This window comes from Streptomyces sp. NPDC002742 (assembly GCF_042888885.1).
Taxonomy (GTDB): Bacteria; Actinomycetota; Actinomycetes; order Streptomycetales; family Streptomycetaceae; genus Streptomyces.
Map to the genome: position 1 here is coordinate 113368 of NZ_JBIAQF010000017.1, position 57456 is coordinate 170823.

Annotated in this window: 48 protein-coding genes and 1 pseudogene; 18 read left to right on the forward strand and 31 right to left on the reverse strand. The window is 71.8% G+C overall.

Annotated elements, in window-relative coordinates; translation table 11 throughout:
* Positions 1–152 precede the first annotated feature (152 nt).
* Entirely contained in the window at positions 153–590 is a 438-nt protein-coding gene (locus tag ACFYW8_RS28620) for a cell division protein SepF (protein ID WP_365876842.1), read from the forward strand.
* Between the two features lie 51 nt (positions 591–641).
* Here the strand turns inward: ACFYW8_RS28620 and ACFYW8_RS28625 are convergent, their stop codons facing one another.
* Entirely contained in the window at positions 642–1832 is a 1191-nt protein-coding gene (locus tag ACFYW8_RS28625) for an acyl-CoA dehydrogenase family protein (protein WP_365876844.1), read from the reverse strand.
* A 188-nt stretch (positions 1833–2020) separates the two neighbouring features.
* The gene (locus ACFYW8_RS28630) at positions 2021–3691 is read right to left on the reverse strand and encodes an MFS transporter (RefSeq protein ID WP_389082510.1); all 1671 of its coding nucleotides are present in this window, start codon (positions 3689–3691) and stop codon (positions 2021–2023) included.
* A gap of 256 nt (positions 3692–3947) precedes the next feature.
* Between ACFYW8_RS28630 and ACFYW8_RS28635 the strand changes: the two genes are divergently transcribed.
* Positions 3948–5129, forward strand: coding sequence for a glycosyltransferase family 39 protein (locus tag ACFYW8_RS28635; protein ID WP_365876848.1), 1182 nt, complete (start codon positions 3948–3950; stop codon positions 5127–5129).
* A gap of 251 nt (positions 5130–5380) precedes the next feature.
* Positions 5381–6412: a phosphatase PAP2 family protein gene (locus tag ACFYW8_RS28640; protein WP_365876850.1), complete on the forward strand. Its 1032-nt coding sequence runs from the start codon at positions 5381–5383 to the stop codon at positions 6410–6412.
* A 152-nt stretch (positions 6413–6564) separates the two neighbouring features.
* On the opposite strand, the gene ACFYW8_RS28645 is transcribed toward ACFYW8_RS28640, so the two are convergent.
* The 4 genes from ACFYW8_RS28645 to ACFYW8_RS28660 form a co-directional block, all read right to left on the reverse strand.
* Complete coding sequence (locus tag ACFYW8_RS28645) at positions 6565–6780, reverse strand: I78 family peptidase inhibitor (protein WP_389082522.1); 216 nt, start codon at positions 6778–6780, stop codon at positions 6565–6567.
* Between the two features lie 365 nt (positions 6781–7145).
* Positions 7146–8147 (reverse strand): helix-turn-helix transcriptional regulator, encoded by a 1002-nt coding sequence (locus ACFYW8_RS28650; RefSeq protein ID WP_389082527.1) that lies wholly within the window; start codon positions 8145–8147, stop codon positions 7146–7148.
* Positions 8148–8280: 133 nt separating this feature from the next.
* Positions 8281–9561, reverse strand: coding sequence for an ABC transporter substrate-binding protein (locus ACFYW8_RS28655; RefSeq protein WP_389082532.1), 1281 nt, complete (start codon positions 9559–9561; stop codon positions 8281–8283).
* Between the two features lie 6 nt (positions 9562–9567).
* Complete coding sequence (locus ACFYW8_RS28660; protein ID WP_389082537.1) at positions 9568–10110, reverse strand: hypothetical protein; 543 nt, start codon at positions 10108–10110, stop codon at positions 9568–9570.
* A gap of 122 nt (positions 10111–10232) precedes the next feature.
* Here ACFYW8_RS28660 and ACFYW8_RS28665 point away from each other — a divergent pair.
* From ACFYW8_RS28665 to ACFYW8_RS28675, 3 genes and pseudogenes are all read left to right on the forward strand, one after another.
* Positions 10233–10706, forward strand: a pseudogene (locus tag ACFYW8_RS28665) (hypothetical protein); the annotation flags it as partial.
* A gap of 149 nt (positions 10707–10855) precedes the next feature.
* Positions 10856–13642: an ATP-binding cassette domain-containing protein gene (locus ACFYW8_RS28670; RefSeq protein ID WP_389082540.1), complete on the forward strand. Its 2787-nt coding sequence runs from the start codon at positions 10856–10858 to the stop codon at positions 13640–13642.
* The gene (locus tag ACFYW8_RS28675; protein ID WP_389082545.1) at positions 13639–14367 is read left to right on the forward strand and encodes an ABC transporter ATP-binding protein; all 729 of its coding nucleotides are present in this window, start codon (positions 13639–13641) and stop codon (positions 14365–14367) included. The genes ACFYW8_RS28670 and ACFYW8_RS28675 overlap by 4 nt, the downstream gene beginning before the upstream one ends.
* On the opposite strand, the gene ACFYW8_RS28680 is transcribed toward ACFYW8_RS28675, so the two are convergent.
* Together ACFYW8_RS28680 and ACFYW8_RS28685 are read right to left on the reverse strand one after the other, a co-directional pair.
* Positions 14255–14953, reverse strand: a complete 699-nt coding sequence (locus ACFYW8_RS28680) for a transglycosylase family protein (protein WP_389082550.1) — start codon at positions 14951–14953, stop codon at positions 14255–14257. The genes ACFYW8_RS28675 and ACFYW8_RS28680 overlap by 113 nt on opposite strands.
* 118 nt (positions 14954–15071) lie before the next feature.
* On the reverse strand, positions 15072–15782 hold the full coding sequence (locus ACFYW8_RS28685; protein WP_389082555.1) for a transglycosylase family protein: 711 nt from the start codon (positions 15780–15782) through the stop codon (positions 15072–15074).
* Positions 15783–16317: 535 nt separating this feature from the next.
* Here ACFYW8_RS28685 and ACFYW8_RS28690 point away from each other — a divergent pair.
* Together ACFYW8_RS28690 and ACFYW8_RS28695 are read left to right on the forward strand one after the other, a co-directional pair.
* Positions 16318–17091, forward strand: a complete 774-nt coding sequence (locus ACFYW8_RS28690) for a hypothetical protein (RefSeq protein ID WP_389082560.1) — start codon at positions 16318–16320, stop codon at positions 17089–17091.
* A 319-nt stretch (positions 17092–17410) separates the two neighbouring features.
* Positions 17411–17752, forward strand: a complete 342-nt coding sequence (locus tag ACFYW8_RS28695; protein ID WP_389082565.1) for a hypothetical protein — start codon at positions 17411–17413, stop codon at positions 17750–17752.
* A 78-nt stretch (positions 17753–17830) separates the two neighbouring features.
* On the opposite strand, the gene der is transcribed toward ACFYW8_RS28695, so the two are convergent.
* The 5 genes from der to aroH all read right to left on the reverse strand — a co-directional run bounded on the left by der (position 17831) and on the right by aroH (position 22610).
* A complete protein-coding gene (der, locus tag ACFYW8_RS28700; protein ID WP_261708184.1) occupies positions 17831–19309 on the reverse strand; it encodes a ribosome biogenesis GTPase Der in 1479 nt (492 codons plus the stop codon).
* Positions 19310–19385: 76 nt separating this feature from the next.
* The gene (locus ACFYW8_RS28705; protein ID WP_389082571.1) at positions 19386–20099 is read right to left on the reverse strand and encodes a lysophospholipid acyltransferase family protein; all 714 of its coding nucleotides are present in this window, start codon (positions 20097–20099) and stop codon (positions 19386–19388) included.
* Entirely contained in the window at positions 20057–20752 is a 696-nt protein-coding gene (cmk, locus tag ACFYW8_RS28710; RefSeq protein ID WP_389082576.1) for a (d)CMP kinase, read from the reverse strand. The genes ACFYW8_RS28705 and cmk overlap by 43 nt, the downstream gene beginning before the upstream one ends.
* A 413-nt stretch (positions 20753–21165) precedes the next feature.
* Positions 21166–22251: a prephenate dehydrogenase gene (locus tag ACFYW8_RS28715; RefSeq protein ID WP_389082580.1), complete on the reverse strand. Its 1086-nt coding sequence runs from the start codon at positions 22249–22251 to the stop codon at positions 21166–21168.
* A complete protein-coding gene (gene aroH, locus ACFYW8_RS28720; protein WP_365876877.1) occupies positions 22248–22610 on the reverse strand; it encodes a chorismate mutase in 363 nt (120 codons plus the stop codon). Before aroH ends, ACFYW8_RS28715 begins: the two co-directional genes overlap by 4 nt.
* 436 nt (positions 22611–23046) lie before the next feature.
* Here aroH and ACFYW8_RS28725 point away from each other — a divergent pair, with 436 nt between their 5' ends.
* From ACFYW8_RS28725 to ACFYW8_RS28740, 4 genes are read left to right on the forward strand one after another with little or no spacing between them, the layout of a single operon-like run.
* Positions 23047–23724, forward strand: coding sequence for a hypothetical protein (locus tag ACFYW8_RS28725; RefSeq protein ID WP_389082585.1), 678 nt, complete (start codon positions 23047–23049; stop codon positions 23722–23724).
* A 30-nt stretch (positions 23725–23754) separates the two neighbouring features.
* Positions 23755–24339: a DUF6529 family protein gene (locus tag ACFYW8_RS28730; RefSeq protein WP_365876881.1), complete on the forward strand. Its 585-nt coding sequence runs from the start codon at positions 23755–23757 to the stop codon at positions 24337–24339.
* Positions 24336–24749, forward strand: coding sequence for a Rieske (2Fe-2S) protein (locus tag ACFYW8_RS28735; protein ID WP_389082593.1), 414 nt, complete (start codon positions 24336–24338; stop codon positions 24747–24749). Before ACFYW8_RS28730 ends, ACFYW8_RS28735 begins: the two co-directional genes overlap by 4 nt.
* Before the next feature lie 21 nt (positions 24750–24770).
* Positions 24771–25622, forward strand: a complete 852-nt coding sequence (locus tag ACFYW8_RS28740) for a DNA polymerase beta superfamily protein (RefSeq protein WP_389082598.1) — start codon at positions 24771–24773, stop codon at positions 25620–25622.
* On the opposite strand, the gene ACFYW8_RS28745 is transcribed toward ACFYW8_RS28740, so the two are convergent.
* The 15 genes from ACFYW8_RS28745 to ACFYW8_RS28815 all read right to left on the reverse strand — a co-directional run bounded on the left by ACFYW8_RS28745 (position 25590) and on the right by ACFYW8_RS28815 (position 45223).
* Complete coding sequence (locus ACFYW8_RS28745) at positions 25590–26444, reverse strand: DNA polymerase beta superfamily protein (RefSeq protein ID WP_389082603.1); 855 nt, start codon at positions 26442–26444, stop codon at positions 25590–25592. The genes ACFYW8_RS28740 and ACFYW8_RS28745 overlap by 33 nt on opposite strands.
* A 3-nt stretch (positions 26445–26447) precedes the next feature.
* On the reverse strand, positions 26448–27470 hold the full coding sequence (locus tag ACFYW8_RS28750; RefSeq protein ID WP_389082607.1) for an ADP-ribosylglycohydrolase family protein: 1023 nt from the start codon (positions 27468–27470) through the stop codon (positions 26448–26450).
* 11 nt (positions 27471–27481) lie between these two features.
* Complete coding sequence (locus tag ACFYW8_RS28755; RefSeq protein ID WP_389082612.1) at positions 27482–28225, reverse strand: NUDIX domain-containing protein; 744 nt, start codon at positions 28223–28225, stop codon at positions 27482–27484.
* A 485-nt stretch (positions 28226–28710) separates the two neighbouring features.
* Positions 28711–30675 (reverse strand): HelD family protein, encoded by a 1965-nt coding sequence (locus tag ACFYW8_RS28760; protein ID WP_389082615.1) that lies wholly within the window; start codon positions 30673–30675, stop codon positions 28711–28713.
* 1082 nt (positions 30676–31757) lie between these two features.
* Entirely contained in the window at positions 31758–32504 is a 747-nt protein-coding gene (locus tag ACFYW8_RS28765) for a nucleotidyltransferase domain-containing protein (RefSeq protein WP_389082618.1), read from the reverse strand.
* Positions 32505–32664: 160 nt separating this feature from the next.
* Complete coding sequence (locus tag ACFYW8_RS28770; RefSeq protein WP_389082623.1) at positions 32665–33288, reverse strand: sigma-70 family RNA polymerase sigma factor; 624 nt, start codon at positions 33286–33288, stop codon at positions 32665–32667.
* 209 nt (positions 33289–33497) lie between these two features.
* The gene (locus tag ACFYW8_RS28775; RefSeq protein WP_389082628.1) at positions 33498–34763 is read right to left on the reverse strand and encodes a pseudouridine synthase; all 1266 of its coding nucleotides are present in this window, start codon (positions 34761–34763) and stop codon (positions 33498–33500) included.
* On the reverse strand, positions 34763–35419 hold the full coding sequence (gene scpB / locus ACFYW8_RS28780; RefSeq protein ID WP_389082633.1) for an SMC-Scp complex subunit ScpB: 657 nt from the start codon (positions 35417–35419) through the stop codon (positions 34763–34765). The genes ACFYW8_RS28775 and scpB overlap by 1 nt, the downstream gene beginning before the upstream one ends.
* Positions 35416–36516, reverse strand: coding sequence for a segregation/condensation protein A (locus tag ACFYW8_RS28785; protein WP_389082638.1), 1101 nt, complete (start codon positions 36514–36516; stop codon positions 35416–35418). The genes scpB and ACFYW8_RS28785 overlap by 4 nt, the downstream gene beginning before the upstream one ends.
* A 561-nt stretch (positions 36517–37077) precedes the next feature.
* Positions 37078–37656, reverse strand: coding sequence for a hypothetical protein (locus tag ACFYW8_RS28790; RefSeq protein ID WP_365876906.1), 579 nt, complete (start codon positions 37654–37656; stop codon positions 37078–37080).
* Entirely contained in the window at positions 37641–38768 is a 1128-nt protein-coding gene (locus tag ACFYW8_RS28795; protein ID WP_365876908.1) for a ParA family protein, read from the reverse strand. Before ACFYW8_RS28795 ends, ACFYW8_RS28790 begins: the two co-directional genes overlap by 16 nt.
* 423 nt (positions 38769–39191) lie before the next feature.
* The gene (ald, locus tag ACFYW8_RS28800) at positions 39192–40316 is read right to left on the reverse strand and encodes an alanine dehydrogenase (protein WP_365876910.1); all 1125 of its coding nucleotides are present in this window, start codon (positions 40314–40316) and stop codon (positions 39192–39194) included.
* A gap of 162 nt (positions 40317–40478) precedes the next feature.
* Entirely contained in the window at positions 40479–42560 is a 2082-nt protein-coding gene (locus tag ACFYW8_RS28805; protein ID WP_389082647.1) for a tetratricopeptide repeat protein, read from the reverse strand.
* Between the two features lie 250 nt (positions 42561–42810).
* Positions 42811–43437, reverse strand: a complete 627-nt coding sequence (locus ACFYW8_RS28810; RefSeq protein ID WP_389082652.1) for an NUDIX domain-containing protein — start codon at positions 43435–43437, stop codon at positions 42811–42813.
* Between the two features lie 118 nt (positions 43438–43555).
* Positions 43556–45223, reverse strand: a complete 1668-nt coding sequence (locus ACFYW8_RS28815) for a CTP synthase (protein WP_365876952.1) — start codon at positions 45221–45223, stop codon at positions 43556–43558.
* 538 nt (positions 45224–45761) lie between these two features.
* Here ACFYW8_RS28815 and ACFYW8_RS28820 point away from each other — a divergent pair.
* From ACFYW8_RS28820 to ACFYW8_RS28830, 3 genes are all read left to right on the forward strand, one after another.
* Complete coding sequence (locus ACFYW8_RS28820) at positions 45762–47564, forward strand: glycoside hydrolase family 15 protein (protein ID WP_365876954.1); 1803 nt, start codon at positions 45762–45764, stop codon at positions 47562–47564.
* A 110-nt stretch (positions 47565–47674) separates the two neighbouring features.
* Positions 47675–49069 carry an FAD-binding oxidoreductase gene (locus ACFYW8_RS28825; protein ID WP_389082657.1) on the forward strand — a complete coding sequence of 465 codons (1395 nt, stop codon included), beginning with the start codon at positions 47675–47677 and terminating at the stop codon, positions 49067–49069.
* 86 nt (positions 49070–49155) lie between these two features.
* Positions 49156–50784, forward strand: coding sequence for a PucR family transcriptional regulator (locus tag ACFYW8_RS28830; RefSeq protein WP_389082662.1), 1629 nt, complete (start codon positions 49156–49158; stop codon positions 50782–50784).
* 11 nt (positions 50785–50795) lie between these two features.
* Here ACFYW8_RS28830 and ACFYW8_RS28835 read toward each other — a convergent pair whose 3' ends face one another.
* Positions 50796–51932, reverse strand: coding sequence for a glycosyltransferase family 4 protein (locus tag ACFYW8_RS28835; RefSeq protein WP_389082667.1), 1137 nt, complete (start codon positions 51930–51932; stop codon positions 50796–50798).
* Positions 51933–52620: 688 nt separating this feature from the next.
* On the opposite strand from ACFYW8_RS28835, the gene ACFYW8_RS28840 reads away from it, so the two are divergent.
* From ACFYW8_RS28840 to ACFYW8_RS28850, 3 genes are all read left to right on the forward strand, one after another.
* Positions 52621–53982 (forward strand): chloride channel protein, encoded by a 1362-nt coding sequence (locus tag ACFYW8_RS28840; protein ID WP_389082671.1) that lies wholly within the window; start codon positions 52621–52623, stop codon positions 53980–53982.
* A 24-nt stretch (positions 53983–54006) separates the two neighbouring features.
* Positions 54007–54321, forward strand: a complete 315-nt coding sequence (locus ACFYW8_RS28845) for a replication initiator (protein WP_389082676.1) — start codon at positions 54007–54009, stop codon at positions 54319–54321.
* A gap of 185 nt (positions 54322–54506) precedes the next feature.
* Positions 54507–54896 (forward strand): signal peptidase I, encoded by a 390-nt coding sequence (locus ACFYW8_RS28850; protein ID WP_389082681.1) that lies wholly within the window; start codon positions 54507–54509, stop codon positions 54894–54896.
* Between the two features lie 72 nt (positions 54897–54968).
* Here ACFYW8_RS28850 and ACFYW8_RS28855 read toward each other — a convergent pair whose 3' ends face one another.
* On the reverse strand, positions 54969–55493 hold the full coding sequence (locus tag ACFYW8_RS28855) for a hypothetical protein (protein ID WP_389082686.1): 525 nt from the start codon (positions 55491–55493) through the stop codon (positions 54969–54971).
* Positions 55494–55633: 140 nt separating this feature from the next.
* Complete coding sequence (recN, locus tag ACFYW8_RS28860; RefSeq protein WP_389082690.1) at positions 55634–57376, reverse strand: DNA repair protein RecN; 1743 nt, start codon at positions 57374–57376, stop codon at positions 55634–55636.
* Positions 57377–57456: the final 80 nt, after the last annotated feature.

The window sequence follows — 57456 nt, forward strand, 5'->3', positions numbered from 1 at the left end:
CCCTTGGGGGGCGCGGGCTCTCGACGGATTCGCTGTGCACCAGTACCGTCACGAAACCCCCACGCGGCGTCTATCCACTTGGCGCGACATCCGCATCATGGACGACCATGGGGATGCGGAAGCACGAAAGACCGCTGTGAGAGGAGGCGTCCATGGGATCGGTGCGCAAGGCGAGTGCCTGGCTTGGCCTCGTCGACGACAACGATGACGAGCGTTACTACGACGACGACTACGCCGAGGGTCAGGACTCCGGCGACGCGTGGGTCACCGACCCGCGCGTGAAGGTTGCTTCCGAGACGGCGGAGGAGAAGGGCCGCCGGATCGGCACGGTCACCCCGGACAGCTTCCGGGACGCACGCGGTATCGGCGAACTCTTCCGGGACGGCATCCCGGTGATCATCAACCTCACGTCCATGGAGGCCTCCGACGCCAAGCGCGTGGTGGACTTCGCGGCCGGCCTGACCTTCGGCCTGCGCGGCACCATCGAGCGGGTCGCCACCCGGGTCTTCCTGCTGACCCCGGCCAACACGGAGATCGTCAGCGGCGAGGCCGCGAGCCGCCCGACGGACGGTTTCTTCAACCAGAGCTGAGGCAGGGCCGCTCACCGGCCCTGCCTTGCCGGGGCTTCACGAGCGGGGCCTTCACCTGAAGGCGTCGAGCCCGGTGAGCGCCTTGCCCAGCACGAGCTGATGCATTTCGACGGTGCCCTCGTAGGTGAGCACCGATTCCAGGTTCGTGGCGTGCCGCATCACGGGGTATTCCAGTGAGATCCCGTTGGCGCCGAGAATCGTGCGCGAGGTACGGCAGATCTCGATGGCCTCGCGTACGTTGTTGAGCTTGCCGAAGCTGATCTGCTCGGGACGGAGCCGGCCCGCGTCCATGCGGCGGCCCAGGTGATGGGCGAGCAGGATGCCCTTGTGCAGTTCGACGGCCATGTCGGCGAGTTTGGCCTGGGTGAGCTGGAAGCCGCCGATGGGGCGTCCGAACTGCTCACGCGTCTTCGCGTACGCGACGGCGGACTCGAAGCTGGACCGCGCCGCGCCCATGGCGCCCCACACGATTCCGTACCGCGCGTGCGAGAGGCAGCCGAGCGGGCCCTTGAGGCCGACGACGTCGGGAAGGACGGCGTCGGCCGGCAGCCGCACGTCGTCGAGGACGAGCTCGCTCGTCACGCTCGCCCGCAGTGACCACTTGTGCTTGATCTCCGGGGCGGAGAACCCGGGCGCGTCGGTGGGCACGACGAATCCGCGGATGCCGTCGTCGGTCTGCGCCCAGACGACGGCGACACCGGCGACGGAACCGTTGGTGATCCACATCTTGCGCCCGTTCAGGACCCAGTCCCCGCCGTCGCGCTTGGCGTGCGTGCGCATGGAGCCGGGGTCGGAGCCGTGGTCGGGCTCGGTCAGTCCGAAGCACCCGATGATCTCGCCGGAGGCCATCCGCGGCAGCCAGGTCAGCTTCTGCTCCTCGCTGCCGAACCGGTGGATGGCGTACATGGCGAGGGAACCCTGCACCGAGACGAGCGAGCGGATCCCGGAGTCGGCCGCTTCGAGTTCCAGACAGGCGAGGCCGTACTGCACGGCGCTGGCCCCCGCGCACCCGTAGCCCTGGAGCGACATGCCGAGGGCGCCGATTCCGCCGAGTTCCCGCGCGAGTTCCCGGATTCCGGGCAGCTCGCCCTTCTCGTACCAGTCGGCGATGTACGGAAGCACCCGGTCCGCGGCCCAGGTCCGCACGGTGTCGCGGACGGCGAGGTCCTCCGCGTCCAGCAGGTCGTCGATCCCGAGCGGATCGGCGGGGTCGAAGGGCGGCAGCTTCGAGGACGCGGACATACGACAGCCTCCGGCAGGGTGATAACTAGCACCGCTAGTCAAGAATCTCGACCTGACGTTACGACGCAGGGTTCCCCAAGTCCAGGCCACTTCCGCACAGCGCTCCGGGAGCGCGGCGGCGGCGGGTCCGCCGGCGGCGACGAAGGGTGCGGCGCGCCGCCGCGGCGACAGCGCGGAGACCGGAGGACCTACGCGGAGACGGGGGTCTCGGCGACGTCCCGGGGAGCGGGGATCCCGGTGGGGCCCGGTACCGGGTCCGTGCCGCGGCCGGTCCCGGCCGGGGCGGGGTTCGCGGCCGGGGCGGAGTCCGTCGCGGGTGCCCCGCAGTCCATGACCCGCGGCAGCCGCAGCGCCATCACGGCGCCCAGCAGCAACAGTCCCGCGCTCACCAGCAGCGTCACATGCAGTCCGTGCACGAAAGAGTCCCGGGCGGCCTGCCGCAGGGCGCCGCCGGTCGTGCCTCCGAGCTTGTCGGCGACCTGGTACGCCTCGCCGAGCGAGTGTCCCGCCGCCGCCGAATCGGCCGCCCCGACGCCGGGGACGGAGGACAGTCCGGGCGCGTAGGCCGCGTTCATCACACTGCCCAGCAGCGCGATCCCCAGTCCGGCGCCCAGTTGGTACGAGGTCTCGCCTATCGCCGCCGCGCCGCCCGACTGCGCCTGCGGAGCCTCGCTCAGCATGGACTCGTACGCCCCGAAGAGCGTGGTCTCCAGACCGAATCCGAGCAGCACGAAGCCGAAGAGCAGCAGCCCGGTGTTGTCGTTGCCGCCCATCGCGGTGAGCGTGACCACGGCGGCCGCGGTGAGACAGAAACCGAAGCAGACCATCGCGCGCGGCCCGAACCGCCGCAGCAGTTTCGCCCCCGCGAGCCCCGCGGCCATCGCCGCGACGGTGAGCGGCAGCAGCCGCAGCCCGGTCTGGAGCGGCGACAGGCCGAGCACGAGCTGCAGGTACTGCGCCGCGATCAGTTCGAGTCCCACCAGGGCGAGCATGGCGAGCACGATGCAGCCGATCGATGTGCTGAAGGCGGGACGCGCGAACATGCGCAGGTCCACCAGCGGGTGCGCGCGCCGCCGCTGCCGCCGTACGAAGGCGGCCGTCAGCACCCCGCCGAGGAGCAGCGGCGCGAGGGTGAAGGGGCTGAAGGGAGCCTCGCCGCCGCCGAGGCGCTTCACACCGAGGACGATTCCGAACAGACCGGCGGCGGCCATCAGCGCCCCGGCCACGTCCCAGGGACCGTCGCGCTCGCCGCGGGACTCGGGCAGCAGCAGCCGGCCGACCGGCAGGCTGATGATCATCAGCGGGATGTTGACGAGGAAGACCGATCCCCACCAGAAATGTTCGAGGAGGAAGCCGCCGAGCAGCGGTCCGACCGCCGCCCCGACGGCGGCGACCGCGCTCCAGATGCCGATCGCGAGCGCCCGCTCGCGCCGGTCGGGGAAGACCTGGCGCAGGATCGAGAGCGTGGCGGGCATGATCATCGCGCCGCCCACGCCGAGCAGGGCGCGGGCGCCTATCAGGAGCTGGGCGTTCCCGGAGAAGGCCGCGATGCCGGAGGCGACGCCGAAGAGGGCGTAACCGAGGAGGAGGACCCGCCGGCGGCCGACGCGGTCACCGAGCGTGCCGAAGAGGATGAGGAGCGAGGCGCAGACGAGCGGATAGACGTCGACGATCCAGAGCAGTTCTATCGCGCCGGGCTTCAGGTCCTCGGTGACGGCGGGGACCGCGACATGGAGCACGGTGGCGTCGAGGGCGACCAGCAGCAGGCTGACGCACAGGACGACGAGGACGACCCAGCGGTTGGCACCGACCCCGGTCTCCCGACGGCATCGCGCAGCGGCCGTGGTCGTCCCGGACATGTACGTACCTCCAGAGGTTCCCTCGCGTTCTGCGGATCCGCAGGGTGGGGACTCCCTGGGGTTGCGGCCCGGAGAGCGGAGTCCCGGGCCCACGCAACAAAGGCGAGTGAGCCGTCAGCGTACGCGAGTTCTCTCCGAGGCCATGTGGCGGACCTCTCAAGTTCGCCTGGCCAGGACTGTGGCGTACGCCATGCCCCCGCCGCTCGGCACGCCCCGGGCGGCCCGCCGGTTCCGGGGTCCGCCGATAATCGAGCCCGTGACCGATCCGGAGACGCCCCTCGCGACGCCGCTCCACGGGGGCGCCCTGCGCCGCGCCGCACCCGCCCTCCTGGGGTACGCGGCCGTGCGCGCCCTGGGCCTCGTCACCCTCGCCGTGTGGAGCGCGGCGAACGGCAAGAGCGCCCACCGGCTGCTGTCACAGCGCTGGGACTCGCTCTGGTACACCCGGGTCGCCGAGCTCGGCTACGGCTACGAGGTCCGCCTGCCGAACGGTGACGTGCACGCGAACCTCGCGTTCTTCCCGCTGCTGCCCTGGCTGGAGCGGCTCATCGCGGCGGTGGGGCCGCTGTCGTACCCCGACGCGGGCCTGCTGGTCAGCGCGGTGGCCTCGCTCGCCGCGGCCTGGGGGATCTTCGCGGTCGCCGATCATGTCCACGGCCGCCGGGCCGGGGTGTGCGCCGTGCTGGTGTGGGCGGTCCTGCCCGTCGGCATCGTGCAGTCGATGGCGTACAGCGAGTCGCTGTTCACGGCGCTGGCCGCGTGGTCGCTGTACGCGGTGCTGACCGGTCGCTGGCTGACCGCGGGACTGCTCGCCGCGTTCGCCGGGCTGACCCGGCCGGTGGGGGTCGCCGTGGTCGCGGCCCTGTGGGTGGCGGCGATTACCTCGTTCGTGGGAGACCACCGGAGCGGCGGAAGCACGCCCCGAACGGACGGCGCACGCGTGTGGCGCCGCGCCCTTGCCATGATCATCGCGCCGCTCGGCGCCGCCGGTTACGTGCTGTGGGTGGGCCACCGCACGGGCAAGGGCCCGCTGGGCTATCTCGACGTCCAGGCGGGCTGGCGCAACGGCTTCGACGGCGGTTACGCCTTCGGCCGGTTCGTGGCCGAAAAGCTCACCTCGTTCCCGTCCGCCCTGGCCGGTGCCGGGCTGATCGTCGGGGTCGCGCTGATCCTGTGGCTCTACGTGACGTGCGTACGCCGGGGACAGCCGCCGACGCTGCTGGTCTACACGGGGATCGTGCTCGCGCTCGCCCTGTGCGCGTCGAGCTACTTCGGCTCGAAACCACGCCTGCTGATGCCGGCCTTCCCCCTCCTGTTCCCTCTCGCGGTGGCCCTGGCCCGGCTGCGCACCTCCAGGTCGGCGCTGGTCCTCGGGGGCGTCGCGGTGGCTTCGGCGGCCTACGGGGCCTTCTGGCTGAACGGCTCGGGGCCGCCGTGACCGGCCCGGCGGCGACCCCGTCCGGACCGGTGAGCGGCCGGAGAATTCCACGCCATCATTCGGTGAACGAATATAAAAGTGCCATAAAATCGAAGACCCTCAGGGATCAATGGAATTGAAGGCTCCACGCGTCGGGGATTAGAGATTCATTGGAAATAAACATGATCCTGAGAGGAATCCCACATCACATCGTCATCACAAACCGAGTGAATCGTCCTGGAACGCAGCTCACTCGCTGTAACGTCGATTGGGTGCGTACCGAACGAAACCTCACCCGTCTGGACCGGGTCTTCGCCCGGCTGGACCGTGAGCCGGAACGACCGGCCCACATCGATGTGCCGAAGATGAGTCGGCACAGGGTTGTCCTCTTCGCGGCGACCCTGGCCTTCTACCTGGCGATCGTGTGGGCCGTGGCGATCACGTCGTGGCTGGTCCGGTTCGACTGGCAGGTCATGTTCTTCCGGCCCTATCAGCAGTGGCCGGAGATCCACGCGTTCCTGGACTACTACGTGGTCCTCGGCCAGCGCGGCCCGACCGCCGTGATGGTCGCCGCGTGGCTGGGCTGGCGCTCCTGGCGGCAGCACACGCTGCGCCCGCTGCTGACCCTGGGCGCGTCCATCCTTCTGCTGAACATCACGGTGGGCGCGGCGAAGCTCGGCATGGGCCGTCTCGGCCCGCACTACGCCATCACCATCGGCTCGAACGAGATGGGCCTGGGCGGCGATATATTCCCCTCGGGCCACACCGCCAACGCCGTCGTGACCTGGGGAATCCTGGCCTATCTGGCATCGACCCCAAGAGCCAGACGCTGGCTCTCCGCGCTGTCCGCCGTGACCTCCCTCGGCGTCGGTCTCACCACCGTGTACCTGGGTACGCACTGGCTGAGCGACGTCCTGCTGGGCTGGGCCGCGGGCCTGCTGATCCTTCTGGCGCTGCCCTGGTGCGAGCCGCTGATCGCCCGCTCCGAGGCCGGGATCTTCTCGCTGCGCGACCTGTGGCGCGCCCGTCGCGGCCGTACCGCCGCACCGGCACCGACTCCGGCACCTGCGCCGGTCGGCGCACCGGTCATGTCCCCGCGCCCCTCCGTGGACGGCGAGGTGCCGGCCCGCGAGACGGTCGCGCCCCGTCCGTCCAGAGCCCCCGTCCATCTCGCGCCGGGCCCGCACACCGCCCGCTCGGAGCGCACCCCCGTGACACCGGCGGGCAGCCGCCGCCCGCCGCACCCGGACCGTCCGGCGCGCGCGGCCACGGCCGCCTCGGCCCGCCCCCTGACGGGCAGCTAGAAGACCGCGGGGCCGGTACGCACAGCCTCTCCCCGCACCGCGAAGGCCCCCGGCTCGACGAGCCGGGGGCCTTCGCACATCGTGCCGCCGTTCCGACACGTGATCCGGTGCTCCCGCGCCGGAACGGGCTCGCGTCCGCCGCGGCCGGACGCTCAGCCCTTCCAGCAGCGCGTCACCGTACCGTCGGTGACCTCGAAGTTCAGCCGCCCGACCAGGTACTCCATGGTGATGATCGAGCCTGTCGGCAGCGAGCGCACCGATGCCCAGCCGTGCTTCCGTGCGCGCTCCTCGGCGCTGCTCACCTCCAGTCCGACATAGCTCTCCGGACTGTCCTGCGGCTCTGCGTGAGAAGGGTGAATGGGTGCCATGACCGCCACGTTAGGCGGCGCGCCCCGGCGGAGGAAGCCCGATCGGCGACCGAGCGTCACCTGTCCCCCGCCGGTCACGCTTCTGTCACAGGATCACGACATGTGTTTCGCCGAACACCGTCACCCGTATGTGGTCTCCCCGGATGTCCCGCAAGCCTTCGAACACAATTCGGAGTCGTCGTGCGGGCGTCTCGAATAACCTTGCGGAATGAGCGAGGCCGTACGCCCGCCGATGCTTTTGCATTCCGGGGCCGCTCCGATTCCGCCGCGCACCCGCCGCGCACCCCGGAAGCTGACGCCGCATAGGAAATACACGCTTCGAGCACAGGACCCCCGCACGGTCTCCGTCGGCGCCCGGACGTCGCCTACGGTAGGCGGGCCGTGATCGGCGTGCCCTCGGGACCCGGCCTCTCCAGCGCTCGGGACAACCGGTCCCGGGCGGTCATGATCGCGTCGACGAGCTCGACGGGCTCAATGATCTCGAACTCGAAACCCGTCAGCATCACGTGAACGACCATGGCGTCGAGGCCGGCCGCCCCGGTGCGCAGCACACAGCTGTCCTTTCCCGAGGCCTCCAGGGTCCCGGCCGAGGGTGAGATCCGCGCGGCGGCCTCCTCAAGCGGCACCAGCAGCCGGACGACGGCGTTCGTGGCGTAGGCGCGGGTGGAGACCCCCCGGGAGACGTACTCGGCGAGATCCTCGGCCGGTGGTGTACGGGGGGTGAAGCGCGGTCCGTGCGGCGGCCGGGGCGTGACGCGGTCGGCCCGGAACGTACGCCAGTCGTCGCGGTCGACGTCCCAGGCGACCAGGTACCAGCGGTGCTCGGTGCACACCAGGCGGTACGGCTCGACGGCGCGGCGCGTCGAGGAGCCCGCGTGGTCGCGGTACTCGAAACGCAGCAGCTCGCTGTCGCGGCAGGCGTTGGCCAGCTCGGTGAGGACGGCGGGGTCGACGGCGGAGGGCTGCGGACCGCGCAGCATCGGCACGGTGAAGGCGTTCAGGGCGCCGACCCGGCGCCGCAGCCGGCTCGGCAGGACCTGCTCCAGCTTGGCGAGCGCGCGTACGGAGGACTCGCCGATGCCCTCGATCCCCTGGCCGGCCGCCGTGCGCAGTCCGACGGCCACCGCGACGGCCTCGTCGTCGTCCAGGAGCAGCGGCGGCAGCTCGGCCCCCGCGCCGAGCTGGTAGCCGCCTCCCGTACCGGGACTGGCGTTGACGGGATAGCCCAGCTCACGCAGCCGGTCCACATCGCGGCGGACCGTGCGCGGGGTGACGCCCAGCCGCCCGGCGAGGTCCGCGCCCGACCATTCGCGGTGGGCCTGCAGGAGTGAGAGCAGGCGCAGCAGTCGTGCGGATGTCTCCAACATGCCGCCGAGTCTGCCAGCCCTTGCGGACAGGCACTGTCCGCAAGGGCTGGCAGGATTTCAGCCCCGGCCACTGAGCCCCCGCCGCGTTCGGGGAGCGGGCTCCTGGGCGGAGCCTCGGGGACGACGGCGGTCCTCACGGGCGGTAGGGGATCTGCGGCACTTCGAAGCATGTCGCGTTCATGTCCCCCTGGGAGACCCAGCCCGAGCCGTCGCGCCAGCGGGCAACCGAGAGGCAGGTCCGACGTGTCTTCGGCGGCTCCGCGAGCCGCTCGTAGGTGACGGGGATCAGCAGCCCGCCCGCGGTGTAGGGCTTCCCCCGGTTCATGAAGGCGTCGACGCAGGCGCGGGTGACGTCCGCCGGGGCGCAGGACCTCGCCGCGTCCGTGAACCAGCGCGCCGCCGCCCACCCCTCCAGCTGCCACTGGGAATGCGTCTTCAGCCCCTTGGTCGCGTCACGGAACTCCCGTACGGCGGTGTCACCGGCGTCCTCGTAGTTGCGGCTCGACCCCGTGGCCCACAGCGCGTTGCGGCAGCGCGGCGCGTCCTTGTAGTCCGCGGGCACGGTGGACGTCCAGTTCTGGACGTTGGTGACCTTGGCGATGACGTGGGCGCCGACGTCGTCCATGGCCTTGCACAGCTGGGCGTTGCCGTGGGTGTCGATGGCGTCGAAGACGAGATCGGCGCCCTGGTCCTTCAGGTCGGCCGCGACGGCGCGGAAGTCGGGCAGCGCGAAGTCGACCTGTTCGCCGACGACCCGGTAGCCCTCGGCCCTGAGCCCCTGGGTGACCAGCCGGGCGTAGGCGGCGGAGGCGGACTGGTTGTAGGAGACGACGGCGGCCGTGCGGGCGCCCTGGACGCGCTTGAAGTAGCGGTAGACCTCGGTGCCGCCGTACAGCTCGCCGTGCCATCCGGGGGTGCCGTCGCGCGGCGCGAGGCTGCCGTAGATCCCGTAGAGGTGCGGATAGGTGTCGTAGGCGGGGCCGATGGGCTGGCCGCCGATGTCGGGCACGCGCGCGCGGGACACCTGGGAGGCGCCCGCGTAGTCGAGGGCGGTGGTGGCGACGAGGGCCACGACCTTGTCCTCGTCGATCAGCCGGTGCACGCACGTGTTGTTGCCGACCCCGCTGCCGCCGTCGTCGCACAGCCGCACCTCGACCGGCCGCCCGTCGATGCCGCCCCGGGCGTTGAGCCGGTCGAAGTAGGCCTTGGCCCCATCACGCGGTCCGGTGAACGCGGAGCCGCCGACGGGGCTGGTGGCACTGCTGACGACGCCGACGCGGATCGGCGCGGGGGCTTCCCGGGCCGGGGGTGAGGCGCGGTTCTCGAAGTCGCTCTCCGGGAGCCGGCTGCCGCAGGCCGTGCCCGCCAGGAGCAGCAAGACCGCGACGACGGCGCCGGCCGCTGTGCGCCGCACCCTCGCTCAGCAGCCCGGGACAGCGCTCGACGACGCGTTGCCGCTCAGCTGGACCAGCGCGCAGAGCGTGTTGACGGAGACCTTCCAGGTGCCGTTCTGTTCGACGGCCGTTCCGGAGGCGCCGGGCAGGGCGGTGGCGCCTTTCAGGATCAGCGAGTAGGTCACGTCCGCCGAGGTCGGCGAAGTGAACTCGATCTTCTCGACCTTCGCCATCACCTGCTGACCGCGCTGGTCACCGTTGAAACCCTGCAGCACCTGGGCCATCCGGTCGCCGTTCTCCAGGACGGCCTGCTTCTCCTTCGTGGAGACGGCCGGGTCGAAGAACTTCTCCCAGTTCTGCTTGATCTCCGTCCGCGCGGCCGCCTGGTCCGCCGGAGCCGTGGCGCTGGGCCGAGCGCTGGTGGACCGCGCCACCGAGGGTGTGGGCGAAGCCGAACTCGCGCCGCCGCCGCCGCTGCCGCACGCCGTGAGGGCCGCGGCGAGGACGAGAACCGCCGTCACCGCCACTCCCCGGCCGTTCCCCCGCCTGAGGTCGCTCCCGAGAACCATCTGGCTCACCACCGGGTGTCGGTCCGGGCCATGTGCGCCCGGTGCTTTCAGGGTCGGCTTCCAGAGGGCATAGTGCAAGCCATTGGCTGACACGGACAGATACACGACGTGTGGGAGTCCGGATGCGGACAGCTCGACTGCGGACCGTGCACCCCGTCCTGTGGGCCGGCTGGGCCGCCCTCGCCGCGGGCGCGGTGCTGTGCGTCATCGGCTGGTACGGCATCTCCGGCGAGCGGTACGCGGAACGTCAGCTGCCCTACCTCGCCTCCTGCACCGTGCCCGGTGCAGCGCTGATCATCGCCGGCGCGGTGCTCCTCACGCACGGCAGGAACGCGCTGGCCGCGGCCCGCGTCGAGGAACTGTACGGGCTGCTGGTGGCCGCCGGGCCCGACGACGCCGAGGATTCCGGACCGGCGGCGGCCGCGCCCGTGGCCGTGAGCGGCGAGCTCCTCATGGTGCCCAGCGGCACCCTGTACCACCGCGCGGACTGCCCCTTGGTCGCGGGGAAACCGGAAGCCGTACCGGCCGACTCGCGCGTCCTGGCGAGCGGCGACCTGGGGCCGTGCCCGATCTGCGAACCGGACGCCGACGACGACACCTCCGGCGGCGAGCCGCCCTCCCCGGCGGTCGGCGGTCCGCCCCTCGCCGAACGGCCGTCCACGCTCGGTCTCCCGGCCACTCCCGATCTCCCGTCCTCCCCCGGCCGTCCCGGCCCCGACCGTCCGTCCTCCGACCCGGACGGCTGATGTCCTCGCTGACGTACGACCTCACCCTCGCCGGTCTGTCCGTCGGCAGTGCCGCCGCGCTGACCGGGATCGGGCTGATCGTCACCTACCGCGCCACCGGCGTGCTCAACTTCGCGCACGGCGCGATCGCGATGGTGTGCGCGTATCTGCTGCGCCAGTTCACGGTCGAGTGGGGCCGGCCGCTCGCGCTCGGCGCCTCGGTGACCCTGCTGCTGGTCGCCCCGGCCATCGGCATGGCTCTGGAGCGCTTCGTCTTCCGGCCGCTGTCCCTCCTCGGCGGCGACCCCGCGCAGACCCTGGTCGCGTCCATCGGGGTCTTCGTGCTGCTGGTCGGCGGGGCGGCGCTGGTGTGGGGCACCGGGGCGCGGGCGGACGCGCCGACGCTGGTGTCGGCGGATCCGTGGGGGCAGCTGGCGGTGGCCGTCGCGCTGGCCGCGGGTGTGGGCGCGGTGACACGCTGGACCCGTTTCGGCACGGAACTGCGGGCCGTCGTCGACGACCGCCCGCTCGCGGTGCTCGGCGGTATCGACGCCGACCGGGTGGCCGCGGCGGGCTGGGCCTTCGGCTCGTTCACGGCGGGCCTGACGGGCGTGCTCCTCGCGCCGTACGTGCGGCTCGACCCGTACGGCCTGCCGCTGCTCGTCATGGAGGTGATGGCGGTCGCGGTGGCGGCCCGGATGCGCAGTCTCCCGGTCGCCGTCGTGGTCGCCCTCGGCATCGGGGTCGCCCAGAGCCAGCTGACCCGGCTGCACCCCACCGGCTGGGCGGAACCGCTGCTCCAGGCGGTCGGCGCCAACCTCTTCGTGGTCGCGCTGCTCGTCGCCGCGCTCGTGCTGCCCGGCATCGGCACCCGCGACGCGCTCCCGCGCGCGGCGACGGTCCGGGTGCCGACACCGCCCGGGGCCTGGGCCGTGGCCGTCGTGCTGTTCCTGCTGCCGCTCGGTTTCGCGGGCTCGGACCTGCACACGTCCGTGCAGGTGCCCGCGCTCGGTGTCGTCCTGCTGTCCCTCGTCGTGGTCACCGGCCGCGGCGGCCAGATCTCGCTGGGGCAGGCCGCGTACGCCGGTCTGGGCGCCCTCTTCACGGCGCTGCTGGCCGCGGGCCGCTTCCCTGGTCTGCCACGGCTGCCCGGTCTTGCCGCGCTGGCGGTGGCCGTGCTCCTGGTGGCCCCGCTCGGCCTGCTGACCGGATGGCCGGCCATCAAACGGCACGGCCTGGCGCTCGCGGTGGCCACCTTCGCGGTGGGCGTGGGCGTCAGCCGGTTCGTCTTCGCGCAGCCGTACGCGGTGGCCGGCCTGTCCCTGGACCGCCCGGCCGGGTTCGGCGGCGACCGCGCGTACTACGTCCTCGAACTCGTCCTGCTGGCCGTCGCGCTGCTCGCCGCGCACACGCTGCGCCGGGGCCGGACCGGCCGGGCCCTGGCCGCCATGCGCGACCACGAGGCGGGCGCGTCGGCGGCGGGCGTCCGCGTCCCGGCCCTGAAACTGACGGCGTTCGTCGCGGGGGCCGCGCTGGCCGCGCTGGGCGGCGGGATGTTCGGCATGGGCGTGCGCGCCTTCGACGCGACCGCGTACGACCCCGTCCGCGGTCTGCTCTGGTTCGCGGCGGTCGTGGTGCTCGGCGCCGACAGCGTCTTCGGGGCGCTCCTCGCGGCGGCTCTGCTGGTCGGGCTCGACGCGGGGGCCCGCGGCGGGGTGGCGGCCGCCCTGATCGGTCTCCTCGCCGTCCTCGTCGGCCGCTTCCCGGAGGGCCCGTACGCGGCCCTGCGCGCGGCGATGTCGCGTCCCGGGCTCCACCCCCGGGCGACCCTGACACCCCTGGGCGCGCGCGTACGCCGGCGTCTGCGCCCGGCGGGCGCGGCGCGCCCGGGGGAGTTCGTGCCGCGGGCGCCCACGGGGACCGTGGCCCTGGCCGCCGCCGTCCGGGCGCGGATGCCGACGGCGCCCACCGTGACGGCCGGGCCCCCGCGCCGCTCCGGTCCACCCGTACCGAACGGGTCTCCGGGCCGGCCCGGAGACCCCGTACCGGCCGGGTCCCCGAGCCGCTACGGCGTGACGGGAGCGGCCACAAAGGCCGCCCGCCGCGCCGCCCGGACGCCGCCGCGGTCGCTGACGGCCCGTGGGCTCCACGTCGCCTACGGCGGGTTCACCGCTCTCGACGGGGTCCTCCTCGACGTCCCGCCGGGCCGGGTCACGGCGGTCGTGGGGCCCAACGGGGCCGGGAAGAGCACCCTCTTCCACTGTCTCGCGGGGACCCTGCGCCCCTCGGGCGGACAGGTGCTGTTCGGCGGGCGGGACATCACCCGTCTGGCGGCGCACGCGCGGACGCGGCTGGGAATCGCGCGGACCTTCCAGCAGCTGGCGGTCTTCCCGTCGCTGACCGTGGCCGAGAACGTGCGGGTCGGCGCCGAACGGGGGCGGATCGCCGATCCGGGGGCGGTCGAGCGGGCGTTGCGGCTGCTCGGTCTTGACGGGCCGGTGCGGTCGCTGCCCGCGGCGGGGCTGCCGACCGGGACGCTGCGGCGCGTCGAACTGGCCCGCGCGCTCGCCGGGAGCCCCCGGGTACTGCTGCTGGACGAACCCGCGGCCGGTCTCGACACCGGCGAGGTGGCCGCGCTGGCGCGCGTGCTGCGGGCGATCGCCGCGGACGGCATGGCCCTCCTGGTCGTCGAGCACGATCTCGATCTGGTCGCCGACCTGGCCCACACCGTCCACGTCATGGCGGCCGGCCGGATCGTCACCTCGGGGCCCGCCGACCGGGTCCTGGACACGAGGACCGGCGGATGAGCATCGCCCTGCGCGACGCGCGCGTGCGCTACGGCCCCCTGGAGGCCCTGCACGGAGTGACCCTGGTCGCCCCGGGCCCCGGCCTCACCGTCCTGCTGGGCCGCAACGGCTCCGGCCGTACGACCGCGCTGCGCGCCCTCGCCGGAACCGTGCCGCTGTCGGCCGGTGCCGTCGTCTGGGACGGCACCGACGTGACGCGCCTGCCCGCGTTCGAGCGGGCCAGGCGCGGGCTGTGCCTCGTCCCGGAACGCCGGGCCGTGTTCGGTTCGCTGACCGTGCGCGAGAACCTGGAGCTCGCGGCGGCCGACCTCTCCGCCGTCCTGGACGCCTACCCGCAGCTGGCACCGCTCCTCCCCCGCCGCGCGGGCACCCTCTCCGGCGGCGAACAGCGCATGCTCGCCCTCTCCCGCGCACTGTCGCCACGCGTGCGCGTGCTGCTCGTCGACGAACCCGCGCAGGGCATGTCGTCGGCGGTCGCGGCCCGGACGTACGCGTTGCTCGGCGCCCTCGACGCCTGTGTGGTGGTCGCCGAGCAGCGACTGCCGCCGGGACTGCGCGGGCGGCCGGACGGGACGACGTACGTCCATGAACTGCGGCGTGGCGCCGTCGTGTTCAGCGGAGAGGCGGCCGAGGCGGCGGCGCGGAGCGGCGTGCCGCCGGGTCCAGGGGCCGGCCGAACGGGGCGGGGGCCGCGTTCCGGGCGGCGCCCGCCGCCTTCGGGATGACGAGCTGGATGCCCTTGGCCAGCAGGTCCGGACTGCTGCCGATCTTCTTCTTGTTGACCTTGTAGAGCGTCTGCCAGCCGCCTTCGACCCGGTACTTGCGGGCGATCGACGCGAGCGTCTCGCCGGTCTTCACCACGTGGAAGGGACCCTGCAGCCCGTACGTCTTGGAACAGCCGGGCCAGGCCCCCCATCCCTGGACGGCCAGCACCTTCTTCGCGATCTTGATCTGCTCGGCGCGCGTGGCGAGATCGGCGCGGGAAGCGTATTCGAGCCCCCCGAACGCGACCCAGGTGGACTGAAGGAACTGGAGCCCCCCGTAGAAGCCGTTGCCGGTGTTCGCGTGCCAGTGCCCGCTGCTCTCGCACTCGGCGAGGCAGGTCCAGGGCCACTCGTCGTTCGCGCAGTCGTGGGCACCACGGGCCGCCCCGGGGCCGGGAAGCGGGGGCGGGGGTACGGCCTCCGCGTTCCGGGGAACGAGGGCGGCCAGTACGGCGGCGACCACGGCCGCGTACCGCGCACGTCCGATCGAGCGCCCGGACGCGGTCCACGTGTTCGGCGGGGTCCGCCTGGTCGGCATGAAGGACATCGGGCCACGCTAAGCGGCCCGTCCCGCTCGCCCGCCCAGCCGCGCCCACGACGCCCAGGGCCCCACCCGGTCGGAGGACCGGGCGGGGCGCCGTGCCCGGGACGAGGGGGAGCGGGGCTCAGATGTCGAGCCGCTGCCCGGGCACGATCAGATCGGGATCACCGCCGATGACGGACGTGTTGGCGGCGTAGATCTTGCGCCAGGTGGTCCCGTGCCGCGCGGCGATGGCACTCAGGGTGTCGCCTTCACGGACGGTGTAGTCGCCGCGGGACGAGCCGCGGTTGGTGTGGCCCGACGGGCGGGCCGGCGCCTTCGCCGGTTCCCGCTTCGCCGGGGCGGACGGAGGCGCGGACCGGGGCGCGGGCGCCGACTTCGGCGCCGACTTGGCGGTCGCCGATCCCGCGGCCGACCCCGCACCCGAGGAGCCGGGCGCGTTGCCGTATGCCCCGGCGCGGGCCGAACAGGTGGGCCAGGCACCCCATCCCTGCGCGCTCTGGACCTTGCTCGCGACGGCTATCTGCGCGCTCCTGGAGGCCTGGTCGGCGGTCGGCGCGTACGCCGTGCCGCCGTAGGCGCGCCAGGTGCCGGCGGAGAACTGGAGCCCCCCGTAGTAGCCGTTGCCGGTGTTGATGTGCCAGTTGCCGCCGCTCTCGCACCGGGCGATGCGGTCCCACACTCCGCTGTCGGCCGCTGCGGCGTCGCCGGTCGCGGCGAGCAGTCCGAGCGGGGCGAGCAGTGCCGCCCCGGCGAGGACCGCCGTCGTACGTGTCCTGTTCGCCGTACGAGCCTTGTGACTGTTCTCGTGAGTGCTGTCGGCACATGCGGACATGTATTTCCCTCTCGAAACACCCGGGGTCCCCCAGGACGGGACGCGACGACCCGCGTGTAGGACGCGGCCGTCGCGCTCCGACCCGTCCGCCGACGGCCTTGCTGTGATCCGGTGCGGATCGGCCGGCGGACGTACCCGAGCGGTGCTCGTTGCACACAGCGCAGGAACCTATGGACCCGGGCGCCCCGATATCAACCAACTCTTTGTCATTCGAGGCCAGTTAGCCGTTACCGCGGGTATCATCGATTTTCGGCCACCCACTTCATTGGGTGATTTCCGGATTTGTCGACCTGCTCCCCTTGCCGCCTGTGACCCACTTCACCCAATCAACTTCCCTACGACTCCTGGAAGTTGACTCGGAGTAACCAATTCCGGGGGCATCTTCACCCTGGGCTTCGGATGGTTCGATTCCGTTCGCTCTCGAGCGTGACTCCGGCCACAGATCACCCGTTGACATCTTCATGAGCCGGGAACCCCCGATTCATGGGCCGGGAGCCACCCGGCACCGCCACGCACCGCATCCCGAGGAGCCACCGTGCCGCGCATGCTCGACGTCAGCGACGACGTACGCGCCGAGATCGGCGACGAAGAAGCCGACCGGCTGCTCGCCGGAGAGAACGCCCCCGGCAGTTACGACTGCACGTCGTGCCGCACCCCGGGCGACTCGGAACAGGAGCGCACCAGCACCGTCCTGTTCATCGGCGACGAGACCGCCGTCCTCGCCTTCGCCCACGCCACCTGCCTGCCCTCACAGGTCGTGCAGGTCACCGAGGAACAACTCCAGGGCGCCGTCCGCTCGATCCACCCCGACGGCACACCCGCCGACACCGGACCCGAGCAGGCCGTGCTCGGTGTCACCAGCGGACTCGTACTGATCAACGGCGAGTTGCACCCGGCGCTCGTCGTCGAGCCGACCGGGCCGATCGTGCGCCCCGGCTCGACCGACATCGGCGACGACTTCCTGCCGCTGCTCATCGAGCAGGGCTTCATGCCCGCGACCGAGCTGAACTCGGTGCCGCCGGTCCTGCACGGCTGGTCCGTACTGCTCGCCATGGGCCAGTTGCACGCCGTGCTCCAGCCGGGCACCGGCGGCGGCTCTCCCGTCGCCTGGTGGCAGGCCCACCAGGCGCTCCAGGTCACCGAGAGCTGGCGCGCCGCCGCCAACAAGCACCGGCAGGTGCTCCTGTTCGCGGCGCCGGTCGGCTCGATCGGCCGCCAACCCCGGGAGGACCTGCTGCGCGACGCGCTCGACAAGGCGGCGGCCAACGGAAAGCTGGTCGCCGCCGCGATGCCGCTCGCCGGTACCTGAGGGCACCGCACGACGCCGTGCGCAGGCTCGGCGGGGACTGAGGGCGGGGCGCCGCGCGGGCGTTCGGCGGGGAACCGGGGTGCGCGGCCGGCAACGGCCGAGGCGGGTTCCCCGCGCGGTTCCCCGCGCCGTCACGCCCCCACGCGCGCCCTCACTCCGGGCGGCCGCGAAATGACCGTGTCGGCCGCATCCGTTGGGCGGCGGGGTCGTTGGCACGTACGTGCACACCTACGACGTCCCCGGCCACCGGCCCTTCCAGCCGGTCCCTCCCTCGGGCTCCCCCCTCCGTTCGAGCAGAGAGGTGCCGGCGTCGCGACCGGTGCAGGACCCTCATCAGGGCGGCCCATCGGCCACGCCGATCTACGACGCGCTCTACGCCGAGTGGATCAGATCCTTCAGGACCCTGCCCGGCGACCGGCACGGCGAGGAGAACCTGGGCTTCACGGCCTTCGGGAGCCTCGGGCGCGGTTCGAACTCGTTCAGCTCGTCGGGCGCATACAGCTCGTACAGCGCGGGGGCGCACACCGCGCGGCAGATCGCCGCGCAGCACGGACCCACCTCGACGGCGACGGCCGTCTGGCAGCCGGGCGCACGCCAGCACGGCACCGGGATGCACCACATCCCGGCCGCGCTGCCACCCGCGCCGCGCCGGGGTCTTTGAAACGGCGGATCCTTGAGCGGTAATGCGTGAGGGCGGCTCCCCCCGGGGGGAGCCGCCCTCACGCATTACCTGTCGGCGCTACTTCTTCTTGTTGGCGCCGCGCTTCTCGCGCACCCGCACCGAGATGTGGATCGGCGTGCCCTCGAAGGCGAACTCCTCGCGCAGCCGGCGCTCGATGAAGCGCCGGTAGCCGTGCTCGATGAAGCCGGAGGCGAAGAGCACGAACCGCGGGGGCTTGGTGCCCGCCTGCGTACCGAACAGGATGCGGGGCTGCTTGCCGCCGCGGACCGGGTGCGGGTGGGCGGCGACCAGCTCGCCGAGGAAGGCGTTCAGACGGCCGGTGGGGACACGGGTCTCCCAGCCGTCCAGAGCCGTCTCGATCGCCGGGACGAGCTTCTCCATGTGGCGGCCGGTACGGGCCGAGACGTTCACCCGGGGCGCCCAGGCCACCTGGGCGAGCTCGGTCTCGATCTCCCGCTCCAGGTAGTAGCGGCGCTCCTCGTCGAGGGTGTCCCACTTGTTGAAGGCGAGGACGATGGCGCGGCCCGCGTCCACGGCCATGGTGACGATGCGCTGGTCCTGCACGGAGATGGTCTCGGACGCGTCGATCAGGATGACCGCGACCTCGGCCTTCTCGACGGCGGCGGCGGTGCGCAGCGAGGCGTAGTAGTCGGCGCCCTGCTGGAGGTGGACGCGCTTGCGGATGCCCGCCGTGTCGACGAACTTCCAGGTGATGCCGCCGAGTTCGATGAGCTCGTCGACCGGGTCACGGGTGGTGCCCGCGACCTCGTTGACGACCACGCGGTCCTCGTTGGCCACCTTGTTCAGCAGGGAGGACTTGCCGACGTTCGGGCGGCCGATGAGGGCGATACGGCGGGGGCCGCCCACCGCGGTGCCGAAGGTCTGCGCCGGGGCCTCGGGCAGCGCCTCCAGGACGGCGTCGAGCATGTCGCCGGTGCCGCGGCCGTGCAGCGCGGAGACCGGGTGCGGCTCGCCGAGACCGAGGGCCCAGAGGTACGAGGCGTCGGACTCGCCGCTCATGCCGTCGACCTTGTTGGCGCACAGGACGACGGGCTTGCCGGCCTTGCGGAGAAGGCGTACGACCGCCTCGTCGGTGTCGGTCGCGCCGACCTTGGCGTCGACGACGAACACGACCGCGTCGGCGGCCTCGATCGCGTACTCGGCCTGGGCGGCGACGGACGCGTCGATGCCGAGGACGTCCTGCTCCCAGCCGCCGGTGTCGACGAGCTTGAAGCGGCGGCCCGCCCACTCGGCCTCGTAGGTGACGCGATCGCGGGTGACGCCGGGCTTGTCCTCGACGACGGCCTCGCGGCGGCCGATGATGCGGTTCACCAGGGTCGACTTGCCGACGTTCGGGCGGCCGACGACGGCGAGGACGGGCAGCGGGCCGTGGCCCGCCTCCTCGATCGCGCCCTCGACGTCCTCGACGTCGAAGCCCTCTTCCGCGGCGAGCTCCATGAACTCCGCGTACTCGGCATCGCCAAGCGCCCCGTGCTCGTGTTCCGCCGAGCCGTCGGGCTGGATGTGGTCGTTCATGAAGTCCGTACCTCGTCGTTCATCGTGGTGATCGGTGGAACACCCGTAAACCGGATGATCCACTACTAAGTGTCGCCTAACGCCCGACGGGGCGCCCGGCGTTTTCCGGGCGTCCGGTCAGACGCCTTGCGTGGTCAAGGTGGGCGCTGAGCTGTTTCTGGATGCGGCCGGTGGCCTCGTCCAGCGCCTGGCGCGTGCGCCTGCCGCTGCCGTCGCCCGCATCGAAGGGGTCACCGAAGACGACGTCGACCCTGCTGCGCAGCGGGGGCAGTGCCTTCGTCAACCGGCTGGTCCGCTCGGAACTTCCCAGCACCGCCACCGGGACGATGGGAGCTCCGCTGCGCACCGCGAAGTACGCGAGCCCGGCCCGCAGCGAGGCGAAGTCTCCCTCGCCCCGGGTGCCCTCCGGGAAGATCCCGAGGACTCCGCCGGCCGCCAGGACGCCGAGAGCGTCGGTGATGGCCGTGCGGTCGGCGATCTCGCGGTCCACCTTCAGCTGGCCGATGCCCAGCAGGAACGGGTCGAGCGGGCCGATGAACGCTTCCTTCTTGATCAGGAAGTGGGTGGGCCTGGGCGCGACGCCCATGACCATCGGCCCGTCGATGTTGTGCGAGTGGTTCACGGCCAGGATCGCCGGGCCGGTCGCGGGGACCTTCCAGGCACCGAGCACGCGCGGCTTCCACAGCCCGTACATCAGGCCGACGCCGATCCGGCGCCCGACGTCGGCGCGTCTCGCGGAGGGTGCGGTCACTTGGCGGCCCGCTTCTCCTCGACGAGGGTGACGACGCACTCGATGACCTGCTGGAGCGTGAGGTCGGAGGTGTCCACCTCGACCGCGTCGCCCGCCTTGGCGAGGGGGGAGGTCTTACGGCTGGAGTCGGCCGCGTCCCGCTTGATCAGCGCCTCACGGGTCGCGTCGATGTCCGCGCCCTTCAGCTCACCGCTGCGCCGGGCGGCACGCGCCTCCGGGGAGGCGGTGAGGAAGATCTTCAGGTCGGCGTCGGGCAGCACGGTGGTGCCGATGTCCCGGCCCTCGACGACGATGCCGGCCGGCGCGGAGCCGGCGAGGGTGCGCTGCAGTTCGGTGATCCGGGCACGCACCTCGGGGACGGCGCTGACCGCGCTCACCTTGGAGGTGACCTCCTGCGTACGGATCGGGCCGGCGACGTCGGTCCCGTCGACCGTTATGGTCGGCTCGGCCGGATCGGTACCGGAGATGATCTCCGGCTTCTCGGCCACGGCGGCGATCGCGGAGGGGTCCGTGATGTCGACACCGTTGCTGACCATCCACCACGTGATGGCACGGTACTGGGCCCCCGTGTCCAGGTAGCTCAGACCGAGCTTCGCGGCCACGGCCTTCGAGGTGCTCGACTTGCCCGTGCCGGAGGGGCCGTCGATGGCGACAATCACAGCCGGAGCGGTACGGGCGGCGCCGTTGTCCACGGTGGGAACACCTTCCTGGTGCGGGGTGGAGGTCTCTGCGGGACACGATCGCGCCCCGCACAAGGTTACTGGCTCCACGGACCCCGTATTACTGGCCCGCTCACCGGGCCGCCCCGGGCCGGTCACGAAGCCCCGCCGGGACAGGGCCCGGCCCGTGCCGATCCCCGCCGCCGCCCCCGGCCGCCGGGCGCCAGGGCTCCGGCCGGGCGTCGCCCGACTGCGCCTCCCCCGGCCGTCCGCGAGCCGGGCGCAACTCGGCGCCGCAACCCGCCGCGGCGGGTTCCCTGCGCCTGCCGGACCTCGCACGGCTGCGCCTCCCCCGCCCGTCGGCGACCGTGCGCGGCCGTGCGCGAGGGGACGCCGTGACCCGCCGTGCAGGCCGTCCCGGCGGGCCTCGGCCCACGGCGTCGCGCCTACTGGCGCAGCGCCCAGCCCCGCTCCCGCAGCGCCGCGCCGAGTACCGGCACCGCCTTCGGTTCCACCATCAGCTGCACCAGGCCGGCCTGCTGACCGGTCGCGTGCTCGATGCGTACGTCCTCGATGTTGACCCCGGCCAACCCCGCGTCGGCGAAGATGCGGGCGAGCTGACCGGGCTGGTCGTCGATGAGGACGGCGACGACCTCGTAGGCGCGCGGCGCGGAGCCGTGCTTGCCGGGGACGCGGACCTGGCCCGCGTTGCCGCGGCGCAGGACGTCCTCGATGCCGGTGGCGCCCTCGCGGCGCTTGGCCTCGTCGGAGGACTGGAGGGCACGCAGTGCCTGGACCGTCTCGTCGAGGTCTGCGGAGACGTCCGCGAGGAGGTCCGCGACGGGACCCGGGTTCGCGGAGAGGATGTCGATCCACATCCGGGGGTCGGAGGCCGCGATCCGGGTCACGTCGCGGATGCCCTGCCCGCAGAGCCGTACCGCCGTCTCCTCCGCGTGCTGCAGGCGCGCGGCCACCATGCTGGACACCAGGTGGGGCATGTGTGAGACGAGTGCCACGGCCCGGTCGTGGGCGTCGGCGTCCATGACGACGGGCAGCGCACGGCAGTGCGACACCAGTTCCAGGGCGAGGTTCAGTACCTCGGTGTCCGTGTCCCGGGTCGGCGTGAGCACCCAGGGCCGCCCCTCGAAGAGGTCGCCGCTCGCGGCCAGCGGCCCGGACTTCTCACGGCCCGACATGGGATGCGTGCCGATGTACTGGGTGAGGTCGAGGCCGAGCGCCTCCAGCTCGCGGCGGGGACCGCCCTTGACGCTGGCGACGTCCAGGTAGCCACGGGCGAGACCGCGCCGCATGGCGTCCGCGAGGGTCGCGGCGACATGCGCGGGCGGTGCGGCGACGATCGCGAGGTCGACCGGCCCCTCGGGGGCCTCGTCCGTGCCGGCGCCCAGCGCGGCCGCCGTACGGGCCTGCAGCGGGTCGTGGTCGGCGAGGTGGACGACGACGCCGCGCGCCGCGAGCGCGAGGGCCGCGGACGTGCCGATCAACCCGGTTCCGATGACGAGCGCGGTCCTCACTGGGCGATGTCCTTGCGCAGCGCGCCCGCGGCGCCGAGGTAGACGTGCACGACGTCCGCGCGCGGCCGGTCGGACTCGATGTGGGCGAGAACACGGACGACCCGGGGCATCGCGCCCTCGATGGTCAGCTCCTGCGCGCAGATCAGCGGAACGTCCACGATGCCGAGCTTGCGCGCCGCCGCCGCCGGGAAATCGCTGTGCAGATCGGGCGTCGCCGTGAACCAGATGCTGATCAGGTCGTCCGTGGTGAGCGCGTTGCGCTCCAGGATGGCGGTGAGCAGCTCGCTGACCTGCTCGTCCATGTGGCCGGCCTCGTCCCGTTCCAGTTGGACGGCGCCCCGGACCGCTCGTACCGCCACGGTGATGCTCCTCACTGATCTGTGTGCACGTCGTGTCGCACCAGCGTAGTCAGCCCCCCGCGCGCGGGTGCGCGGCGCCCGCCTGACGAGACGGGGGCCACGCGCCGACTCCGGCCGGGACCGGCTCGTGCCGCCCGTCCCGGATCGGCTGCCGCTCGCTTCGGACGAACCGCTGCCCGCTTCGAACGGACTGCTGCTCGCCGAGTCCCCGAGAGAGGTGGCGGACGGCCTCTCCCCGCCCGGAGTGAGCTTGTTCCACCGCCCGAGGCGGACACCGGGCGATGCCGTCGGCGGCCTGCCCGGCCCCTCAGACTCCGCCGACGTCACCCGAATCGCCCCATTCCGCCACTTGTGGCGGAAACGCGCCCGTGCGCCTCTGGACGCGGGCGCGTGAGTCCGCTCTCATTGCAGGAGACTCGCCTCGGGGGAGGCCCGAATGAAGCGTCCAGGACCCCTTCTCACCCTTCTCGCGGGGCTCGTGTTCGGCGTGTTCATGCTGTCGCTCAACGCGATGACGGGGACGAAGAACGCGCCCAACCCGTACCGGCAGGCGTCGCCGGGCGTCTCGGTGTCGGCCAGCGCCCCGCCCGCCTCCTCCTCTCCCTCACCGAGCGTCCCGCCCAGCCCCTCACCGTCCCGCAGCGCCCTGCCCAACGCCGACTACGCGGGCCGCACCGACGACAACTCCTCGGCGGTCGCGATCTCCCTGCGGGGCGGCAAGGCGATCGCGTACTTCTGCGACGGGCACGACAAGGAGTCCTGGCTGAAGGGTGACGTCAAGGACGACGGCACCATGAAGCTCGCGGGCGGCAACGGCGACGAGCTGGACGGAACCCTTCAGGACGGCAAGCTGATTCGCGGCACCGCCCACGTCGGGGGGCAGCGCTACGGCTTCACGGCCGACCGGGCGATCAAGCCCTCCGGCCTGTACCGGGCGACGGCGACCGTGCGCGGCGCGAAGGTCGACGGCGGCTGGATCGTGCTGCCGGGCGGCAAGCAGGTCGGTGTCGTGACGAAGGACGGGACACCTTCGGCGGCACCGGTGATCGACCCGGAGACCGGCACCGTGACGATCGACGGACAGAAGATCATCGCGCGTCCTGTCACCCCCTGACCGCCTCTCCTCCTCCACCGGGAGCCGTTCATGACCGTGGACCCGAACGCCGCCACCCAGGGCTTCCCCTCTCGGCCACCCGCCCACGGCGGCCCGAGCCCGGCCCGCTATCTCGTGCCGGCCCTGGTCGCGGCGGCGGTCGCGGTCGGTCTCGGCGTCTACGGCAAGGTCCACGACCCGGCGGGAACGGCCTTCAATCTCGCGGGTTTCAGCAGCACGGGCGCCGTGAAGTCCTGGCTGGCGACGACGGCGTTCTTCTTCGCGCTCGTCCAGCTCGTCTCGGCGCTCATGATGTACGGGAAGCTGCCGGGCCCGGGCTGGGCGGCGGCGCTGCACCGGTGGTCGGGACGGATCGCGTTCCTGGTGGCGGTGCCTGTCGCGGTGCACTGCCTGTACGCGTTGGGCTATCAGACGTACAGCACACGCGTCCTTTGGCACTCGCTCCTGGGGTGCTTCTTCTTCGGTGCCTTCAGTGCCAAGATGCTGCTGCTCCGCTGGGAGCGTCTGCCCGGCTGGCTGCTGCCCGTCATCGGGGGCCTCGTCTTCGCCGTGCTCACTGCCGTCTGGCTGACGTCCGCCTTCTGGTTCTTCCGTACGTTCGGAGTGACGACATGACCAACCGCTCGACGCGGCGCACGGTGATCCTCGCCACGGGGGCGTCCGCGCTGCTCGCGGGATGCAGCCAGTACGGCAACGGCAGCAGCAGTTCATCGGACTCGTCCCCGAAGGCGTCCAGCGGCCAGGAGCTCGCCACGACGAGCGACATCCCGGTCGGCGGGGGCACGGTCTTCAAGGACCAGAAGGTCGTGGTCACCCAGCCGGCGAAGAACGACTTCAAGGCCTTCTCGGCGATCTGCACGCACGCGGGCTGCATCGTGGACAAGGTCGCGGACGGCACCATCGACTGCCCGTGCCACGGGAGCAGGTTCAGTGTCGAGGACGGGGCGGTGAAGGCCGGTCCCGCGCCACGTCCGCTGCCCGCCGAGAAGATCACGGTGGAGGGAAACTCGATCCGCCTGGCGTGAGACGGCCCGTACGCTCCAGGCATGCGTTCCGAGCTTCCCGCACCCCAGACGTTCCCGGCATCCGAGGCATCCACGGCGCCCCCGGCACCGGAGGTGCCCCCCGTGTCGCCCGCGCCTGCGGTCTCGGCGTCCGAGCTCTCGGCCCCTGGGATCCCGGCCTCGGAGATCTCGGCCTCCGCGGTCTCGCTGGTCCGGGACCACACGGTCTACTCCTGCGTGATGGGGTCACGTGCCTTCGGGCTGGCCACGGACGGCAGCGACACGGACCGCCGGGGCGTCTTCCTCGCCCCGACGGCGCTGTTCTGGCGATTCGAGAAGCCGCCGACGCATGTCGAGGGCCCGGCGGAGGAGCAGTTCAGCTGGGAGCTGGAGCGGTTCTGCACGCTCGCGCTGCGCGCCAACCCGAACATCCTGGAGTGTCTGCACTCCCCGCTCGTCGAGCACGTCGACGACACCGGGCGCGAACTCCTGTCCCTCCGTCAGGCGTTCCTCTCCCGCCAGGCGCACGAGACGTTCGCCCGCTACGCGCTGGGCCAGCACAAGAAGCTGGAGGCCGACGTCCGCAAGTACGGCGCCCCGCGCTGGAAGCACGCCATGCATCTGCTGCGCCTGCTGATGAGCTCGCGCGACCTGCTGCGCACCGGGGTCCTGACGGTCGACGTCCTGGAGCAGCGCGAGCCGCTGCTCGCAGTGAAGCGGGGCGAGGTGTCCTGGGCCGAGTTCGAGCGCTGGATGTCCCGGCTGGCGGCGGAGACCGACGCGGCTGCCGCCCACAGCCCGCTCCCGTCCGAGCCGGACCACGCGCGCGTGGAGGACTTCCTGGTCCGGGTCCGCCGTGCCTCAGCGCTCCGGGACACCGCCGGAGGCCGGTAGACCTTCCCGGCCACCCACCGGACCCGGGAAGCCCGCCGGACCCCGGACACCGTCCTGGCCTCCCCGGACACCGTCCAGCCGGACCCTGACCACGAAGGCGTGCAGAGCGTCGTACGCGGAGGGGGCGTCCGGCAGCGCCGAGGCGTCCTGCGCCTCGTCGAGGAGCCTGTGCAGCCGCTCCACGTCCTCCGCCACGCGTGCGCGCGGGACGTCCGCGGCCCCGTGCTCCCGCTCCGCCTTCGCGGCGATCAGGTCCGGCAGATACGCGGGGGACTCGATCTGCCCGGCCAGCGTGGGCAGATCGGCCTGCACCTCGCCACTGCGCATGAGGTGGACGCCGGTGAGCAGCACACGGAACGTGTAGAGCAGCGGCTTGAGTTCGCCGCTCTTCTCGAACAACCGCCACTGGGTGGTCGCGAACCCCCGGTAGTGGTGGGCGTGATGGCGGGTGAGGACCCCCGGGGCGAGCGAGATCAGTTCACGGTGCTCGTCTCCGGTGTGCACGACCAGCGGCGAGAGCAACTGCTCCAGCACGTAGCCGTTGCGCCGCAGCATCAGCCGTACGAACTTGCGCAGGTCGTGGGTGACCAGGTCCATCTCGACGCCGCTCTCCCACCACATGCGGGACCGGGTCTCCTCCGGTTCGCGCAGTCCGACGAGGTCGGCCGTCGGCAGCAGATGGACGCCGCGCAGGTCGACGTCGGAGTCGCGCGAGGGGAAGCCGTACAGGTGTGCCCCGGAGACGGTGGCGAAGAGCACGGGGTCGGGCTGTTCGCCCACCACGCTCGTCAGGTCGGTACCGGTACCGAGGAGGTCTGTCATCCCTCAAGCATCCCAGAGCGCCCCCAGCGACATGAGGTCGCTCTGGTACTCGATGCGGTCGGCCCAGGCCGTCGGCCAGGCCTCCGAGCCGTGGTGGGCCCCGGCGAACGCCCCGGTCAGGCAGGCGATGGAGTCGGAGTCGCCCGAGGTGCAGGCGGCCCGGCGCAGCGCCGTGACGGGTTCGTCGGCGAACATCAGGAAGCACAGCAGGCCGGTGGCGAGTGCCTCCTCGGCGATCCAGCCGGCGCCGGTGGCGAGGCAGGGGTCGTCCTCGGGAGAGGCGGTGCGCAGGGCGTTCCGGAGGTTGTCCAGGACGGCGATGCACTCGTCCCAGCCGCGGGAGATGTACTGCTCCGGTGTGGCGTCATGACAGAAGGTCCACAGGTCGCCGAGCCAGCGGGAGTGGTAGTGGTGCCGGTTCTCGTGCGCGTACGAGAGCAGCAGGCCGATCAGGGCCGCCGGTTCGACGCCCTGGCTGAGCAGCCGGACGGCGTGCGCGGTGAGGTCCGAAGCGGCGAGCGCGGTGGGGTGGCCGTGGGTGAGCGCGGCCTGGAGCTGCGCGGCGCCCGCGCGCTGTTCGTCACTGAGCCCGCCGACGAGTCCGACGGGTGCCACGCGCATGTTGGCGCCGCAGCCCTTGGAGCCGGTCTGGCTCGCCTCCTGCCAGCGGAGTCTGTCGTCCTTGAGGAGGTTGCAGGCGACGAGGCAGGTGCGGCCGGGCGCGCGGTTGTTCTCCGGCGACAGGTACCAGTCCACGAACTCCTCGCGCACCGGCCGTTCCATCCGCAGCGGGCCGAGCAGACCGCTGTCCATGGCGGTGCGCAGCCCCTTCGCCAGCGCCAGCGTCATCTGGGTGTCGTCGGTGACGATCGCGGGCCTGGGCAGCGCCATCTGCCGCCAGGGGCCGCACTTTTCGAGGATCTCGGGCACGGTGTTGAACTCGGTGGGGAACCCGAGCGCGTCGCCGAGGGCCAGGCCTATGAGGGAACCGGTGGCGGCGCGCTTCGCTAGGGTCGTGCTGGTCATCGGGGCCATCCTTACGAGGTGGGACGCAGCAGGGGTGGGTGCAGAACCTTGGCGCCGCCCGCGCGGTAGAGGGCGGCGGGTTTGCCGCGGCCGCCGGTGAGACGCACGGCGCCGGGGACCTGTTCGACGAATCCGGGTGTGGCGAGGACCTTGCGCCGGAAGTTGGGCCGGTCGAGCGCGGTGCCCCACACCGTCTCGTAGACCTGCTGCAGCTCTCCGAGGGTGAACTCGGGCGGGCAGAAGGACGTGGCGAGACAGGAGTACTCCAGTTTGGCGCCCACGCGTTCGTGGGCGTCCGCGAGGATCCGGTCGTGATCGAAGGCGAGCGGGCCGAGCGCGTTGAAGCGCAGCCACTGCGCCTGCGCCGCGTCACCGCCGCCGTGCGGTTCGGGAGCGTCGGGCAGCAGCGCGGCGAACGCGACGGAGACGACCCGCATGCGGGGGTCGCGGTCGGGTTCGCTGTAGGTGCGCAGCTGTTCCAGATGGAGTCCCGAGACGTCCGACAGACCGGTCTCCTCGGCGAGTTCACGCCGGGCCGCCGCCTCCGCCGACTCGCGGGGCAGCACGAAGCCGCCGGGCAGGGCCCAGCGGCCGGCGTACGGTTCCCGGCCCCGCTCGATCAGCAGCACCTGGAGCGCGCCCGCGCGCACCGTCAGGACGGCCAGGTCGACGGTGACGGCGAAGGGCTCGAAGGCGTACTTGTCGTAGCCCTCGGGTGCCGCGCCCCCCGGCGCACGGCTTTCCCCTGTCGCCACCCTCGCACCCTCTCTTTATGGTCAGCCTGACCATGGTCAGTGCGACTATAAAGGAGGCGTGAGGGTGTCAACAAGATTCCCGGCCAGGGAAGTTGCGGCTTCCCGAAGCCGGGACGGGAGATCTGGCGGCCCTTCCCGCGGGTGCGGTGGAGGACGGGCCGGTCGCCGGACCCGGGCGCACGACGCCTCCGGCCGCGGGACCTCGGCAGCGTGCACGTCCGGTTCCTGCGCCCGAGCGCGCGCCGGAGCGAGGGCGGCCACGAGCGCTCCGGCGGCTGCGACTCCCGCCGGGACCCACAACGCCGGACCACAGCCGTCGACCGAGTCGTCCGCCGAGCCGTAGTCCCCGTAGCGCGTGAACACGGCCGGTCTGGACCAGGCCGGGTGCGGCCACGAGCGGTGAGGCGGCGAGCAGCCCCGTGCGCGCGGGCCGGTGTCAGTACCGCGCCGGGTGCGCCCGCGGCGACGACGCGGGCGCCGAGTCGTCAGGCGGGCTGGACGGTGATGGTGCAGAGGCGCTTGGTGGCCCGGGTCAGGGCTACGTACAAGTCCCTTTCCCCACCGGGGCGGGCCGTGATGATCTCCTCGGGGTCCAGGACGACGACCCCGTCGAATTCCAGGCCGCGTGCTTCGGACGCCGGCACGATGCGTGCGTGGTGAGCGATGCGCCGGGCCGTCAGCTCGCTCACCCTGGTGTCCGCGCAGATCACTCCCAGAAGCTCGCCCGGGTGCGCGGTGTTCTGGGCGCGGAGTTCCTGAACGACGGCGGTGACCAACCCGTCCGGAGGTGTGGTCACGGTGCGAGGGCTCTCACCGCTTCGCAGTGACCGTGTGGGCTTCTGGTCCGGAGCGATCCGCGTGAGCAGGTCCCGGACGCTCTCCAGGATCTCCTGCGTGGTGCGGTAACTGACAGTCAGGTTGTGCAGTTTGAACCGCGGTCCGACGTGCGGGCTCAGCGCTTCCTTCCAGTCGCGCGCTGTCGCGACCGGGCCTGCCTGGGCGAAGTCACCCACCAGCGTCATCGCCCTTGCCGGGCAGCGGCGGACGATCATCCGCCACTGCATGGCGGTCAGTTCCTGCGCCTCGTCGACGACGACGTGCCCGTACGTCTGCTCGGGGGGCCCGTCGACCAGGCTCGCCGCCTCGTCCAGCAACGGCACATCGGCATCGGTCCACGGGTCGTCCGGACCGCGCAGCAGAAGGGACCGCTCCTGCGCGGTCAGGCGGGGCAGGCGCTCGGCGAGAGCGCCGGCGTTCGCCAGGAGCGCCTTCACGAGGTCACCGGGTACCAGCCGCGGCCACAACACCTCGACCGCTCGGTCGACGCCGGCGTCGACGAGGAGATCCGCTCGGATGGCGTCCAGGTCCAGCTCGTGGGCGGGACCCGAGTCGGCCGCACCTTCGGCACGGCGCTGGGCGGCTCCCGTGAACCGGTCGAGGTTGATGCCCGTCATCCTTTCGGCATCGGCGTCGATCTGCTCCAGGAGGTCGCCCATGTCTCGTTGCATCGCGTCGGCGACGGCGTCGACCAAGAGCTCTTTGAACACCTGGCGCGCGGGGTTGTGCCCCAGTGCGGCTGCCACGGCGGCGTCGCGTGCCGTGGCGACGTCCTCGCCGGACAGGTGAACCAGTTCCTTTCCGACCCGCACGGTGAAGTCACCGGCGGGGGCTTGGTGGACGCGCAGCAAGCCGGCCAAGGCGTCGGCGAAGTCGGAGCCGCCCTTGAGGCGCGCCGTATCGAACGGGTCCACCGCGTCCGCGGACACTCCGGCCAGTTCCCGGCAGGTCGCCAGAACGACGTCGTTCTCTCCGAGCGAGGGAAGGACCTGGGAGATGTAGTCGAGGAACCGGGCGTTCGGGCCCACCACCAGGACACCCTCCTCCGCGGCGCGCGGGAACGCGTACAGGACGTAGGCCGCCCGGTGCAGGGCGACCACCGTCTTGCCGGTGCCGGGCCCGCCCTGCACCACGGTCACCCCGCGGTGGGCGGAGCGGACGATCTCGTCCTGCTCGGCCTGCAGCGTCGCGACGGCCGCGTGCATCCTGCCCGTACGCCGTGCCGACAGGGCCTCGGTCAGCGGGCCGTCCCCCACGACGTCCTCGTCGGTCGGGGCGGTCCCGTCCAGCAGTTCGTCGCTCACCGAGATGACCGTGCGCTCCTTGAGGCGCAGGTGCCGGCGCCGCCGCAGGCCCATCGGGTGGACCGGTGTCGCCTCGTAGAAGGGCCGCGCCGCGTTCGCGCGCCAGTCCAGGAGCAGAGGCAGGTCATCCCCCTCCGTATGCAGTCCGATCCGCCCGATGCGCAGGGCCGTGCCGTCCGTCCAGTCGATGCGCCCGAAGACCAGCCCCCTTTCGGCGCCCTCCAGCCGGCCGATTTCTTTGGCCAGACGCTCGGCGGCGATTTCTCTCTCGTATGCCTCACCGGCGCTTTCCGCCGGGGCCTTCAGCACACTCGCTCGGTGTACTCGCGCCTCGGAAAGCCGCTCGGTGAGCAACTCATATAAGGAGGACACATAATCCCGCTCCGATTCAACCGCACGCACAGCGGGATCATTCATTTTCGACAACAGGGGGCTCCTTCGATTCGAGCCACACCATACGGTCAAAGTTCCCTAAAGGTAAGTCTTGACTTACCTGGTGAGCCATGACCCTGCGGCTGAATCCATGGCGGCTGACCGTATTGCGTACCGCGCATTCCGCCGTTCCGTATATCGCCAATTGCGCTTCCGATGCCCGCCTGCCTGCCTTATGGCGAGCCCGCCCTTGGATGCCGACGATGTTTTGCCGGGCTCGGGGAAAGGGGGAAGATCCGGCAAGGCGACCGGCTCCATCGAGCTCGCCGCCAGGGGGCATCCGGTCGCTTCGTCCGGCGACGCGACCGAGGGGACGAGCACAGACCGGGTTAAGCCCTCTACCGGTCCACCACTGCCCGACCCGTGCCGACGGCCCCGTCTCGGGACCGCAGCACCACGCCGCCGTCGGTCGCGGCCGACCCGGAGAACGGATCGGTGAACTCTCACCCCGTTCGCCGCCGCGCCGCCCGGCGGCAGGCACGCCCGTGCCCGGACCGTCCAATCCGGCCCCACCCCGCCCTGCCCAAACCGGAATCGCCGATCTTCGGCCTCCGCGTCTTTGACGTCGTCAAAGGAACGAATGGCGACAGGCGCGGCGGGCGTCCAATGAACCCGGCTTTCCAGGGCGCGGCGGCGGAGCCGATCCCATCGGATCCGATGACGGCTGATGACAGGCAGGGTTTGCTGACAGCCAGGGTCGAATGCGACCACCACAACGGGGAGCGGCATGGCCGACATGACCAATCCGGTCTGAAAGCTCGTGTCGACCGATCAGCAGTCGACCGACCGTCAGAACCTGGTGCTGGACGAGGCCGGGATCGGGGCCTCGGTCGTCTTCGAGGAGCAGGTCTACCACTCGGTCCACGCCGAGGCCACGCCACCGAAGCCGCGAAACCTGGAAGTACTACGCCCCCGGCGACCACACGCGACAGCCACCGGCCGTCACCGGCCTCAGCCCGTCAACGCCCGGAGGCAGCACCAACCGATTCGATGACACCGCGCCAGGTCCTGCGATAGCCCTCGCGAAGAGGCCCGCCGACCAGGTCGAGGATCCCGGAAGCCGCGTCGATCATGAGTCCTGGGTCTCCCGATCTGCACAGGTGCAGGTGCCCTTCGAGCAGGGCGGCCCCACGCTCCGCGTCCGCCTCCAGAAGACGCCGCGGCAGCCACTTCCCGCCGCCGATCCACGCGTGGTGGTAGTCGCAGAGCAGATCGGCCGCGGCGTTGAGAACGAACCCGGCCACCGCGAGGCGCTCGATCTCGTCGCCGGCGTCGGCGAGATCATCCAGCGCGTCCGTCAGTCCGTACCTCTTCGTCTCGACCGTCTCCGCTTCCAGCGCCGGCGGACCATCACGGAGGTCCGCATCGGCCAGGGCACGGGCGCGTCCGGCCTCACCATTCGTGTCGACCAGGACGAGACCGGTGGCATACATGCTCTGCAGGACCGCGCGACGTGCAGCTACGTCCGCGGCGAAAAGATCCGCGAGACCGGCGCGAGTGTGGATGAAGAGCTCCACGACACGTCCCTCGAACCGGATCGTCTCCCGGCAGGTCTCGCCACCGTCCCCGACGAGCACCGCGATGTCCAGGTCACTGCTCGCAGTGGCCCGCCCCGCGGCCGTCGACCCGGCGAGGATCACGACGAGCGCATCGGGAAAACGGTCACACGCAAGACGTCGAGCCTGGTCGACGGGGTCCGGGGTCATGCCGGTCAGGGTTTCAGGAACCTGGTGTCGACAGCGACTGGGTTTTCCGTTCCCACCGGCTCGACCGCCACGGACCGTCACGGATCCGAGAGCGCGGAGCACGGATGCGGAGCACGGATACAGACCAGCCGAACAACGATCTCCACCAGTGCGCTACCCCTCACGCAGTCGGCCGCGTGCCCGGCTCGGCCACCAGGTCCTCCTCCGGCCCGACCTCGTCGGGCCGGGCACGCGCGCGCTGGAGGGTGCGCTCGACCGCCGCGGTCGACGTGTCGGGCAGGGCGGCCACCTCGGAGGCCCGCCAGGCCGGCACGTCCCGCAGGATGAGCACGGCCCGCTGCCGCGCGGGCAGGTTCTGCGGCGCGGTGACCAGTGCGAGCCGCGGGCTTCCGCGCGCCGCGACGACGGTCGCCGGGTCGACGAGCCCGTCCGGCAGCGCCTGGAGCCAGGGGATGTCCGTCACGGGGGCCCGCAGAGGCTCCTCGGGCGCGTCTCCCGGCCCGCGGGGGCCTGGTGGGCAGCGGAGGCGCCCCCGCCCCTCCAGGGCCGTCAGACACGCGTTGGCGGCGATCCGGTAGAACCAGGTGCGCAGGGAAGCCCGGCCCGAGTATCCCCGGTATCCCCGGTATCCCTCGTAGGACCGCCAGGCCCGCAGATACGTCTCCTGCACGAGGTCCTCGGCGTCGTCGGCCGAGCCGAGCATGCGGTAGCAGTGGGCGAGCACCTCCCGCCGGTACGGGGCGGTCAGCCTGACACGCTCGTCGCGGTCCGACGTCGCGGTCATCGCCGCTTCCTTCGCTCGAACCGGGGCGCGCCGGCCCACCGGTGGTCCGTTCACCGGTACAGACCGGCGGGCGCGAAAACGAATCGGCCGGCCCCGGAGAAGTTCCGGGACCGGCCGTCGTATGCGTGGAGCGTCCGCGGGCCGCGAGAGCCGCGGGGCTCCCGGATCACCCCAGAGGGACTCCGGGGTCAGCCGCGGGGCTTCCGGGGTTAGAGACCGACCTCGGCCATGAGCATGCCGACCTCGGTGTTCGACAGGCGGCGCAGCCAGCCCGACTTCTGGTCGCCCAGGGTGATCGGACCGAAGGAGACGCGCACGAGCTTGTCGACCGGGAAACCGGCCTCGGCGAGCATGCGGCGCACGATGTGCTTGCGGCCCTCGTGCAGGGTCACCTCGACGAGGTAGTTCTTGCCGGTCTGCTCGACGACACGGAAGTGGTCCGCCTTGGCGTACCCGTCCTCCAGCTGGATGCCGTCCTTCAGCCGCTTGCCCAGGTCGCGCGGGATCGGGCCGACGACGTGCGCGAGGTAGACCTTCTTCACGCCGTACTTCGGGTGGGTCAGGCGGTGCGCCAGCTCGCCGTGGTTGGTGAGCAGGATGACACCCTCGGTCTCGGTGTCGAGCCGGCCCACGTGGAAGAGCCGCGTCTCGCGGTTCGTCACGTAGTCGCCGAGGCACTGGCGGCCCTCGTTGTCCTCCATCGTGGAGACGACACCGGCCGGCTTGTTCAGCGAGAAGAACTGGTACGACTGCGTCGCGACGGTCAGCCCGTCGACCTTGATCTCGTCCTTCTCCGTGTCGACGCGCAGCCCCTGCTCCAGGACGATCTGGCCGTTGACCTCGACCCTGGCCTGATCGACCAGCTCCTCGCAGGCCCGCCGGGAGCCGTAGCCCGCTCGCGCGAGGATCTTCTGCAGGCGCTCGCCCTCCTCCTCGGCACCCGGGAAGGTCTTGGGCAGCTTGATGTCCGGCTTGCCCGCGTACCGGTCGCGGTTGCGCTCCTCGGTCCGGGTCTCGTACTCACGGGAACGCGCGGGCTCCGTACGGCCGCCGCGCTGCTGGCCCTGCTTGGGGCCGCCCTTGGCACCACCGCGCGCCGAGGCTCCGCGCCCGGACTTGGGGCCTTCATGCGTGCCCCCGGGGCCTACGTCGTAGCGGCGCTCCTCGGGACGGGGCTTGCTGGGACGCTTCGGCTGGTCGTCGCGTCCTGCCGCCGCGCTCCTCGGCTGGGAGCCGCTCCCACCGGTTCCGCGCGTGCCGCTCCCGCCGGTTCCGCGCGAGCTGCCGCTGCCACGCGGGCCGCCGCCGCCGGTCCCCCGGGAGCCGCCGCCACCGGTCCCGCGGGAGCCGGCGCCGCCACCGGTCCCCCGGGAGCCAGCGCCTCCACCGCTCCCGCGCGAACCACTGCTCCCGCCGGTTCCCCGCGGGTTGCCGCGCCCGCTGTTCTTGCCACTACCACTGCCACTGCTTCGCATCAAAGTTCCGTCGTCGTCGTGTCGTCTGCATCTGCATCCGGTGCATCCGGATCGAACGACGGGACCCCTTCCAGCGTCTCGGCCTCGATCGCGTCCGCCTCGGGGAGGAAGGGCGCGAGCTCCGGGAGCTCGTCCAGACCGCGCAGGCCCATTCGCTCCAGGAAGTAGTTCGTCGTCGTGTACAGGATCGCACCTGTTTCGGGTTCCGTGCCCGCCTCCTCGACCAGACCGCGCTGGAGGAGGGTGCGCATCACGCCGTCACAGTTGACTCCGCGGACCGCCGAGACCCTTGATCTGTTCACCGGCTGGCGGTACGCGACGACGGCGAGCGTCTCCAGGGCCGCCTGGGTGAGACGGGCCTGCTGACCGTCCAGGACGAAGCGTTCGACGGCGCTCGCGTACGCCGGACGCGAGTAGAAGCGCCAGCCGCCCGCGATCAGTCTGAGCTCGAAACCGCGGCCCTGGACGGTGTACTCGTCGGCCAGTGCGCGCAGCGCGTCCGCGATCTGCCGTCTGGGCCGCTCCAGGATCTTGGCGAGGTGTTCCTCGGTGGCCGGCTCGTCCACCACCATCAGGACGGCCTCCAGGGCGGGCCGGAGATCGAGGTCGGCGACGGTGCGCGGCCCCGCGGGGGTGTCGGTGGTCTCCTCGCTCACGCCTTCTCCTCCTTGGTCCCGCGCCCGGTCTCTTCCTTCACCGCTTCCGGGGGCCGGTCGAACTCGTCGGTCACCCGCGGCCGGTCGTCGCCCTCCCCGCCCGTCCAGCGCACCATGAGGTCCCCTAGGGCCTCCTCCTGGTCCAGGGCGACGACCTTCTCCCGGTAGAGCTCCAGCAGGGCCAGGAAACGGGCGACCACGGTGAGGGTGTCGTCGGTGTCCTCGACGAGCGAGCGGAAGCTGGCCTCGCCGAGTTCCCGGAGTCGCGCCACCACGATCCGGGCCTGCTCCTGCACGCTGACGAGCGGCGCGTGGATGTGGTCGACGTACACCTGGGGCTTGGGTTTCGGCTGCATCGCCTTCACGGCGAGCTTCGCGAACCCCTCCGCCCCGATGCTGATCACGACCTCGGGCAGCAGCTCGGCGTACTGCGCCTCCAGGCCGACGGTCCGGGGGTAGCGGCGGGCCTCCTCTTCGAGGCGCGCGTTGAAGATGTCCGCGATCTGTTTGTACGCGCGGTACTGGAGCAGCCGCGCGAACAGCAGGTCCCTGGCCTCCAGGAGGGCGAGATCGGCCTCGTCCTCGACCTCGGCGGTCGGCAGCAGCCGGGCCGCCTTCAGGTCGAGCAGCGTCGCCGCGACGACCAGGAACTCGGTGGTCTGGTCGAGGTCCCAGTCCGGGCCCATCGCCCGGATGTGCGCCATGAACTCGTCGGTGACCTTGGAGAGCGCCACTTCCGTGACGTCGAGCTTGTGCTTGGAGATCAGCTGGAGCAGCAGGTCGAAGGGGCCCTCGAAATTCGAGAGCCGCACCTTGAAGACACCGTCGGCGGAGTCGGCGGGAGCGGCCTCGGAGCCCTCGGGGGCCGCTCCGGGCCGCGTGGGTTCGGACCCCGTGGGTTCGGGCCCCGTGGCCGGTCCGGACGCCTTTCCTGGCGTCGCCGACCGCTCGACGGGCGTGCCTGGCGAGGCGGACGGCGCGGACACGTCCGCGGAAACGGCACCCGGCGAGGTGACCGCCGCGGCCGCGGCCACCTCGACCGGCCCCGCGGACACCGCGGCCGGTTCGGCGCCCTCTTTGGGGACCCCGGAGGGCATGACCGGCGTCCCGGACCCGGCGAACGGCCCAGACGCCTCCGTGACCGCCTCAGGCAGACCCTCCGGCGTCCTTGGCCCCACCGACGGCCCAGACGCCTCCGTGGGCGCCTCGGAGGGCTCGGGCGGTGTCTCGGGTCCCCCGGACCCCTCGGCGCCCTCACGGAGCGTCCCGGAGGGCTCGGCGGGCTTCCCTCGCCGCTCGGTGGGCTTCGGGGGTGCCGATGATGCCGGGGGCGCCCCGGCGGGCTCGGTCACCTCTCCGGCCGCCGCCGATCGCTCCGGCGGCCCCGCGGGCGTCACGGACGGCTCAGTGCCGCCTCCAGGCATTCGGGGCGGCCCGGACGGCGTCTCGGTTCCCCCGGGCTCCTCGGCGTCCTCCCGGGGCGTCCCGGGAGGTTCGGCGGGGGCCTTCGGCGGTTCGGCGGACGGGCCCGGCGGCCCGGACGGCGTCCCGGCCGGTGCCGGCGCGGTCCCCGGACCACGCCCCAGCGCACGCCGACGGCCGCCGGAGGCGGCGGACGGGGGCGGGACGTTCGAGGTCATAGCCGTCGAAGGCTACCGCTACCGCCCGCGCAGCCGTCGTACGAGAATGCTCGCGTCCCCGCGGGATTCCAGATCGGCGAGGACCACGGCGACCGCCTCGCGGACGATCCGCCCGCGGTCGACGGCGAGGCCGTGTTCCCCGCGGAGCACCAGGCGCGCGTGTTCGAGGTCCATCAGCTCCTCGGCGGACACGTACACGGTGATCTTCTCGTCGTGCCGCTCCCGCCCGCTGGGCCTGCGGTTCGCGGCACGCCCCCGCTTGCGGGACGACTGCACGGACGTGGAGGGGGCGGCAGACCCTTCCTGCGCCGGCTGGCGCCGCCCCGAGCGGTCCGGGGCCGCGCCCCGGCTGCGGGACTCTCCCGCGTCGGACGACTCGGCGCCGGCGGCGACATGTTCGTCGCCCTCCCCGTCACCGCCCTGGACGGGCACCGACTGGGGCGCGTCCTCCCCGGCCGCGGCGTCGCTCTCGCCGGCCGGAGCCGGCACCCTGGCCTCGCCGTTGGTCCGGCGGTTGGGGGTGGACGACTGGAGCGCCATGCCCCCGGTGGTACGGAACAGTTCGTCGGCCCCCGGCAGACTCACTCGGCGTGACACCGGGCGAGCACCTCCCTGGCGAGCTGGCGATAGGCGGCGGCGCCGACGGAGTTGGAGGCGTAGGTGGTGATCGGCTCACCGGCGACCGTGGTCTCCGGGAAGCGGACGGTCCGGCCGATCACGGTGTGGTAGACGTGATCGTCGAAGGCCTCGACGACGCGCGCGAGCACCTCACGGCTGTGCACCGTGCGGGAGTCGTACATCGTGGCGAGGATGCCGTCCAGCTCCAGCTCGGGGTTGAGCCGCTCCTGGACCTTCTCGATGGTCTCGGTGAGCAGCGCGACACCGCGCAGCGCGAAGAACTCGCACTCCAGCGGCACGATCACCTTGTGGGCCGCGGTCAGCGCGTTCACGGTGAGCAGGCCGAGGGAGGGCTGACAGTCGATCACGATGTAGTCGTAGTCGGCCAGCAGCGGCTTCAGGGCGCGCTGCAGCGTGGACTCGCGGGCGACCTCGCTCACCAGCTGCACTTCGGCGGCGGACAGGTCGATGTTGCTGGGCAGCAGGTCCATGTTCGGGACCGCCGTCTTCAGGAGCACCTCGTCGGCCGCCATGCCCCGCTCCATGAGCAGGTTGTAGACGGTGAGGTCGAGCTCCATCGGGTTGACGCCGAGACCCACGGACAGCGCGCCCTGCGGGTCGAAGTCGACGAGCAGCACCCGGCGTCCGTACTCCGCGAGCGCGGCTCCCAGGTTGATGGTCGACGTGGTCTTGCCCACGCCGCCCTTCTGGTTGCACATCGCGATGATCGTCGCGGGGCCGTGACTGGTCAGCGGACCCGGGATCGGGAAGTACGGCAGCGGGCGCCCCGTCGGGCCGATGCGCTCACGGCGCTGACGGGCCGCGTCGGGCGCGAGCGTGGCCGCGTACTCCGGATCGGGCTCGTACTCGGCGTCGGGGTCGTAGAAGTGCCCCTCGGGCAGTTCGTCGTAGTCGGCGAAGTGGGTGTGGTTCTCGCCACTTCCGTTGCCGGCCATGGCGTTCACGTGATGGCCATCCATGCTCGGGTGTGCTGTCTGAGTCATCCGGGGACTCTGATGGGCTGCGAAGGTGCGGACAGCGACGGAGCCGACAGCCTCGAGCCCCGTGGGGCTCTGGCCCCGCGCCGGCATTCCTGGTTGACCACCCCCGGGAGTAAATGTCGACTCATTCACAAGTCGTCTTACCTCCTTGGTGACCAGGAAACTTCTCGATAGGTCAGCGTGGCACCATGCCGACGGTTGGCGACTCTATGGCGTGTCACCGGTCCGCAGCAACACAATCCGCCGGACCCGACCCGATGTGTCGGCAACCGAACACCCCTCTGTCAAGGGCGTAAGGCCGTCGCACGGCAGGTTTCACCGGTGTGCGAATCGGTTGAAGAGTTATGTTCGTGGCGAGTTGAACGAGTGTCGCAAAGTGACCCGACACACACCCGGCCGGACCTTGTCTGGCAAGGTCCGGCCGGGTGAGCGGTGTTGACGACCTGTGTTGACGTATCGCCTTTTGTCGGCCCGGAGTCGGCCGCGATGTCGACTTCCGGGGCCACCGGGAACTCAGCCGAGCAGGCTCTCCAGCTCGACGTGCTCCAGCCCGTGGGACTCGGCGACCTCGCGGTAAACGACCTTGCCGTCATGCGTGTTGAGACCCTTGGCCAGCGCGTTGTCACGGCGCAGCGCCTCGACCCAGCCCCGGTCGGCGAGCTCGACGATGTACGGCAGCGTGGCGTTGGTCAGTGCGTACGTCGAGGTGTTGGGCACCGCGCCGGGCATGTTGGCGACGCAGTAGAAGACCGAGTTGTGGACCGGGAAGGTCGGCTCGGCGTGCGTGGTGGGACGCGAGTCCTCGAAGCAGCCGCCCTGGTCGATCGCGATGTCGACAAGGACACTCCCGGCCTTCATCCGCGAGACGAGCTCGTTGGTGACCAGCTTCGGAGCCTTGGCGCCGGGGATCAGCACGGCGCCGATGACGAGGTCGGCCTCGAGGCAGGCCTTCTCCAGCTCGAAGGAGTTGGAGACGACGGTCTGGATCTTCGTGCCGAAGATCTTGTCCGCTTCCTTGAGCTTGTTGATGTCGCGGTCGAGCAGCGTCACGTGGAAGCCCATGCCGATGGCGATCTGCGCGGCGTTCCAGCCGGAGACCCCGCCGCCGATGACGACGGCCTTGGCCGCCAGCACCCCGGGGACACCGCCGGGCAGGACACCGCGGCCGCCGTTGGCGCGCATCAGGTGGTAGGCGCCGACCTGCGGGGCGAGCCGGCCCGCGACCTCGGACATCGGGGCGAGCAGCGGCAGCGCGCGGCTCGGCAGCTCGACGGTCTCGTACGCGATCGCCGTGGTGCCGGACTCCAGGAGGGCGTCCGTGCACTCCTTGGACGCGGCCAGGTGCAGGTAGGTGAAGAGGGTCTGGTCCTTGCGGAGGCGGTGGTACTCCTCCGCGATGGGCTCCTTGACCTTCAGCAGCAGGTCGGCGACGGCCCAGACCTCGTCGGCGGTGGGCAGGATCTGCGCACCGGCGAAGACGTACTCCTCGTCCGTGATCGAGGAGCCGACACCGGCGTTCTGCTCGACGAAGACCTGGTGGCCGTGGCGCACGAGCTCGTGCACTCCGGCGGGGGTGATGGCCACCCGGAACTCGTTGTTCTTGACCTCGCGGGGGATGCCGACCTTCACGTCGATCACGGTCCTTGACTCAGAGGGCTCTGGGGCTATGCATGCCGAGGCGATGCAAGCCAGGCAATGCATGTCATACCCGACGTACGGGAGCACACCGGGAGACACCACGGAAGAACGCGGCGGAGCCAGTCTAATGAAGGGGTTCTCTGTGTCTAGCCTTTCAATGCATCAATCTTCAGTGGATGCACTGCGGATTTCGTAGGCGTTAGCGTCGTGTTCCATGCTGGATGCGCTCTCCGGGAGCTCATCTCCCAGCATGCGCTCGGCCGCCGCGCGGTGCAGCCGGGCGGCAGCCGGGTCGCCTAGCCGGTCCAGGGTGTCGGCCAGCCTGAGCTGGAGCGCGGCCTGCAGGCGTACGTCGTCCGCGCGACGCGCCCATTCGACCGCCTCCTGGCAGGTACGCAGTGACTCCTCGGGCCGCCCCGCGTACTCCTGGACGCGCGCCATCTCGCTCAACGCCCTTGCCTGGGAGGCGACATCACCGTTCTTGCGGTGCCCGGCGACCGCGGCGCGCCAGTTGACCTGCGCCTCGCCGTAGCGGCCCGCGTAGGTGTGCGCGGTGGCGAGGCGCCCGTACAGCCGGGCGGCGTCCACGCGCTCGTCCCGGGCGAGCCGCTGGGCGAGCGCCCTGCCGTACCAGTCGGCGGCCCGGTCGTAGTCCCCGAGCTCCTGGTGGGCACCGCCTACGGATTCCATCGCGCGGCCGGTCGCGTACGGGTCGTTCGCCTCGCGTCCGGCGTCGAGCGCGGCGCGGTAGCGGGCGAGGGCGTCGCTGCCGCGGCCGGTCTGCGCGTCCAGGTCGGCCAGGTTGAGCAGGGCCGCGGCCTTCTCGCGTGGCAGGTTCCGGCGTTCGGCGACGTCCAGGACGAGCCGGTGGATCCCGTACAGCTCGGACGCCGCGGCCCGGGTGCCGAAATGGGCGACCATCGCCCGCACCAGGGCGGCCATCAGCCGGCGGGCGAGGGTGTCCAGCTCCCCGTCGGCGACCGCCAGCCGGGCCGAGGCGAGCAGTGCGGGCAGCCGGACCCGCAGCCAGTCCTCGGCCGCCCGGGGGCTGGAGAAGCGCAGGGCACGCGGCATTCCGGCGAGCTTCTCGCGGGCCGGCGAGCTGTCGGTCTCGGTGATGGCGCGGCAGGACACCAGGAGTCGCACGGTCCGCTCCAGCATCCGGGCGCGGGCGAGCTGCACCTCGGCGGGCCGGTCATGGGTGTCGACGAGTGCCCGGAGCAGTGGCTGGAAGCAGCCGGGGACCTCGTACCGCGGCAGCGGCGAGGGAATCGCCCGCAGCAGGCCGAGGGCGACGAACTCGTCCAGCGAGGTGTGCGCCGCCTGGACCGAGCAGCCGGCCAGCGCGGAGGCGGTGTGGGGGTCGACGAGGCCCGCGGGGGCCAGCGAGAGCAGTCGCAGTATCCGCGCGGCGGTGCTCGGCAGGGAGGCGTACGAGAGGCGGAAGACGCGGGCCAGCGGGGTGCCGTCCTCCCCCTCGGTGCGCAGCTGCTTGGCGAGGTCGGCGACGGCGGAGGCGGGGCGCGCGGCGAGCCAGCCGCCGGCCAGCACCAGCGCGGTGGGCTGGCCCGCGCACAGTTCGACCAGCCCTTCGGCGGCGAGCGGGTCGACGGTGATGCGCACCGAGCCGGTGAAGTGGTCGAGGAGTTCGAGGGCGGACTTGGTGTCGAGACCGCCGAGGGTGCAAGGGCGGACGTCCGCGATTCCGGTCAGTGGGCCGCCCGACACGGCGATGACCAGGCAGTCCGGGGAGTCGGGCAGCAGCGCGTCGACCTGTTCGGCGTCGGCCGCGTCGTCGAGCAGGAGCACCGCCCGGCGGATCGCGAGGGCCTCGCGCAACCGCTCGCCGAGGTCGTCGGCGTCGGCTCCGGGGGGCGTGGACAGTCCGAGGGCGGTGAGCAGTTCCCGCGCGGTGTCCTCGGTGGGGACCGGCGTGCCGTCGGGTTCGGTGAGCTTGGCGCGCAGTGTGCCGTCGGGGTAACTCTCGGCGACCTGCGCGGCGAGTTGAGCGGCGAGCGCGGTGCGGCCGGAGCCGGGCTTGCCCGCGATGAGCAGCACCCGGGCCCGCGGGGCCTTGCGGCCCGCGATGGTGTCGAGGCCCGCCCGCTCGATGTCCGCCCGGAGTTCCTTCAACTCTCTTGCACGGCCCAGGAACTGACCCTTCGTAGGAGCGGACCCGGCAGCCGGGCGCTGCCCCTTGGCCGACACCTTGGTGCCGCCGTCGTCCACCACCTGATCCGCCACGGGCCACGCTCCCGTTCCACTGCACGCGCAAGCCCGCCGGGACTCCGGTTCGGGCGTTTCCAGAGCCTAGTTCACGCTCTGCGACGATCCGGGCGGAGCGCGGCGGGGACGTCCCCCGATCGGATCAGCCGATCGTAGGACCGGCACCCTCGGACGGGCGTACACGCCCCGTCCGAGGTGGGGCGCCGGGACGCCGGAAGCGTCATGTAGGCGGAACCGGACCGCCCGAGGAGCGCTTCGGGTACGGGGGTCAGACCTCGAAGGGGCGTGCGGGCCACGGCGCCTCGGCCGCGCGCAGCGCGTCGAGTCCGTCGCCCTGCCGTGCGGCGACGAGCGAGAGGACGCCCACGGCGAGGCAGTTGTTGTGCAGATCGCCGGCGAGCACGCCTCGGACGAGTTCGCCGAGGGGGACGCGGGCCAGCTCCATGTCGGCCTCCTCGTCCTCGACCTCGAACCGCTCGCCCTGCGCCTCGGAGAGATCGCGGGCCAGGAAGATCCGGATGGCCTCGTCGCAGCCGCCGGGCGTCGTGTAGACGTCGGTCAGCACGCGCCAGCTCTCCGCCTTGACGTGCGCCTCTTCGTAGAGCTCGCGCTGGGCGGCGTGCAGCGGGTTCTCGCCGGGGATGTCGAGCAGGCCCGCCGGGATCTCCCACAGCTTCTGGCGCACCGGGTGGCGGTACTGGCGCAGGACCAGGACACGGTCCTCGGAGTCCAGGGCGAGCACGGCCACGGAGCCCGGGTGGACCTGGTAGTCGCGGCGGGCGACCGATCCGTCGGGCATGACCACGTCGTCGGTGCGCACCGAGGTCTTGTTGCCCTTGAAGGGGGTCTCGGTCGCCCGGACCTCCCACTCCTCGGGGGTGTCCTTGATCGTCATGGCCTGTCCTCCCACACGCAAGAAGAGTCCGGTCCGGTGACGGATCCGGGGCACGCGCCCGGCGGGAGAACCCGCGGACCCGCACCCCGGTCACCGTACAACCTGGTGTTACCTGGTCTTACTTGCCCGTCTTGCGTGCCACCGCGGCCTTGACCAGGCCCGCGAAGAGCGGGTGCGGCCGGGTCGGGCGGGAGCGCAGCTCGGGGTGCGCCTGCGTCGCGACCAGGTACGGGTGGACATCGCGCGGGTACTCGACGTACTCGACGAGCTTGCCGTCCGGGGAGGTGCCGGAGAACTGCAGACCGGCCTTCTTCTCCAGCTCGGCGCGGTAGGCGTTGTTCACCTCGTAGCGGTGGCGGTGCCGCTCCTCGACGTACTCCTTGCCGTCGTACACCTCGCGCACGATCGACCCCTCGGCGAGCTTGGCCGGATACATGCCCAGGCGCATGGTGCCGCCCATGTCGCCCTCGCCCGCCACGATGTCGAGCTGCTCGGCCATCGTGGAGATGACCGGGTGGCCGGTGCCGGAGTCGAACTCGGTGGAGTTGGCGTCGGGGATGTCGGCCAGGTTCCGCGCGGCCTCGATCACGATGCACTGCAGGCCCAGACAGAGACCGAGCAGCGGGATCTTGTTCTCGCGGGCGTACTGGATCGCGCCGACCTTGCCGGACACACCGCGGTCGCCGAAGCCGCCGGGGATACAGATCGCGTCGACGTCGCCGAGCTGCTTGGCAGCGCCCGCGGGGGTCTTGCAGTCGTCCGAGGTGACCCACTTGATCTTGACGCGGGCCTTGTTCGCGAAACCGCCGGCGCGCAGCGCCTCGGTGACCGAGAGGTAGGCGTCGGGCAGGTCGATGTACTTGCCGACGAGCGCCATGGTGATCTCGTGGACCGGGTTGTGGACGCGGTCGAGCAGGTCGTCCCAGGTCGTCCAGTCCACGTCGCGGAACGGCAGGTCCAGCTTGCGCACGACGTAGGCGTCCAGGCCCTCGGTGTGCAGGACCTTCGGGATGTCGTAGATCGACTTGGCGTCGATCGCGGCGACCACGGCGGCCTCGTCGACGTCGCACATCAGCGAGATCTTGCGCTTGATGGCGGTGGGCACCTCGCGGTCGGCCCGCAGCACGATCGCGTCCGGCTGGATACCGATGTTGCGCAGCGCGGCGACCGAGTGCTGCGTCGGCTTGGTCTTCAGCTCGCCCGACGGGCCGATGTACGGGAGGAGCGAGATGTGCACGACGAACACGTTGTCGCGGCCGACCTCGTGACGGACCTGGCGGACCGTCTCCAGGAAGGGCAGCGACTCGATGTCGCCGACCGTGCCGCCGACCTCGGTGATGACGACGTCGACGTCGTCGGCGGCCATACGGCGGATGCGGTGCTTGATCTCGTTGGTGATGTGCGGGATGACCTGCACGGTGTCACCGAGGTACTCGCCGCGCCGCTCCTTGGCGATGACGGTGGAGTACACCTGGCCGGTGGTCACGTTGGCCGAGCCGTCCAGGTCCACGTCGAGGAAGCGCTCGTAGTGCCCGATGTCCAGGTCCGTCTCGGCGCCGTCGTTGGTGACGAACACCTCGCCGTGCTGGAACGGGTTCATGGTGCCGGGGTCGACGTTCAGGTACGGGTCGAGCTTCTGCATCGTGACCCGCAGACCCCGCGCCTTGAGCAGCGCGCCCAGGCTGGAGGCGGTCAGTCCCTTGCCGAGGGAGGAAGCGACACCCCCGGTGACGAAGATGTGCTTGGTCGTCGTGGCTGTGCTGTTTCGAAAAGCACTGGGCGGCATGGCCAAGAGGGGGCTCCCGTGGTCGCGGTCTGGGGTGCGTGCCGGCGTGGGGCCCGGAGATTTCCGGGGGTGCCGTCGCTGCGGTTCGGGGGTTTCTTGCCCACCGGTCCACGGGCTACCAGGGTATCAGCGACACGACGAGGCCGCTTCCGGCCACGCTCCGCGCACACCCGGGCACGCAGCTCGCACACCGCTCACTCGATCGGCTCAGCCGGGTTGCCCGGAGCAGCACGCGGATCTTCCACGTGCGTCGTATCCTGCTCGGACACTCGCTGCCGAGCCTTCCGGCACACGGCACCATCCCGCACGTATCCGGAACAAAGAGGGCCTGTCAGTTCGTTTCGAGACGACAATCGCATCGCCCATCGCACCGACAACTGACGTTTCGCAGCGACGCACGACGGACGTCCTCCATCATCGACGTTCCGCAGGTATCGACCATCCCATTGCCTACCGTTCCGCAGTACCTACGTTCCCTTTGACCGCAAGAGCGACCGCCCCGCGAAGGGGCGACGTGGCCGTTCGACTGGAGATGCACGTGGCCGGGCGCATCGAGGACTACGCACTCATCGGAGACATGCAGACAGCAGCGCTGGTCTGCCGGGACGGCACAGTCGACTGGCTGTGCCTGCCCCGCTTCGACTCCCATGCCATCTTCGCGGGACTGCTGGGTACGGAGGAACACGGATTCTGGCGGCTGGGGCCCGCGCACGCGGCCGACGCCCAGCCTCCCACCGCGAGTCGCCGCCGGTACCGCGGCGACTCGCTGATCCTCGAATCCGAGTGGGACACTCCGCGCGGCACGGTCCGGGTGACCGATTTCATGCCCCCGCGTGACGGCGCGCCGCAGCTGATCCGGATCGTCGAGGGCGTCACCGGCCGGGTGCCGATGCGCTCCGCGCTGCGGATGCGTTTCTCGTACGGCCGTGTGGTGCCCTGGGTGCACCGGCACGAGGGGCGCACGGTCGCGGTCGCCGGACCCGACTCGGTCTGGTTCGACACGGACTGCGAGACGTACGGCAAGGATCTGACGACGTACGCCGACTTCACGGTGGCGCCGGGCGACCGGATCGCGTTCACCATCTCGTGGGAGCCCTCGCACAAGCAGCCGCCCGCGCTGCCCGAACCGGAGCAGTCCCTGGAGGCGACCGAGGAGTTCTGGCGCGACTGGGTCGACCAGTGCACGTACCACGGCCCCTACCGCGAGGCGGTCGTCCGCTCCCTGATCACACTGAAGGCCCTGACGTACGCGCCCACGGGTGGCATCGTCGCCGCGCCCACCACCTCCCTCCCGGAGGAGATCGGCGGCGTACGCAACTGGGACTACCGCTACACCTGGCTGCGCGACGCGGCCATCACCCTCTCTTCGCTGCTGCGCACGGGCTACCGCGAGGAGGCCCGCGCCTGGCGCGAGTGGCTGCTGCGCGCGGTCGCGGGCGACCCCGAGAACCTGCAGATCATGTACGGCATCGCGGGGGAACGGGAGTTGGGCGAGGCCGAGCTCGACTGGCTTCCCGGGTACGAGGGTTCGGCGCCCGTCCGGGTCGGCAACGGCGCCGCGCACCAGCTCCAGCTGGACGTCTACGGCGAGGTCACCGAGGCCCTGCACCTGGCCCACATGACGGGCCTGTCCCGCAACGACTACGCCTCGCTGCTCCAGTTGAAGCTGATCCGCTACCTGGAGGACCACTGGGACCAGCCGGACGAGGGAATCTGGGAAGTCCGGGGCCCGCGGCGGCACTTCGTGCACTCCAAGGTGATGGCCTGGGTCGCCGTCGACCGCACCATCAAGCTCGTCGAGTCCGGGGACGCGGACGGCCCGCTGGAGAAGTGGCGCGAACTGCGCGACGACATCCACCGGGACGTGTGCGAGAAGGGCTACGACAAGGACCGGAACACGTTCACCCAGTCGTACGGCTCGAAGGAACTCGACGCCTCGCTGCTGCTCATCCCGCAGATGGGCTTCCTGCCGCCGGACGACAAGCGGGTGATCGGCACCATCGAGGCGATCCAGCGGGAGCTGTCCACCTCGGACGGCTTCATCCTGCGCTATCCGACCTCCGGTGAGGACGCGGGCGTGGACGGTCTGGAGGGCGACGAGGGCGCCTTCCTCGCCTGCTCGTTCTGGATGGCCGACGACCTCGCGATGATCGGCCGGGTCGACGAGGCCCGCAAGCTCTTCGAGCGGCTGCTGGCCCTGCGCAACGACCTCGGGCTGCTGGCAGAGGAGTGGGACCCGCGCCTGCAGCGCCAGGTCGGGAACTTCCCGCAGGCCTTCAGCCACGTTCCGCTGATCGACACGGCCCTGCGGCTGACCGCGAGCGGCGCGTACGGCGGCTGAGCCCGCCCCGGATCGGGCGCCCGGGGTACGGCCTCTCCGGCGCGCCCGATCCGCCGTACCCGCCTAGCCTGGAACCAGTCCTGTCCCCTGATGGAAGGGGGCGGCCCCCCATGGCTCCCCTTTCGAAGGCGGGCGCGGCACTGGCCGCGCTCCGCGCCGATCTCTCCGGTGACGTGGTCACCCCGGACGATCCGGGGTACGACGAGGCCCGGACGATCTTCAACGCGATGATCGACCGGCGGCCCGCCGTGATCGCGCTGTGCGAGGGCGAGAGCGACGTGTCGCGCGCGGTGCGCTTCGCGCGGGAGCTGGATCTGCCGATCGCGGTGCGGGGCGGCGGCCACAGCGTCTCCGGCATGTCGCTCAACGACGGCGGTCTGGTCATCGACCTCAGCCGGATGCATGCCGTCACGGTCCACCCCGGATCCGAGACGGTACGGGTCGAGGGCGGGGCCGTCATGAGCCATCTCGACCGGGCCGCCCAGCCCTACGGCCTCGCGACCACCGGCGGCCGTGTCTCGACGACCGGCGTCGGAGGCTTCGTTCTCGGCGGCGGCAGCGGCTGGCTGGACCGGTCGCTCGGCCTCGCCGTCGACAATCTGCTCGGGGTCGAGCTGGTGACCGCCGACGGTTCGGCGGTGCGCGCCACCGACCAGGAGAACCCGGAGCTCTTCTGGGCCCTGCACGGCGGCGGCGGGAACTTCGGCGTCGCCACCGCGCTGACCCTCAAGCTGCACCCGCTGCCCGAGTTCTCGATCGCCATGGTGATGTTCCGGCCGGACGCCGGCCCCGACGTGGTCCGCATCTACCGCGAGATCATCGAGAACGGTCCCCCGGAGGCGAGCGGCGGCGTCATCTATCTGACCGGCCCGCCCGAGGAGTTCATGCCCGAGCACCTGGTCGGCAAGCGGCTGTGCGGCGCGCTGGTCGCGTACGCGGGCGGTGAGGAGGACATGCGCAAGGTCGCCCAGCCCCTGCTGGCGCTGCCGCACGAGGTCGAGATCGTCACCGCGCTGCCCTACCCCGACTTCCAGTGCATGCTCGACGACCCGCCCGGGATGCGGAACTACTGGTCGGCGGAGTACCTGACCGGCGCGCCCGACGACTTCGTGGACGTCTACTGCGCCCTCGGCGACGCCATGCCCGTCCCCACCGGCAACCAGCACGCGCTGTTCCCGCAGGGCGGCGCCATCGCCGCCGGCCCGTCCCGGTTCCCGGTCCCCTACCGGGACGCGCCCTGGGCCGTGCACCCCTTCGGGATCTGGGAGAGCCCCGCCGACGACGAACGGTGCGTCGCGTGGGTCAGGAAGGTCCGCGAAGACGTCCGGCCGTGGAGCACCGGCGCGGTCTATCTGAACTTCATCGGGGACGAGGGCACGGACCGTGTGACGGCCGGCCTCGGCGCCGAGAACCTCCGGCGGCTGGCCGCGGTGAAGGCCGAGTACGACCCGGACAACGTCTTCCGCTTCAACCACAACATCACCCCGGTACCGGCGGCCGCCTGACCGCGCCGCTCCCCGGCGCTCCGGCGTCGTCGCTCGTCAGGGGCCGGAGATGCCCCGGGAACCCGTCCGCGGGTAGCGTCCGCTGCATGGACAGCCGTTACGACACCCAGGGCGCCGGGATCACCGTGCAGCGGGCGCTCGAGCTGCCCGGACTGCGCAGCGGACTGCCGGAGATCATCGCGGGGGCCGACCGGCTGCAACGGACCGTGCGCTGGGTCCACGCGGGCGAGGTCCCGAACATCGCCTCGCTGCTCAAGGGCGGCGAGCTGCTGCTGACCACGGGATACGGCCTCGGCACCCGCCCGGCCGACCAGCGCGCGTTCGTCCGCACCCTCGCCGAGCGCGGGATCGCGGCGCTCGTCGTGGAGCTCGGCCCGCGCTTCACCCGGCTCCCCGCCGCGCTCGTGGAGACGGCGCGGTCCACCGGTCTGCCACTGGTCCAGCTGCACCGCGAGGTGCCCTTCGTGACCGTCACGGAGGAGATCCACACCGAGATCGTCAACGGCCACTACGCACTGCTCCAGCAGGCCGAGGAAGTGCACCGGCGCTGTACCGAGGCCCTGCTCGGCGGCGGCGGAGTGCCTCAAGTCCTGCGCATTCTGGCCGACTTCAGCGGCAACCCGGTCTTCCTGGAGACGGCCGACGGACAGCTCCTGTACGCCGCCGGGGCCGGCTCCACGGGCGCCGACCCGCTGCAGGTCTGGGAGGGACTGCGCGGCCAGCACAAGGAGGAGCCGTCCGCTGGGACCACCCTGGTGGACGTGCCCGGCGGCGGCCCCGGCACCGGTTCCGTACGGGCCCGCCTGGTTCTGCTGCCGGTCGGCGCGCCGGTCGCCCCGGTGCACCGGATCGCCGCCGAACGGGCCGCGGGCATCCTGGCGGTCGTGCTGATGCAGGCCCGCCAGGAGGAGGAACTGGCCGCGCGGGGGCGCGGCGACTTCCTGACCGACCTCGCCGAGGGCCGTATCGAGGCCGAGGACGCGCCCGCGCAGGCCCGGGTGCTCGGCTTCAAGCCCGGCGCCGGGCCGCTCCTGCCGGTCGTGATGCGACTGGCCGACGGCCTCGCCCCCGGCGGCGGCTGGGCGGTCCTGGCGCGCGCGGTCGCCGAGGAGCTGGCCTCGGTGGGTGTCCCGGTCCTGCTGGGCGTACGTCCCGTCGAAGGCCGTGTCCCACTGCTCCTCGGCCTGCGCTCGGAGTCGGAACGGGCGGCCGTAGCGGACCGCGTCGCGGCGGCCCTGCGCGCCGGGGTTGAGCGGGCGGGCATGCAGCGGCCCGGGGCGCAGCCGCCGGTGGTGGTGGTCGGGGTCGCGGGCGGCTGGGCGGCCGCGTCTGCGGGCCTGCGGCACGCGGCGGAGACGGCGACGGCCGCGCAGGGTCTGTCCGACCGTCCCTGGTACGACGCCCGCCGCCTGGACATCGACCTGCTGCTGTGGCGGCTGCGCGAACACCCCGACCTGGCCGCCTTCGTGGAGCGCGCGATCGGTCCGCTCCGCGACCACGACGTCCGCTCCAAGCCGCCCCTGCTCCCCACCCTGCAGACCTACTTGGCACACGCGGGCCGCAAGGCGGAGACCGCCCGCGAGCTGCATCTCAACCGGCAGACCCTCTACAACCGCCTCGCCAGGATCGGCGAGTTGCTGGGCACGGACCTGGACGACCCGCAGACGGTACTGGCGTTGAGCCTGGCCCTGCGGGCACGCAGACATGTGCCCTAGCAGGAGCCGGGTCAGCCGAAGGGCCGGGGCTGCGTGAACTCGTCGTAGACGCTGAGCACTTGGGCGACCGTCTCGTCCTCGGTCGGCCAAGTCGCCGCCTGCCGGGCGCCCTTCTCCCGCAGGACCTCCTGGCGCGCGGGATCGGCGAGCAGCCGTACGACGGCGTCGCCGATCGCCTTCGCGTTTCCGTACGGGACGAGTTCGGCCGCGTCGCCGACCATCTCGGGGATGCCCCCGACCGCTGTGGCGACGAGCGGCACGCGCGCGTGCAGGGCCTCCTGCGCCAGCACCGAGCGCGACTCCCATCTGCTCGGCAGCACCGCGAGGTCGGCGGCGGCGAGCAGTTCCGTGATGTCGTCGCGCCGGCCGATGAGCCGGACCGGCAATTCCTCGTCCTCGATGCGTCGCTGGAGGACGGCCCGCAGCGGCCCCTCCCCCGCGATCACCAGCAGCGGCACGGGATCGAGGCGGCACCACGCGCGCGCCGCGTCCAGCAGAGTGTGATAACCGCGGTGCCGGTCGAGCGAGCCGACGGCCATGAGCAACGGACGGCCGGTCGAGCCGAGTTCGGCCCGCGCCTTGTGCCGGAACCGGTCGGGTTCGGCGGGCTCCACGGGCGGGCGCGGAGCCGGCAGGGCGACGGCGGCGAGCCGAGCGTCCCGCGCTCCCCTGCTGCGCGCCCTGTCCACCAGGTCGGACGAGGTCCCGAGCACCACGGCGGCGGCTCTGGCTACCCGCCGCTCGAGCAGCCGCAGGACGTGGGCCCGAGCACCGTCGGCCTCCGAGCGGGTGTGCCAGGTGACGACGAGGGGAACGCGCCGCCCGCTCAGGGCCAGCGCCGCCCGCAGCGCCGCGTGCAGCCCGTGCGCGTGCACGAGATCGGCGTCCGCGCAGGCGGCCCGCAGCGCGGACACGGAGGCCGGGTCGCTGCTGCGGGGCACGGGAACGTGGTGCGCGCCGACCCCGCTGAAGCCGTACACGCGGTCCGCCTCGGCAGGAGCGCACACGGTGACCCGTACCCCCCGGGCGACCAGGCCCGCGGCCAGCGACCGCACATGCGCGCTGCTGCCCGCGCTGCCGCCACCGAGCACCTGCACGGTGCGCAGCGGCGACTGGCCGTGCGGTGAGTGGCTGCTCACGTGGCTCACGTGGCCGGGGCTCCTGGTTCGGCGTCGGACGGTCACGAGGAAACGTACAGAAGGGTCGCGCAGAGGGGGGTTCACCGCACGTCGTGCACCGCGTACTACGCCAAGGATGCCAGGCCGCCCGGGCGTTCCGGCACCGCCATCACGACGAGGGCACGTCAGACGGGGCAACCCGACGACGACGATCACCCGCACGAGTGATGAATAGCCCATTCCGGGGAGGGCGGGCCCCAAGGGACCCCATCCGGCACCCCGACCACCCACGTCTCGCAGACCACCTCGACACCAAGGAGCACTCCTCGCATCGCGAGTCTCTCCGGCGTCGAAGGGTGCACCCGCACGTCGCGAGGCGCGTCACCGCGTCGCACGGCGCCTCCCGGGGTCCTCACTCCCGGTGCGCCCCGACGTCCTCGCCGCCTCGCCCGCCTTCTCCCCGAAGACCGTCGCGGCCACCAGCGCCGCCGCGTGGACGGCGAGGCCGGCACGACCGTCCAATCGATGAGCAGAGCGGACAGGATCGCGGTGAAGACCGTGAAGTGGTCGGCTCGCCGACACGCGGCTAGCGTTTGATCGGGTACCTCAGACGGGAGGAGAAACCGCCCGGTTCGGGAAGGCCTGGTGGTGCAGGCGGCAAGTGCATCCCGTCTGCTTCGCGCATCGGACCGTGAGGTCTCAAGCTAGGAGGGCGTTGGTGACGACACCGTCCGATCCTCTTGCGCTGCTGCGGTCCAAGAGCTACTTGGCGCTGCTAGTGCTTGCCGCGACTATCGGCGTCCCCGTCTCGGCGGCGGCCTACTTCTTTCTCGCCTTGGTCAGCAAACTGCAGGGATGGGTCTTCACCAGCCTGCCGAAGGCCCTGGGCTTCCACGGCGAACCCATGTGGTGGCCCATTCCGCCGCTTCTGCTGGCCGGCGTGCTGGTCGCGTCAACCATCCGGTACCTGCCCGGCACGGGCGGGCGTTCACCGGCTGACGGGTTCAAGGCGGGCGAGGGCCCGCCACCCGCCATCGATCTTCCTGGCATCGTGCTCGCGGCCTTCACCACCTTGAGCCTGGGCGTGGTGCTCGGGCCGGAAGGGCCTCTGGTCGCCCTCGGCTCCGGGCTCGGCGCCCTCGCGGTCCGCCTCGTCAAGCGGGACGCGCCGCCCAGAGTCCAGTCCGTGCTGGCCGCCGCCGGCAGCTTCGCGGCGATCAGCACCCTCCTCGGCTCGCCCCTGACCGGTGCCTTCCTGCTGATGGAAGCCTCCGGCCTGGGCGGCGCCATGATGCAACTCGTGCTGGTGCCCGGTCTGCTGGCCGCAGGCGTCGGATCCCTCATGTTCGTCGGCCTGGACGCGTGGACCGGCCTGGGCACGTTCTCACTGGCGATTCCCGGTCTGCCGCATGTCGGTGCGCCCACTGGTGGCGAATTCCTGTGGGCTGTGGCGATCGGAATCATGGTCGTTCCGGTCGGCTCCGGAATCCGATGGCTCGCCCTGTTCCTACGGCCCTATTCCGAGCGGTGGATCCTGCCGGTCACCGCGGCGGCCGGTCTGGCGGTCGCGGGCCTGGCGATCGCGTTCGACGCAGCCACCGGCAAGGGCTCCTCCGAGGTGCTGTTCTCCGGACAGTCCGCACTCGGCCCGCTCATCGCCGACAGCGCCGGCTATAGCGTCGGAGCGCTGCTGCTGCTCATCGTCTGCAAAGGGCTCGCCTACGGAGTGTCGCTGAGCTGTTTCCGCGGTGGTCCGACGTTCCCAGCCCTGTTCATCGGGGCGGCTGGAGGCGTGGCACTGTCGCATCTGCCAGGACTGCCGCTCGTCGACGGCGTCGCCCTGGGCATCGGCGCGATGTCCGTCGTGATGCTCAGGCTCCCGCTGACGTCCGTCCTACTGGCCACCCTCCTGCTGGCATCGGACGGCCTGACGGTGATGCCGCTGGTGATCGTGGCAGTCGTCGTGGCATATGTGGCCTCCGCCAGGCTCACACCGCCCCCGCCTCAAGGAAGCCCTCCTGCCACGACAGCGCCCCTCGAACCTCACGAACCGCGCCGCCGGCCCGATCGTGCGGCCTGATCACGTCACTCGCGGCCGGGGCTCATGCGCACCTGCTGGCGCCTCGGCGGCCTCCCCGAGTACGAGACCCTCCACCTCCGGGCCTGGGCCCACACCCTCGGCTACCGCGGCCACATCCTCACCAAGTCCCGTGCCTACTCGACGACGTACGCGGCGCTGCGCGGCGAACGCGCTCGTCATGTGGGTCACGACGACATTCCCGACGCAGTCACCGAACGGCACTGGCGTTACGTCGGCTCCGGTCACACCCCAGGCGCCGCGCTCATGGCCGCTGGCGTCGCCGAAGACATCGCCACGGACCGCGAGATCATTCGGGAAGCCCGTGAGGTGCCCCGGTGACGAGACGCAACGACGAGAGGTGGGCTCGGGCGGTCGCACGCCAGGCAGCCAAGTTCCCAAGGCGGATGGGGCCGAAGAGCGCTGAGCGACTCGCGCGGCTCCTCGGGCCTGCTCAGAAGGATTCCCAGGGTCCGTCGCAGACGGGTTGATCACGCTCACGCGGCCCGCTGCTAGTGTCCGGGGGCGTGAACGGCAATGTGTACGTGGGGAACGCCGGCAAGGACGCAGCGCTCGACCGCGGTTGGCTCCTGGGGCACTTCAAAGGTGCTGACGACCCCCGGCACAGTTCGGCCGTGGAGATCAAATGGGGCGTTCACCCGTGCGGTGATGAGCGAGCGGAGTGGGTGAGGGGCGAGGAACGGACCGCTCTCCTGGTCCTCATCAGCGGGCGCTTCCGCGTTGAATTCCCCGGCCGCAGTGTCCTCTTGGAACAGCAGGGTGACTACGTCGTGTGGGGGCACGGAATCGATCACTCCTGGTTCGCCGAGGAAGAATCAGTCGTGCTGACCGTTCGGTGGCCGTCCGTGCCCGGCTACGCGGTGTCGCAGACGGATCCGGCACCAGGGCACGGCTGACCTCAGACACTGGCCGCAGTCACACTCGAAGCAAGATTCTTCGACCACGCCGATCTACCTACGATGCGCTTCCTAGTCGAGCGGGTTCGGCTCGATGTCCACTCGGTCGGTGTCGAACACCCTGCCCTTCAAGGTCGGCGGGCGGACGATCACGGCAGCGAACAGGAACCGATAGATCGCGTTCATGCGCGCGTGTTCCTCGTCTTCCTCCAGCCTCGTCCAGTTGGCTTCGGCCTCTGGTCCGGCGATTCCCTCCAGGACAGTGATCGGCCGCTTGACGGTCCTCCGTTGCCGCTCCTTTATGCGCTTGATAATCGGCGCTCGCACGGCCTGGAAGTCGGCGGTGGTGAAGTCGTCGTCGTTGAGCCACAACTCCTTCAGTTCCTGCAGCTTGGCCCGGTCCCTCTCGTCCGCGACCACGTCAGCTTCCGCACGCGCGCCCACGGCGGTCGCGGGGCCCGCGTAGAGCTCGACGGCCCGCCCGGCGTAGTTGTCCCGGGTCCAACGGGCGGAGCCGCCGGGCGGGTTGGAACGCAGGGCGACGACGCAGGCTCGCGTGACCGCGGCCGCGGTACCGAATCCGACAGTCCGCCCCATGCGCATGATCATGCGATCACCCTGGAGGGGCGCGCGCAGCGGTCCGGACGCAGGGACCACGGAGCGCCCCGCCGCGCGGCCAGGCGGCGGGGCGGAAACCCGCTCGGCGGGCGGTCCGGACGCACGGGCGGGCCGCCCCGCTAGCCGTCGGAGCGCGCCGTTGCCAGCAGTTCCTCCGCGTGGGCCCTGGCCGTCTCGGAGTCCTCCTGACCGGCGAGCATCCGGGACAGCTCGCGAATCCGCTCCTCGCCCTCCAGCACCTTCACGCCGGACCGGGTGACCGATCCGTCGTTCGTCTTCTCGACCAGCAGCTGCCGGTCGGCGAAGGCGGCCACCTGCGGCAGATGCGTCACGACGACGACCTGCGCGGTCCGGGCGAGCCGCGCCAGCCGTCGCCCGATCTCGACCGCGGCCTTGCCGCCGACCCCCGCGTCGACCTCGTCGAAGAGATACGTCGGCACCGGGTCCGTCCCCGCGAACACGACCTCCACCGCGAGCATCACGCGCGAGAGCTCACCGCCGGACGCCCCCTTGGCGATCGGCCGCGGCGGCGCCCCGGGGTGCGGGGCGAGCAGCAGTTCCACCTCGTCGACACCGGCCGGGCCGTAGGCCACCGGGCGTCCGCCGACCTCCACCCCCTCCGGGTCGTCGGTCTGCCGGAGTTCGAAGGACACGCGCGCGTGCGGCATGGCGAGCGAGGCCAGTTCGGCCGTGACGGCGGCGGCGAACCGCTCGGCGGCCTCCGTACGGGCGTCCGTCAGTGCCTGGGCGAGTCCGCCCAGTTCGCCGCGCAGCGCGTCCCGCTCGGCGGTCAGTTCGTCGAGCCGGTCGTCGTCACCGTCGAGTTCGGTGAGCCGCTCGGCGCTCCGCTCGGCCCAGGCGAGCACGGCGTCGATGTCCTCGCCGTACTTCCGGGTCAGCTGGGTGAGGGCGGCCCGGCGCTCCTCGACCGCGGACAGCCGCAGCGGGTCGGCGTCGAGGTCGTCGGCGTAGCCCGCGAGTTCGCCCGCCACGTCGCCGAGGAGGATGGCGATCTCGCCGATCCGCCCCGAGAGCGTGGCAAGGGCCGAGTCGTGCGACCGTACGGCCTCCAGGGTCCGGTGTGCGCCCGCGACGAGCGTGGCCGCGTCGATGCCCTCCGGGTCCTCGGGGTTGCCGGCCAGCGCCGCGTGGGCGGCCGTGGCGGCCGATGCCAGCGCCTCCGCGTGACCGAGCCGCTCGGCTTCCGCCGCCAGCTCGACGTCCTCGCCGGCGCGCGGCTCGACGGCCGCGATCTCCTCGAGCCCGAAGCGCAGCATGTCGGCTTCCTGGGCCCGTTCCCGCGCGCGCGTCGTGATCTCGTCCAGCTCCGCCGAGATGGCGCGCAGCCGGCGGTAGGCGCCCGCGTACTTGGCGAGCGGCACGGCGACCGCGTCCCCGGCGTACCGGTCGAGGGCCTGCCGCTGCCGGGACAGCTTGAGCAGCCCCTGCTGGTCGGTCTGGCCGTGCACCGCGACGAGTTCGTCGGCGAGTTCGGCGAGCACTCCCACCGGCACCGAGCGCCCGCCCAGGTGCGCGCGTGAGCGCCCCTCGGCGGAAACGGTACGGCTGATGAGCAGAACACCGTCTTCGAGCTCGGCGCCCGCTTCCTCGGCCCGTACGACGGCCGTCCCGCCCGCGGGTACGCTGATCCGCCCCTCCACGACGGCGCTCTTGGCGCCGATCCTCACGAGGGCCGGGTCCGCGCGCCCGCCCAGCAGCAGCCCGAGGCTGGTGACCACCATCGTCTTGCCCGCGCCGGTCTCACCGGTCACGGCGGTGAAGCCTGGTGACAGCTCGACGACCGCGTCGTCGATGACTCCGAGCGACCGTATCCGCATCTCCTCCAACACGTCCCCGACCATACGAGGTTTTCCCGCCACCGTGCGACGCCGCCCCCCGCAAAGAGAACCGAGCGTTACCTTCGGGGGGTCGTCTCGTTCGG

What these genes read in the sequence shown, in the direction of transcription:
- ACFYW8_RS28770 (WP_389082623.1), bottom strand. Translation starts at nt 33,288, where the DNA reads ATGACCGCGACGTCGGACCGCGACGAGCGTGTCAGGCTGACCGCCCCG.
- der (WP_261708184.1), bottom strand. Translation starts at nt 19,309, where the DNA reads ATGAACGACCACATCCAGCCCGACGGCTCGGCGGAACACGAGCACGGG.
- ACFYW8_RS28730 (WP_365876881.1), top strand. Translation starts at nt 23,755, where the DNA reads ATGACCGTGGACCCGAACGCCGCCACCCAGGGCTTCCCCTCTCGGCCA.
- ACFYW8_RS28830 (WP_389082662.1), top strand. Translation starts at nt 49,156, where the DNA reads ATGGACAGCCGTTACGACACCCAGGGCGCCGGGATCACCGTGCAGCGG.
- ACFYW8_RS28775 (WP_389082628.1), bottom strand. Translation starts at nt 34,763, where the DNA reads ATGCGAAGCAGTGGCAGTGGTAGTGGCAAGAACAGCGGGCGCGGCAAC.
- ACFYW8_RS28810 (WP_389082652.1), bottom strand. Translation starts at nt 43,437, where the DNA reads ATGACGATCAAGGACACCCCCGAGGAGTGGGAGGTCCGGGCGACCGAG.
- ACFYW8_RS28795 (WP_365876908.1), bottom strand. Translation starts at nt 38,768, where the DNA reads ATGCCGGCGCGGGGCCAGAGCCCCACGGGGCTCGAGGCTGTCGGCTCC.
- ACFYW8_RS28675 (WP_389082545.1), top strand. Translation starts at nt 13,639, where the DNA reads ATGAGCATCGCCCTGCGCGACGCGCGCGTGCGCTACGGCCCCCTGGAG.
- ACFYW8_RS28685 (WP_389082555.1), bottom strand. Translation starts at nt 15,782, where the DNA reads ATGTCCGCATGTGCCGACAGCACTCACGAGAACAGTCACAAGGCTCGT.
- ACFYW8_RS28725 (WP_389082585.1), top strand. Translation starts at nt 23,047, where the DNA reads ATGAAGCGTCCAGGACCCCTTCTCACCCTTCTCGCGGGGCTCGTGTTC.
- ACFYW8_RS28630 (WP_389082510.1), bottom strand. Translation starts at nt 3,691, where the DNA reads ATGTCCGGGACGACCACGGCCGCTGCGCGATGCCGTCGGGAGACCGGG.
- ACFYW8_RS28745 (WP_389082603.1), bottom strand. Translation starts at nt 26,444, where the DNA reads ATGACAGACCTCCTCGGTACCGGTACCGACCTGACGAGCGTGGTGGGC.
- ACFYW8_RS28740 (WP_389082598.1), top strand. Translation starts at nt 24,771, where the DNA reads ATGCGTTCCGAGCTTCCCGCACCCCAGACGTTCCCGGCATCCGAGGCA.
- ACFYW8_RS28845 (WP_389082676.1), top strand. Translation starts at nt 54,007, where the DNA reads ATGCGCACCTGCTGGCGCCTCGGCGGCCTCCCCGAGTACGAGACCCTC.
- ACFYW8_RS28650 (WP_389082527.1), bottom strand. Translation starts at nt 8,147, where the DNA reads ATGTTGGAGACATCCGCACGACTGCTGCGCCTGCTCTCACTCCTGCAG.
- ACFYW8_RS28620 (WP_365876842.1), top strand. Translation starts at nt 153, where the DNA reads ATGGGATCGGTGCGCAAGGCGAGTGCCTGGCTTGGCCTCGTCGACGAC.
- ACFYW8_RS28815 (WP_365876952.1), bottom strand. Translation starts at nt 45,223, where the DNA reads ATGCCGCCCAGTGCTTTTCGAAACAGCACAGCCACGACGACCAAGCAC.
- ACFYW8_RS28645 (WP_389082522.1), bottom strand. Translation starts at nt 6,780, where the DNA reads ATGGCACCCATTCACCCTTCTCACGCAGAGCCGCAGGACAGTCCGGAG.
- ACFYW8_RS28855 (WP_389082686.1), bottom strand. Translation starts at nt 55,493, where the DNA reads ATGGGGCGGACTGTCGGATTCGGTACCGCGGCCGCGGTCACGCGAGCC.
- recN (WP_389082690.1), bottom strand. Translation starts at nt 57,376, where the DNA reads ATGGTCGGGGACGTGTTGGAGGAGATGCGGATACGGTCGCTCGGAGTC.
- ACFYW8_RS28825 (WP_389082657.1), top strand. Translation starts at nt 47,675, where the DNA reads ATGGCTCCCCTTTCGAAGGCGGGCGCGGCACTGGCCGCGCTCCGCGCC.
- ACFYW8_RS28735 (WP_389082593.1), top strand. Translation starts at nt 24,336, where the DNA reads ATGACCAACCGCTCGACGCGGCGCACGGTGATCCTCGCCACGGGGGCG.
- ACFYW8_RS28670 (WP_389082540.1), top strand. Translation starts at nt 10,856, where the DNA reads ATGTCCTCGCTGACGTACGACCTCACCCTCGCCGGTCTGTCCGTCGGC.
- ACFYW8_RS28785 (WP_389082638.1), bottom strand. Translation starts at nt 36,516, where the DNA reads ATGCCCTCCGGGGTCCCCAAAGAGGGCGCCGAACCGGCCGCGGTGTCC.
- ACFYW8_RS28765 (WP_389082618.1), bottom strand. Translation starts at nt 32,504, where the DNA reads ATGACCCCGGACCCCGTCGACCAGGCTCGACGTCTTGCGTGTGACCGT.
- ACFYW8_RS28625 (WP_365876844.1), bottom strand. Translation starts at nt 1,832, where the DNA reads ATGTCCGCGTCCTCGAAGCTGCCGCCCTTCGACCCCGCCGATCCGCTC.
- ACFYW8_RS28660 (WP_389082537.1), bottom strand. Translation starts at nt 10,110, where the DNA reads ATGGTTCTCGGGAGCGACCTCAGGCGGGGGAACGGCCGGGGAGTGGCG.
- ACFYW8_RS28750 (WP_389082607.1), bottom strand. Translation starts at nt 27,470, where the DNA reads ATGACCAGCACGACCCTAGCGAAGCGCGCCGCCACCGGTTCCCTCATA.
- ACFYW8_RS28680 (WP_389082550.1), bottom strand. Translation starts at nt 14,953, where the DNA reads ATGTCCTTCATGCCGACCAGGCGGACCCCGCCGAACACGTGGACCGCG.